This is a genomic window from Paenirhodobacter populi (assembly GCF_004022215.1).
Lineage (GTDB): Bacteria > Pseudomonadota > Alphaproteobacteria > Rhodobacterales > Rhodobacteraceae > Rhodobacter > Rhodobacter populi.
Genome location: NZ_SAUZ01000023.1, coordinates 1 through 57,671, shown reverse-complemented (window position 1 = coordinate 57,671; position 57,671 = coordinate 1). Strand labels below are relative to the sequence as shown.

The window sequence follows — 57,671 nt, the reverse complement described above, 5'->3', positions numbered from 1 at the left end:
ACCGCGCCAGATCGGGCACGTCGCCATCCATGGAAAACAGCCCCTCTGTCACCACCAGCACGCGGTCGTAATCCTCGCGGATTTCCGACAGCTTGCGGTCGAGCCAGTCGGTATTGTTATGCGGAAAGGTCACATGCGCGGCACCGGAAACCCGGATGCCCTCGTAGATCGAATTATGCGCGAGTTGATCGACCGCGATCAGGTCGCCCGGCCCGCAGAGCGTGCGCAGGATCGCCTGATTGGTGCCGTGGCCGGACACCATCGTCAGCGCCGCCTCGGTGCCAAGGAAATCGGCCAGCTCATCCTCAAGCGCGTCGTGATAGGCCAGATTGCCGCCGACCAGCCGCGAGGCGGTCGCGGACACGCCCCAGTCGGCCACCGCCTGCGCCACCGCGCCCGCCACCGCCGGGCTGCGGTTCAGCGACAGGTAGTCGTAGGAGGCGAAATTCTCCACCCACTGGCCGTTGATGCACAATTGCGTGCCCCGCGCCGCCGAAACCGGCCGGAAGAACGGCGGATCGAGGCCAAGCGCCGCCGCCGTGGCAAGGCCGAACTGCATTTCCTTCCAGGCCGGCAGCGTGGTGAAATCGGTGCGGGAGGAGGCAGGCTTCGCCACACCCCGTTCCGGCGTGGCCGGGCGGGCGTGGCGGGTGCTGGCGTGAAGCCGGCGCAGGGCGTCCAGCTTCTGGCTGTTGGTCTGCTGGGTCATTCAGTTCCGCCGTGCCTCCATGCCCGCCGAAGGGGCGCGTGTGCGTTCCATGATTTCCGCCCTGACGACGTCGGTCAGGATGGTTTCGCTCAGATGCGCCTCGACCAGAACGGCGCCCTGCGCCCCGGCGCTGCCGCCGCTGATCGTGTCGAACAGGCTCTGGACCAGCCGCGCGGGGCTGGGTTCGCCCGCAAGCGCGCGGGCCGGGATGTCCACGCCGAAGCGTTCCTCGATCGCCAGTTTAAGGTTCATCGCCATCAGGCTGTCGAGTCCCAGATCCGTCAGCGGGCGCTGCGGGTCGATCGCGGCGGGGGTGGTGCGCATGATCTGCGCCGCCTCGGTCAGCACCGCCTCCAGCGCGATGCGCCGCGCCTCGCCTTCCTTGCCGGCAGCTATCAGCGCGGCAAGATCGACGCTGCCTGCGGCGCGCGCCATTTCCGTGTCGATGGCGGCAAAGAGGGGGCAGGACAGGACGGGCAGGTCGCCCGCCAGACGGCCCCAGCGAATGGGCGCGATGGTGACGGTCGCCGCCTGCGCGGGCGCGTCGGCAAGCCATGCGGCAAGGGCCTGCAAGGCCTCCTCCGCCGTGAGCAGCCGGCCAAGCTGTGCCGTCAGCGTCGCGCGCAGCGCCGCGTCGCGGGCGAGCATCCCGGTATCCGAGATCGGCCCCCAGGCGATCGCCAGACCGGGCAGGCCCGCGTCCCGGCGGCGGCGCATCAGCGCCTCGGTCTCCGCATTGGCGGCGGCATAGGCCGCCTGTCCGGGGTTGCCGAACCGCGCCGCGACGGAACTGAAGCACCAGAAATGCCGCAAGGGCAGGTCGCGCGTCAGCCGGTCGAGCAGTTCGGCCCCCCCGGCCTTGGCCCCGGCCACCCGGCCGATGCGCGCGGGATCCAGCGTGGCGAACAGCGCGTCGTCCAGCACCGCCGCGCTGTGGATGACGCCCGAAAGGCCGCCCGCCGCCGCGATTTCGTCCAGAACCGCCTGCATCGCCACGGCATCCGTCGCATCCGCCGCGCGCAGCGTGAAGCCCTCGGGCAGCGCACCTTCATGACGGCCCGAGCGCGAGGTCAGCCAGATCCGCTCCGCCCCCTGCTGCTTCAGCCAGAGCGCGGTCCGGTAGCCGAAGCCGCCGGTGCCGCCGGTGATCAGCCAGTTGCCCGACAGATCCGTCCGCCGCGCCGGAGCCCGCCCGGCGGGGTGGGGCGCACGCACGACGATCTTGCCGATATGGCCCGAGCGCTGCATCAGCCGGAAGGCGTCCGTCACCTCATCCGCGGCCATGACCCGCACCGGCGGCGGGGTCAGCGTGCCTTCCGCCAGCCCGCGGCCGACGCGGTCCATGATCCGCGCCGCCACCTTGGGCCGATAGGCCAGAAGCTGATCCGCATCCACCGCCAGCAGGCTGATATTGTTGCGAAACGCCCTGAGTGCGATCAGGTTGTTCTCATAGATGTCGCGCTTGCCCAGTTCGACGAACCGGCCGAAGGGCGCAAGGCAGGACAGACCGCGTTCCAGCCCTTCGCCCGCCAGCGCGTTCAGCACCACATCGACGCCGTGGCCGCCGGTTTCCGCCATCACCCGGTCGGCGAAATCGCCCGCCCGGCTGTCCAGCACCGTGTCGACTCCGATCATGCCCAGCCAGAGCCGCTTTTCCACGGAACCGGCGGTGGCGATGATCCGCGCCCCGATCCGCTGCGCGATCTGGATCGCCGCGATGCCGACACCGCCGGCCGCGCCGTGGATCAGGATCGTCTCCCCGGTCGTCAGGCGCGCCAGCTCGTTCAGCGCGTAATCCGCGGTCAGGAAGACGACGGGCGCGGCGGTGGCGATCTCGGCGGGCATGTCCGCGCCGCGCGGCATCACCGCATGGGCGGGGACGGTCACATGGCTGGCAAAGGCATGCGGCGCAAAGGCGATGACCGGCGTTCCCGGTGCCAGATGCGGCGGCACGTCGGCCCCGCAGCGCAGCACGCGGCCCGCGCATTCCATGCCGAAACCCTGCCCGGCAAAGCCGCCTTCCAGCGCCTCGGGCGGGATCAGGCCCTGTCCCCACATCACGTCACGGAAGTTGAGCGCCGATGCCTCGACCGCGATCTCGACCTCGCCCGGGGCGGGTGCGGGGCGCGGCAGGCGTTGCCAGTAAAGCCCGTCGAGCACCGGCGTCCGCCGCCGTGCCGACAGCCGCAGGAGCGTGTCTTCCCCCCCGGCTGCGGGTGGCTGCGGCGGGGTGACCGCGACGATCCGCGGGCTGGCGGCGGGGGTTCCCTGCCGGTCGTCCGCCACGATCTCGCGTTCCGGGGCCTGCGTCAGCCGCGCAATGCGCCGCGCCAGATCGCCCGTCGTCGCCGGGGCCGCAGGGGTCAGCGCAAGCACCCGCAGATCCCGTCCGCTTTCATTGGCGACCACCCGGCGGAGCGCGAACAGCGCCGCCGAGTCCTCTGCCGACAGCGCCACGATCCACAGCGGCCCGTCCGTCTCGGGCAGATCGCGGAAGGTCGCGGCATGGCGGATCGCCCGCGCCGACGCGGTTTCGCCCGCCGGCGCATCCGGCACCAGCCGGAACAGGGGGGCATCCGGCATCGCGGCCAGGACAGCCGCAAGGTCGCCTTCGGGAAGGGCGAGATCCTGCGCCTCCCCGGTCCGTGCGCCTTGCAGCAGCGTCACCGCTTCGGACTTGTGCGAGGGCCGCGCGGCAAGCGAAACCCCGGTTGCGGCGAAGGCGGCTTGCAGCCGCTCGATCGCCTCGCCATCGGTGTGACGGCCGCTGAGAAGGGCGAAAAGGTCCGGCGTTTCCTCGGCGAACAGCACGGAACCACCGGGGGCGACGAACCGGGCCAACTGACGCGGGGCGAGGGGGCCGTTCGACACCCCGGCGCCAAGGATCAGATCGAAGAGCTGACCGGCCTGCGCCTCTTCGTCCAGACGCAGGACCGCCACCGCCGCCTCTGCCTCGGCCACGAGGGGCCGCAGCGCCCCGGCCCCGGCAGCATCCGCCGCCGCAAGCGTGACATAGCCGCCGCCGACCCGCGCCGCCGCGGCGATCAGCGTGGCATCGGCGCGGCCCGCGATCAGCACCCGGCCCGCGCTGCCTTCGGGCAGGCTGTCCAGCATGTCGATCAGTTGCGCGGTCGGGTGTGTGCCCGCATCCGGCTTTGGCGTCCGCCCGGCGGCAAGGCTCAGGCTCGCCTGCAGATCGTCCTGCACATCCCCGGGCAGGGCGCCGAGCATGGCGACCAACTCGCCGACCGGCGGCCAGGGGCATTCCCCCGCCAGACCCTCGGGCGACAGGTATCCCGCCTCGTTCAGCCAGGCGCGGCTGAGCTGCCGGCGGGCTTCGGGGATCGTGGTGTCGTCGGAACCGGCGATATCCCAGGCGAGCCGCGCGGCGATGGCGGCGCGCAGCACATCGGCATCGCTCGCCGCGTCTTCGCCAGCGCTGAAACGGGACAGCGGATCGGCAAGGGCGATCCGGCGTTCCCCGGCCAGGGGCAGCAGGACCTCATCCCAGTAGAGCGTCTCGGCCCCGTGGGTCATCGGCATCCGGCGCAGACGGATTTCCTCGATCAGCGCGACGAGCCCGCCATCGTCACCGAACAGCGCGAGGTCAAGGCAGGCGCTTTCCGGCCCGAAGGAGCGCAGATGCAGCCGGGCGCGGGTCACCGGAGCCTTGTCGAACCAGCGCAGGCGACCCATCCGGCCGGGCACCATCGGCCCGTTGCCCGCCGCCATCGCCGCAAAGGCCGGAAGCGCCGCCACCGCATGCAGCGCCGCGTCGAAAGCCGTGGGATCGAGCAGGAAATCGCCGGGGACCAGCGCGGGGGACAGGTCCGCCAGCGCGCCGTTCGGGGTCTGCGACAGACCGGCCAGCCGCGCGAAGGCGGGGCCGTACTCCAGACCGGCGCGGCGCAGGCCGTCATACAGTCCGGGCAGCGGCGCGGGATCATTCGCACCGGGATTGCGCATCACCTCGGGGATCAGGTCGGCCGCGCTGGCGGCGCTGAATAGCCGCGCCGTCGCCACCGCCTGCCATTGCCCGTCGCCGCCGGTTTCCAGCGTCAGCCGCCGCGCCGCCGTATCGTGGATCACGCGGATCGGGGCCGCGCCTTCCTCGGGGATCACCACGGCGTGGAAGATGTCGAGATCGGCGATCTCGCAGGGGCCGGGGGCGGCCTCACCCTCGCGGGCCAGATCTGTCGCCGCGGCGAGGAATATCTCGGCCATGCCGGTCGCGGGCAGCAGGACGCGCCCGCCGACCCGGTGATCGCCGAGCCAGGGCATCAGCGCGAGGCTCAGATCATTGCGCCAGATCGTCCCCTCCGCCTCGCTTCGCGCGCCAAGCAGCGGATGGGCGGGCGCGCGGCCGAAGATATCGGGGCCATGCGTGGTGGCCAGACGGAAGGGCTGGCGTTCAAAGGCCGGGCGTGGCGGGGTCGAGCGCATCGTGCGGCGGAGGCCCAGAACCCGCTCTTCCTCCACCGCGCCGCCGACGGCCAGAACCCGGCGGGCGATGTCACTGGCCAGACGCAGTTCGGGGTGGCTGCGGTCCAGCCCGTCGATCACCACGGCGGGTTCGCCGCTCTGCGCGATGATCTCGCCCAGATAGCCGCGCAGCACGCTGCGGGGCGAGATTTCGAGGAAGATCCGATAGCCATCCGCCACCATCGCCGCCGCCGCCGCGCGGAATTCGACCGCGTTGCGGGCGTTGGACCACCAGTAATCCGCGTCCGACGGGACGGCATCGGCGCGGCAGCCCAGAGAGCCGGAATAGAAGGGGATGGTTCCCGCCTGCGGCGCAAGGCCGGCCAGATCGGCCCGCATCCGCGATTCCAGCGCCGCGACCGCGCGGCCGTGGTAGGGATAGGCGACGGGCAGGACCTTGCCCGCGATGCGGGCCTTGCGCGCGGCCTTGACCAGCGCCGCCAGATCCGCCTGCGCGCCGCTGACCGTCACGCTGGCCGGGGCGTTTTCCGCCGAGATGTCGATCGGCAGGCCCAGACCTGCGATCAGATCCGCCACCGCCTGCCGCCCGCCCGACAGCGCCGCCATGCCGCCGGTATTTTCCAGCGGCGCGAAGGCCGCGCTGCGGCTGAGGATGATATGCACGCCCTCCTTGCGGCTGATCCGCCCGGCGATGACCGAGGCGGCGACCTCGCCCAGGGAATGCCCCATCACCGCGGCGGGGCGCAGCCCGGTGGCGGCGAGGGAATCGACCAGCGCCACCTGAATGGCGAAATGCAGGGGTTGCGCGATGCCCGCGGGGCGCATCGCCTCTTCGTCCTGCGGGGTCATCAGCAGGGTGACGAGATCGGGCCCACCGTCCTGCGCGACCAGCGCGGCGATCTCGGTGAAGGATTTGCGGAAGGCGGCGTCCTTCATGTAGTTCTGCCGCGCCATCCCGTCCCACAGCGCGCCGTTGCCGGAAAAGACGAAGGCGACGGGCAGGTCATCCCCGCGCGTGCGGAAGCCGGCGCGGTCCGGGTGATCCCCGGCGATCCAGCGGTCGACCTGGTCGCGCAGCGCCTCGCGGCTGCCGGCGGCAAGGCACAGGCGGTGGGCGCGCCGGGCCAGATTGTGGTTGGCATTGGCGATCAGCGTGGCCAGTTGCGCGTCGTCCGGTTCGGCCCCCGACAGAAGCCATTGCCAGTCCTGCGCCACGGCTGTCAGGGCCGTTTCGCTCTGCCCCGTCATCATCAGCGCGGGCGGCAGGGTGGTATCGTCTTCCTCGGCGATCCGGTCCTCGGGATCCGGTTCGCGGATCACGACATGCGCATTGGCGCCGCCGAAGCCGAAGGAATTGACCGAAACCGCCCAGGGCCGCGCATGGGGCGGCATGGGCCGGGCCTCGGTCATCGGTTCCAGATTGAGGGCGGTGAAATCGATGTCAGGGTTCGGCGTGTCCGCGAACAGCGTCGCCGGCATGTAGTGGTGTTCCAGCGCAAGCTGCGCCTTCAGCAGGCCGACAAGGCCGGAGGCCGGTTCCAGATGGCCGAAGTTGCTTTTGGCCGAGCCGATCGGCAAAGGCGTCTTGCGCAGCCGCCCGTAGGTTTCGCCAAGCGCCCCGGCCTCGCGCGGGTCGCCGACGGGGGTGCCGGTGCCATGCGCCTCGGCGAAGGCGAGGTCGTCGGGGTCGATGCCGCTGCTGGCCATCACCTCGCGGATCAGGTCCGCCTGACGACTTTGCGAGGGGATGGTGATGCCGCGCGTGTAGCCCGCCGTGTTGACCCCGCTGCCGGCGACGACCGAGCGCAGCCGCAAGCCCGCCGCGCGCGCGGTTTCGGCGCGCGAGAGGATGAAGACCACCGCGCCTTCGGCCCGCACGTAACCGTCGCCCCCGGCGCCAAAGGCCGCGCAGCGGCCCCGGTGCGACAGCATTCCGGCGTTGGAAAAGCCGATGAAGGCCACCGGCGACAGCAGCAGGCTGACCCCGCCGACGATGGCCGTGTCGATCTCGCCCGCCTCGATCGCCTTGCGGGCGAGGTCGAAGGCCACCAGCCCCGAGGAACAGGCCGTGTCGACGGTCATACTCGGCCCGTGCAGGTCCCATTGATAGGAAATCCGGTTCGCCAGAATCGACAGCGTATTGCCCAGCATGTAATGCGATTCGATCAGCGTCGGATCCTGCAACCCGATGGTCGAATGGTCGGCGGCGGAAGCGCCGATGAAAACCCCGGTGCGGTCGCGGTCGAGCCGTTGCGGATTGATTCCGGCGTGATCGAATGCCTCGGAGGCGAGTTCCAGCAACAGCCGCTGCTGCGGATCCATCTGCGCCGCCTCGCGCGGGGAAATCCCGAAGGCCGCCGGATCGAAACCCCAGGGATCGTCCAGAACACCCGCGGCGCGGGTATGGCTGTGCCCGGCCAGCGTGCCCGTCGGATCAAGGAATTTCAGCGAGGACCAGCGGTCATCCGGGATTTGCGATACGGTGCATTGCCCGTCGCGCAGGATATGCCATGCGGCGCCGGCATCCCCGGCATTCGGCAACCGTGCCGCGTATCCGACAGTAACTGTTTGAGACATCAAGCGTTCTTATCTTTCCAACAGCCGTTTCATCCAGCCAGAATGTCGGGCCTTCACCCTCCGCGCGAAAGCGGCGCGACAATGACGCCGCTGATAAAATATTCACTCAGCCAAAGTCGAGGCAGGAAATGTCCGGGACATCAATGAATTCCATCGTCATGCGTTAACTACCCTGCCGGTTCATACGGATACCCTGATGGGATTATTTCTTGCTGCTATGCGGCATATGCGCAAGCGAATATCGCCGTCGGGATCATGTTGGGGATGGTTCGTAAAGACTTCGTAGCATCGCGACCACAAAGAGCCTAATTGTCATGCGGGGCCGGTCTGGCCGCCGATTTCCCCGCCGCAACGGCAGCCAAGGGATCGCGGCCCAGGGATTGGGCGAACAATTCGGGCGTCAGCGGCGTGCCGAGCGGCAGGACGAGCCCGTTCGGGGCCTGCCTGAGGCTGTCGCCCTGCGCGCCCAGATCGAAGCCCAGAACCGGCAGCCCCGTCGCCAGACATTCGTGGACGGTATAGGAAAATGTCTCGGGCCAGATCGAGGGCAGGAACCAGCAATCCAGCGCATAGCGGCGCGCCAGCTCGGCGATCTCGTCGCGCTGATAGGGGCCGTGGATCGTCATGCCGGGATGGGCATAGGCGGGGTCGATCTTGCCGATCAGCACCAGCCGGAAGCTCTTTCCCGTCCGCGCCGCCAGATCGCGCAGGATCGCCGCGCCCTTGTTGTAGCCGATGGCCCCCAGAACCCCGACGGTCAGCGCGGCCGATCCGCCCGGTGCGACGGGTGGCGGCAGATGCCCGGCCTCGTGCGGCGCGAGACGGATTTTCGGCGCCAGCTCGGGCCAGACGGTTTCCACATGCCGCCGGCTGTCCGCCGAGAAGACGATGATCTCCCGCGCCCGCCGGGCAAGCCGCAGCCATTCGGCGCGCCACTCGGCGATCCGCGCCGGACGCCGGCCGGAGGTCACCGGCAGCGCGGCATAGCATTTCTGGCACGCCTCCGGCCCCGGCAGCCCGCAATATTGCCGGTTCGCCCCCATCAGCGTGTAGGAGGGACACAGCGGCAGGTAATCGTGGAACAGGAAGGTCAAGCTGTCGCCGTCACGGGCGCGAAGCGTCAGTGTTTCGTCCAGACGGCGCATGAAGCCCAGTGGATCGCGCGCGCCCGCAAGGCAGGAATAGCCGATCGCCAGCGGCACCGGGATCTGCGCCAGCAGGCGGGCCATGTCCTCGCCTTCAAGGATGACGCGGGTGATCCCCTCGGCGGAATGCAGCTCGGCCAGCACAGCGCCTTCGGGGGCATCCCTTTCCTCGCTCGCATCGCGCAGCACCAGCGCGCCGTTTTCCTGCGCGATGTCCTCGGCGATCTGGCCGTTCAGCCACAGCTCGGCCCCGCCACCCCAGCGATGCGCCAGCCAGACCGGAAAGCCCCGCTCAGGCCGGTCCCGCCGCCCCGCCAGCAGCGCCAGCCCGACGGCAAGGCGCGGCCCCGCCAGCGGATCGCGGTCGCGGAACTGCTGCACCATCAGGTCATAGCCGGGATAACGGGCCGAGATGATCCGGTTGTTGGCCTGCACCCGCGCGGGCTTTTCATCGCCAAAGGAACTGCCGGAGCGGTGTTCGACGAACAGCGTTCCCGTGCCGACATGGCGCGCGCCAAGGGCCGCCGTGCGGCGGCACCAGTCGACCTCCTCGCCGTAGCCGCGGCCGAAGATCGTGTCGAGCTGCGGCAGCCGTTCCAGCCATTCACGGCGCATCGCCATGCAGAAGCCGACGCCGGTCGGTGCCTCGGCCCATGCGACGGTGCCGTCGAGGCGGGCGGCCATGCGGTCCGCGGCCTCCGCCTCGCCGGGGGCGAGGATGCGGGGGCGGCATTCGACCGGCGCGGCGAAAATCTCGGCGTCGTTGGACAGGGGGGTGACCGAGGCGATCTCGTCATTCTCGTGCAAGGCGCGCAGCAGCCGTTCGAGCCAGCCGGGCGGCACCATCGCATCCGAGTTCAGAAGCACGACATCATGCCCCGCCGCATGGGCAAGCCCGCGGTTCACCGTGCCGACGAAGCCGAGGTTTTCCGGATTGCGCAACAGCTCCGCCTGCGGATGGGCGGCGACCCATGCCTCGAGCAGGGGCCGGATGACCGGATCCGGCGAGGCGTCGTCGATGATCAGGACGCGATGCGGGCAGGTGGTGTTCCGGCCGAGGTGGTCGAGGCATTCCCGCACCAGATCGGCGGCATTGTAGACCGGCAGGATGACGATGGCCGGCCTGTCCTGCGGCACGGGCGGCGCGGGGCGGGGCGCGGGCGGCAGCCCGGTCGCCCCACGCGGGACCGGAATCCCGCCCGCGGGCGCGAGGATCGGCAGCAGGCTGCGTTCCAGCCTGTCACCCGCCTCGCTGTCGCCACGCAGGAAATAGGCGCGCAGATCGCGATGATGTTGCAGCGGAAAGGCCGCAAGGACCGTCGCGCAGCGCAGGGCCGCCAGAACATGATCGCGGCGGCGGCCGAGGAGGAACGTCACCGTCTCGCCGTCCTGCGCGGCATCGGCGATGGTCAGGTAGCGCGCCCCTTCGAGCACGGCCTGAAACTGTCCGTCCTGCCGGGGGAAAAGACTGGCGCTGGCCCGGTCGCTGACCAGCCGGAACGGCTGCGAGGCCTGCCCGCTGAGCGTGATGAAGCCATCCCTCAGGCTGATTTCGGTGATCTTCCCGCCCCCGGAAGGCAGCGCGATATTCCGCAGCTTTGCCCGCATGCGGATATGATAGAAGTGGGAGAGGACTCGGCGGGCGGCGTGATAGCGGCTGGCGGAAGGCATGTATCGTGGGCTTTCGATTTCGGCCACCGTATGGGTTCGGCGGGGGATGGGCAAGACCGCGGCGCGGCGAAGGAGCCGGGCTTTGGCCGCATGAGCGTGAAACTTTGGGGTAGGGCGGGCGATTTCGGCACAATACGCCGCCGCGGCCGGAAAAGTTTACGCAGGGGCAGGGCGGGCTGGTCCGAATCCCCATTTCGGGGCATGATCCCGGAGGTGATGCAGACGGGGATGGCGGAATGGCGATAGCGATCAGGCCGGAACGGATTGCGCGCCTTCGGGCCGGGGTGTTCGGCGCCGCCTTGCTTGCGGGAATGGCCGTGGCTTCGGCCGTCGCGGCGCAGGACCGCATTCCCAGCCATTGCATCGCGCTTGCCGGTCCGGTGCAGACGGGGCCCGAGCGGGTCTGGCCTGCGGGGTTCGGCGATCCCGTCGCGCAGGACAGCGTGCGGATTTCCTATATCGACCACGCGACCTTCGCCATCGAGGCATCGGGGAACGTGACGGCGGTGACGGATTACACCGGATGGCTCGGCGGGGCGGATGTCGTGCCGGATGTGGTCACGATGAACCACGCGCACAGCACGCACTGGACCGACCGGCCCGATCCGCGCATCCCGCATGTGCTGCGCGGCTGGCCCGAGGCCGGCCAACCGGCGGAGCACCGACTGGACCTTGGCGCGATGCTGGTGCGCAATGTCACCACGGACATCCGCTACTATGGCACCGAGGGGGTCGAGCCGGACGGCAATTCGATCTTCATCTTCGAGGCGGCGGGCCTGTGCATCGGCCATCTCAGCCATCTGCATCACGAACCCACGCCCGCGCAATATGCGCGGATCGGGCGGCTCGACGTGGTGTTCGCGCCGGTGGACGGGACGGTGACACTGGACCAGCCGTCGATGATCCGGGTGATGAAACGGCTGCGCGCCTCGGTGGTGATCCCGATGCACTGGTTCAGCGGACAGCGGCTGGAGCGGTTTCTGGACGGGATGCAGGAGGATTTCCTGATCGAGAGGCAGGGCGTCAGCTTCACCGAACTTTCGCTTGATACCCTGCCGCGCCAGCCGACGGTGCGGGTGCTGGAACCCGCGCTGCTGCCCTAGCCGGGCGATTTCCGCGAAGACGACGTGGAGGACGCCGATGGACGGCATCCTCCTGTCGGCCTCAGCCGAAGGTCTTGAAGCGGGTCGCGTCGTCGACGAAGGATTTCGGCCCCGGCTCCGCCACCGGCACGCCGAAGGGCATCTGCGCGCGCAGCTTCCACGAGGCGGGCAGGTCCCAGGTCGCGGCGATCTCCATATCCGGCAGCGGGTTGTAGTGTTGCAGGCTGCCACCGATCCCGGCTTCGGACAGTGCCGACCAGACCGCAAGCTGCGCCATCCCCGCCGATTGTTCCGAGAAGATCGGGAAGTTGTCGGCATAGAGCGGATACTGTTCCTGCAGTTTGGCGATCGTGTCGCTGTCCTCGAAGAACAGCACGGTTCCCGCGCCGGCGGCGAAGCTGTCCATCTTCTTGTCGGTCGAGGCGAAGGCCTCCGCCGGAACGATCTTGCGCAGGGTTTCGCGGATGATGTTCCACAGCTTCACGCTTTCCGCGCCGAACAGGATGACGGCCCGCGAGCTTTGCGAGTTGAACGACGACGGCGCGAGGCGGATCGCTTCGCGGATCAGCGCATCCACTTCGGCAGCGGGCAGCGGCAGGGTATTCGACAGCGCGTAATGGGTTCTGCGCTTTGTGAGAACCTCGATTTCCTTGTTCGGCACGTTCCGGCTCCTGATCGGTTGGTGTTGGTCCTGCTTCCGGATCCCGGCGCCGGGTCGGAAGATACATCCCGATCCGGTGAGTCAGGCCGGGACATCCGAGGCTTAGAAGCAGTCCGGGGGTTTGTGAACCGCGATCTCGTCATAGCTAACTTGACGGATGCGTTCAGGTCTGGCGGGCGGGGAGGTTTGTGGCGGCGCGGGATCGGGTCATGTCGGTCATCCGGTATCATCGGGCTGGCGGATGGGCCTTCAAAACCGAAATGCGCGCGTATGGAGGGGCAGCAGGGGGCCAGCCCCCTCGCGCGTTCCGCGCTCACCCCCGGGATATTTATGGAAAGATGATGGCAGGGAGGGCGCTCTGGGCGGTTCCGCAGCGCACTCATGGGAGGCTGGTTCAGGGGCGCGCGGGGCCATCGCCGGGTAGCAGCGCCGCGGATTCGGGGGCCTGCGGCGCTGGTCGGCGATCGGGTTGACCCTCGGGGGACGCGACGTTACCCTGAGTCCCGTCAATCAACGTTCCCCCTTGGATGCCCGGCATGATCTTGTCCGGGTGTGTGGCTGCATCATCTTTGGATTGATCGCGGCTTGGGGGATTCGACAATCATATCATGCCCTTACGGCGCCATATGTTCTCTCCGGGGACGGAGAGGATTCCAAGACGACTGGCTGAAGGGCATCCGGACAAACAATCGACCGACAGAAGGACGCTCAGATATCGATATGAATATTTCCGAAACGGAGCCGAAGACCGATTACAATTCACCCATCCCTTCCAAACCGAAAAGCGACGAATATCGTTTCGTGCTGCTGATCACGGCAGTGGCGACGATGGGGTCGCTCGCGTTCGGATATGATACCGGGGTCATCGCGGGCGCGCTGCCCTATATGACGCTGAACCCGTCAGAGGGCGGGTTGGGACTGAATCCCGTCACCGAGGGGCTTGTCACCTCGTCGCTGATTTTCGGTGCGGCGATCGGATCGCTGATCGCGGGCCGCTTTTCGGATCGCTACGGCCGGCGCAGGGCGCTGCTGGTGCTGGCGTTCATCTTCTTTTTCGGCGCGCTCGGCACGGCCTGGGCGCCCGATGTCCCGGTGATGGTGCTGATGCGGTTCCTGCTGGGGCTGGGGGTCGGCGGCGCCTCGGCCGTCGTTCCGGTCTTCATCGCCGAGATGGCACCGGCCAACCGGCGCGCCCGGCTTGTCACCCGGACCGAGATGATGATCGTCTCGGGCCAGCTCATCGCCTATGTCGCTAGCGCGGTTCTGGCGATCACGATCAACGATCACGGTGTCTGGCGCATCATGCTGGCGGTGGCGGCGGTGCCGGCGGCGCTGCTGTGGCTGGGCATGCTGACCGTGCCGGAATCGCCGCGCTGGCTTGCACTGCACAATCGCGAGGACGAGGCGCGCAGGATCCTGAGCCGCATCCGTCAGGATGAGGAAACGCGCGAGCGCGAACTGGCGGCCATGGTCGCGGCGACGCCCGATGGCGAACAGGCGGCCAGCTGGTCCCATCTGAAGGAGCCGTGGATCCGCAGCCTGCTGCTGATCGGGATCGGACTGGGCTTCGTGATCCAGTTCACCGGCGTCAACGCCTTCATGTATTTCACCCCGATCATCCTGCAATCCACCGGCCTTGGCACCGAGGCGGCGCTGACCGCCACCATCGCCAACGGAGTCGTTTCCGTCGTCGCCACGGCCTTGGGCATCTGGTTCATCACGCGCCATCCGCGCCACCATCGCCAACGGAGTCGTTTCCGTCGTCGCCACGGCCTTGGGCATCTGGTTCATCACGCGCCATCCGCGCCGCCGGATGCTGATGGTGGGGCTGACCGGCGTCATCGCGGCGCAGCTTGCCATCGGGCTGGTGCTGGAGCTGGTGACCCCGGGCCTTGTGCGGAGCTATCTGGCGCTGGCGTCGATCCTCGTCTTCCTGTTCTTCCATCAGGGGATGATCGCCACCGTCTACTGGCTGATGATGTCCGAGCTGTTCCCGCAGCGGGTGCGCGGGCTGATCGCCGGGCTCGCCATCGCCGTGCAGTGGCTGTTCAACGCGACCGTGGCCTTCTGTTTCCCGGTGCTGCTGCATCTGTTCGGATCGGGCACCTTTTTCCTTTTCGCGGCGATCAACGTGCTGTCGCTGATCTTCGTGATCCGCGTGGTGCCCGAAACCCGCGGCCGGTCGCTGGAAAAGCTTGAGGCGCATCTGGAAGAGCGCCTCAGCTGAACGGTTGCAAAGGGCCGCTGCCGTTTCAGAAGGACAGCAGGTTGTCGCGCAGATGCTCGAATTCGTATCTGCGCCGCATCAGGCCCTTGCGCTGCAGGGCGGGCACCAGCCCGTCCGTCAGGGTGGCGAGGGAACGGCGCGACAGATCGCCCAGTTCGATCAGGAAGCCGTCGCCGCCCGCGGTTTCCATCGCCTCGGCCATCTGGCAGGCGACGGTTTCGGGCGTGCCGACCAGATTGACGCCATAGCCCTTGACCGAATTGTCGATGACCGCCTCGCGCAGGGTGCTTTTGCCCGCGCGCATCAGGAAGTTCCGCAGCGAGCTTTGGTGCCCATTCGTCGTCAGCTCGCCCACCGGCTGATCGAGGTCGAAATCCGAAAAGTCGATGTTCGTGTGCCAGCCAAGCCGGGCGAGCCGCAGGTCGATGTTCTTTTCGGCGCTGACGCGGCGCTGTTCCAGCAGATACTGCGCCTGCTCCTCGGTTTCGGCGACGATGGGCGAGGCGAGGAACAGCACCTTGCAATGGTTCGGATCGCGGCCGTTCGCCACCATCTGGCGGCGGATTTCCGTGCGGTAGTCGCGCATCGCCTCGGGGCTGTTCGGCGCGGCGACGATCGTATCCGCATGGCGCGCGGCAAAGGCCATCCCGGGTTTCGAGCCGCCCGCCTGCGCGATCACCGGCGGATGCTGCACCGTCGGGCCGGAATTCAGCGGCCCGCGCGAGGCGTAGTATTCCCCCGTGTAGTCGATGGTATGCACCTTGTCCGGATCGAAGAGGACACCCGTTTCCTCACCCGCCGTCAGGCCGCCGACTTGGGCATCCGGCTCCCACGAATTCCACAGGCGCTTGACGATTTCCACATATTCCTCGGCCATTTCATAGCGCAGATCATGTTCGGGCATCGCATCCATGCCGAAATTCTGCGCGGCGAGGTCGGACGATCCGGTGACCATGTTCCACCCCGCGCGCCCGTTCGAGATCTGGTCGATCGAGCCGGTGATCCGCGCCGTGAGGTAGGGATGATAGGCGAAGGTCGACAGCGTCGGCACGATGCCGAGCCGGGTTGTGGACGCGGCCAGCAGCGTCGCCACGACAGAAGGCTCCTGCCGCGGGATGCACAGCCCGTTCTTCAGGAAGATGTCGCGCTTGCCCTGCCAGTTTTCGCCCACATAGATCGAATCCTCGATCAGCAGATAGTCGAAACAGGCGCGTTCGAGGTTCTGCGCCAGTTCCCGGAAGAAGCTGGCGCTTTTCCAGTCCTGTCCGATCGTGCCGATGAAGGGCGCGCCCCAGGCATGCACGCTGGAGCCTTGCAGGAAGTAGGAAAGATGGAAGGGTTGGGGCATGTCTGGTCCTGTGGTCAGTCTGTTGCAGGGAAGGGAGGCGTTTCGGCCATGCCGGCGACACCGCGCAGGCCCTCGAACTTGTAGGAACGCATGACGAGATGGCTTTGCGAATCCCGGATGCCCTCGACCGCGCCCAGCTCGACGAAGACGAAATCATGCAGGTCGCGCACCGTTTCGAAGAAGGCGCGGATCATGATGTCCCACGGTCCGGTGGTGACCGAGACGCTGTCGACGAAGGGATAGGACGCCAGCTTCTGCGCGACCTCGGCGATGCGGGGGCGGTCCACGTCGATGCCGATGATCGCCGCCGCCTCGTAGCCCAGACAGGCGGGATCGACGATGGCCGCGACCTTGAGCAGGCCGCTTTCGGTCATCGCCGCCATCTTCTTGCGCACGGTGGGTTCGGAAACCTCCGCCCGCCGCGCGATTTCGGAAAGCGGCATCCGCCCGTCCATCTGTAAGAGCAGAAGGATCCGTTTTTCGATCTGTCCAAGTTCTGTCATGCGTATGTTTTCCTCACATGTATTTCTGAATACGGAATAATGACTGTATTGAAGTTCCGCATATCGGAAAATTTCAGGATTTTATCTGTTGCTGCCGGAATATGCGATCCGGGACCATTCTGCCCGGGAATTGATCCGGGTCTGTCTGGTTCAGGCTCGGGGCGGCGAGGCGGAGCTTATGTCTCGGTCCGTTCGGGAGACGCGCGAAGCCGCAAGGGGGAACGCCGCGCAGGCCCCATCGAGGGGCCCGCGCGGCGGGGGCATTCGCCCCAGCGCCCTGTCCGTCGCGGGACCCCGGCGGGGAAGGGGGGCAGGTCATGCGGCGATCGCGAGGGCCGTTTCCCTTCGGGTCTGCCAACCCGGCATTGGCCTTTGTGAACCCGCATGGGGGGCGGTGAGCGGCTTCCATTCAGGGCCGTCACGGCGGAGAATATCGGGCGTTGCAATGCCTTTGCGGCCCACGCCAGTTTTCCGCATTATTGTATATTTATGCGGTTTACGTCTGCTTCGTCACGGTTTCTGCGGATTCTGCCGCTGCGGGACCGAAACCTCCGACAGGCCGAGCCATTGCGCCAGCAGCAGCAGTTCCGCCTGAAGCGCTTCATCCGTTTCGGCGGGGGCGTCCGGTTCGCGATGCACGGCAAGGACGAGAAGGCGCGCGCTCTTGCGGTCGGCCTTGAGGTCGACCCGCGCCACAAGGCGGTCGCCCAGCAGGAAGGGCAGCACGTAATAGCCATGCTGGCGCTTTGCCAGCGGAACGTAGATCTCGATCCGGTAGCGGAAGGCGAACAGGCGCTCGGTCCGGCCGCGTTCCCAGATCAGCGGGTCGAAGGGGGCGAGCAGGGCACGCGCCTCGATCCGGCGCGGACGGCGGGCCTCGCGGTGCAGAAAGGCGGGGGGCCAGCCGGGGACGGTCGCCGGGATCAGGACGCCTTCCTCGACCAGCGTGGCGATGGCGATCCGCGCGTCCTCCGGCGCGAGGCGGAAATAGTCCCGCAGCTCACCCGCCGTCGCGATCCCGAGCGCGCGGGCCGCGCGGTCGATCAGCTGGCGGTGGGCCTCGGCCTCCGGCGGGGTGGGGAGGGCGAGGATCGCCGCGGGGATCACCCGCTCGGTCAGGTCGTAGACGCGCTCAAAGCTGCGCCGCCGGGTGGCGGTGGTGATGTGGCCGGCGTAAAAGAGCCATTCGAGCATGGCCTTCGAGGCGCTCCATTCCCACCATCCCGTGCGGCTGGATTCGAAATCCGAGGCGGCGAGGGGCCCTTCCTGCCGGATGCGGTCCAGAACCGCCATCGCCTCGGCCCGGCGGTCCCGCGCGATGGCGCGCATGGAGGAATAGCCCGCAGCCCCCCGGTCGGCGCGGTCCATCCGCCAGCGCAGGAGCGGATGGGTCGCAAGCGGCAGCAGCGATGCCTCATGCGCCCAGTATTCGAATAGGCGCCGCTCGCCCCGGCGGCCCCATGCGGCGCGGTTGAGCAGGTCCCGATCATAGGCGCCGAGGCGCGAAAACGCCGGCAGGTAATGCGCCCGGGTCAGGACGTTCACGCTGTCGATCTGGTGCAGACCCAGCCGCTCGACCGTGCGGCGCAGATGGCCCTGATGGGGCGAGGCGGGCCGGGCGGTGCCGAACCCCTGCGCGGCCAGCGCGATGCGCCGGGCCTGCGCGGGGCTGATCTTTTCCTCTGGCGTCACGCTGTCCCCATGTTCCGAAGTCCCGGACGCATATTGAAACCATGCCGGCGGATGGTTTGCAACGATCCGCCCCGCGCGGGCCGGCGGGACGAAATCCCGCAATACGCGCCCGATTTTCGACCGACGGGGGTGCTGCGGGATGCTATGACAGGCCATGCTGTTCGATCTTCCAGACCACCACACCCTGTATCAGGCGCTGCTTGCCCGCGATGACCGTTACGACGGTCAGGCCTATGTCTGCGTCGCCTCCACCGGCGTCTTCTGCCGCCTGACCTGCCCGGCGCGAAAGCCGTTGCCGGAAAACTGCACCTTCCGCGCCACGATCGCCGAATGTATCGAGGCGGGGTTCCGCCCCTGCAGGCGATGCCACCCGTTGCAGGCCGCCGCCGGCGCGGACCCGGCCATCGCGGCGCTGCTGAAGGCGCTCGACGAACGGCCCGGCCTGCGCTGGTCCGAAGGCGATGTGGTGCGGATGGGCTACGATCCCTCGACCGTGCGGGGCAGCTTCAAGCGGCAGTTCGGGATGACCTTCCTTGAAATGGCGCGGCAGAGGCGGTTGCGGGAGGGGTTCGAGACGCTGGCCTTGGGCGGCAAGGTGATCGCCGCACAGCATGAGGCGGGGTTCGACTCGCCAAGCGCCTTCCGCGCCGCCTTTGCCCGCATCCTCGGCTGCGCGCCGGGGGCGCTGCGGCAGGACGGGCTGTTGCGCGCAAGCTGGATCGGCACGCCGCTTGGCGACATGATCGCCGTTGCCAGCGAAAGCCATCTGCATCTGCTGGAATTCGTCGAGCGCAAGGCGCTGCCGGCGGAGTTGCGCAAGCTGCGCGAAGCGACGAAGGGCGGCATCGGCATCGGGCGCACCCGGGTGACCGAACAGGCGGCGGCGGAATTGCGGGCCTTTTTCGAGGGGCGCGCGCCGGTGTTCACGACGCCGCTGTTTCAGGCGGGAAGCGTCTTCAGTCAGGCGGTCTGGGACGAACTGCGGCGCATTCCGGCGGGCGGGACCCGCAGCTATGCCGAGATCGCCCGCCGCATCGGCCGCCCCTCGGCCATCCGCGCCGTGGCGCGCGCCAATGGGGCCAATCAGATCGCGCTGATGGTGCCGTGCCACCGGGTGATCGGCGCGGACGGATCGCTGACCGGCTATGGCGGCGGGTTGTGGCGCAAACAGCGCCTGCTGGAGATCGAGCGCCAGTATGTGGCGGATGCCGGCGCGGACCTGCGGGAGCCGAGCCGGAGCGCGGGCGGATAGGGTGGCAGGGGGCGCCGCCCCCTCGGGCCTTCGGCCCTCACCCCCGGGATATTTATGGAAAAACGACGGCAGCGGGCGCGCTAATCCTCGAAGCGGCCGGTTGAGGCCCGATCATGGGTGTATCGTTTCGCAAGCGGAAAGGGCGGCAGCCAGGATTCGCGCCGGACGGTCCAGAGTTCATAGGTCGGCGTCAACTGATCCGGGGCGTCGAGCGCGCCCAGATTCACCTCGACCTCATCCCCGCTGCGCCCGAACACGGGCGAGCCGCAGCGGGGGCAGAAGAACCGCCCGTTATAGCCGCGCGTTTCGCCCTCGATCGTCACGGCGTCTTGCGGGAATATCGCGGAGGCGTGGAAAAGCGCACCGTGATGCTTGCGGCAATCGAGGCAATGGCACAGCCCGACCCGGTAGGGGCGGCCTGTCGCCACGATCCGCACATTGCCGCAAAGGCAGCCTCCGGTGAAATGGTCCATGCCGGCCTCCCCTGACCCCGTTGGCGGCAGGTTACACCGAACCGGGTCTTGTCGCCATGCCTCAGGCCGCCTGCGCCAGTTTCGGCCGCAGCCGCGCGATGGAAAACGGCGCGGGATCGACGATGGGGGTGGCCCCGGTGATCAGATCCGCCGTCAGCTGCCCCATCGCCGGGCCGATGCCGAAGCCATGCCCGGAACAGCCCGAGGCGATGAAGAAGCCGGGCAGGCTGGCGATCGGGCCGGCCACCGGCACGGCATCGGGCGTGACATCCATCACCCCCGCCCATTCCTGCACCACGCGCGCCTGCGCGAAGGCCGGGAAGGCCTGCCGCAGATTTTCCAGCGCCTTGCGGATGAAGGGCCGCGTCGGCGCGGGGTCGAGGGTGCGGATCCGCTCGAACGGGGTGGGGGCGTCGCCCGTCCAGTGCCGGGGCATGCGCAGCTCCTGCACGAAGTCCGGACCGATGCGCAGGCGCAGCTCGCGCCATGCGGTGACGAGAGAGGGCAGGTATTCCCCCATCAGGCGGAAATTGTCGGGCAGGATCGGCGTGATATTGGCGTTGCGCAGCGCGATCGAATAATCGCCGTCCAGCCGCTTGCGATAGGCGAAATGGCTGGCGCCCACCGGCATGTCGCTGAGCCCCGAGACCCCGGTCACCCGCGCCACCGTGCCGATCACCCTGAGCTGCGGAAAGTCGATGCCGAGGTTGCCGGCGAAGAGCCGCGACCAGACCCCGCCCGCCAGCACCACCTGCGAACAGGCGATGGCGCCGCGCTCGGTGACGACGCCGCTGACCCGGCCCGCGGCGGTTTCCACCGTGCGCACGGCGCAGCCGGTCAGGATCCGCGCCCCGGCCCTGCGCGCGGCCTCGGCCATCGCGGTCGTGGCGAGCCAGGGCTCGGCGCGCCCGTCGCTGGCGCAATGGAGCGCGCCGAGCAGCCCCGGCTGCGCGCCGGGCAGCAGAGCCTGCGCCTGTTTCGCATCGAGCATTTCGGCCTCGACCCCGGCGGCCGCGCCCTTCGCGTGCCAGGCGCCCCATGTCTCAAGATCGGCCCGGTCGTAGCACAGATAGCTGATCCCGGTTTCGCGAAATCCGGTTTCGGCGCCGACACGGGCGTTCATCCCGCGCCACAGATCGCGCGATGCGATGGCCAGCGGGATTTCCGCCGCGTCGCGGCCCAGTTGCCGCACCCAGCCCCAGTTGCGGGCCGATTGTTCGCCGCCGATCACGCCCTTTTCGCACAGCACCACCGGAATGCCGCGTTCGGCCAGCGTGAGCGCGGTCATCACCCCGATGATGCCGCCGCCGATCACCACGACCTCGGTCTGTTTCGGCAGGTCGGCATCCCCCTGGAACGGCGCGACGGGGATCGAAAGTGGCATGGCAAACCTCTGGCAGGACCTTGAACCGCGGACGGTCCCGGTTTGGCGCCGGGGGCGGGCGATGTCACGCGGTTTTCGCACCCGCCGGATCGCGCGGGGCGGAGTGTGCCGATTTCGCGGGCAACCGCCGCGCGGGATCCCGGCGAAATCTGCCCATCACGCGGGCGAGAGGCGGAATCTCGCCGCAATCCGGTGCCGCGCGGGCCTCTGTTTCCGGATCGGCGGAAACGTGAATTGCGATATGGGGGGAATCGGCGACACTTTTTGCATGAGCACATGTCAGGACGCCTCTCTTTTCACATTGCGGGTGACGGCGCTTTGGGCGATCGGCGTAACCGCAGCATTTTCGCAGACATCGGCGCCGGCGCCGGACATAGGTGTGGGGGTGGAGCTGGTTCTGGCCGTCGATGCCTCGCGGTCGATCGATTATCGTGAACAGATGATCCAGCGCCGCGGCTATGCCGAGGCCTTTCGCAGCGGCGCGGTGCAGAACGCCATCCTCAACGGTGGCTGGGGCCGGGTGGCGATCACCTATGTCGAATGGGCCGGGGTCTGGTCGCAATCGGTGATGATCCCCTGGACGCTGATCGACAGCCGGGCCGCGGCCGAGGCCTTTGCCGCCGAGATCGAGGCCGGGCCGCCGAACGGCGCCTCGCGCACCTCGATTTCCGCGGCCATCGACTTCTCTGTCGGGCTGTTCGAGAAGAACGGGTTTTCCGGCCTGCGGCGGGTGATCGACATCTCGGGCGACGGGCCGAACAATCAGGGCCGCGATGTGGCCGAGGCGCGCGACGCCGCGATCGCGCGGGGGATCACCATCAACGGCCTGCCTCTGATGACCAATGATCCGGACATGGCCTTTGGCGGCTGGGGCGATATCGCCGATCTGGACAAATACTATGCGGATTGCGTGATCGGCGGACCGGGATCCTTCCTGATCCCGGTCACCGATTGGGAGCAGTTCGCCGGGGCCGTGCAGCGCAAGCTGGTGCTGGAGCTGGCAGGCGACACGCCCGGGCCCGGACCCGGGATGACGGCGGGTCCGGAAAGGCTGATCCGGATCCAGAGTGCCGCCTCGGATTGCCGCGTGGGCGAACGGATGTGGGAAGACCGTCAGCGCCGCTGGGGCAACGAATAAAGGACGTTTCTTCCGGAAGGCTTTCGACCGGGACCGGGGCGTGTCCGGAGAGGGAGCAAGGGGGCCAGCCCCCTCGCGCGTTCCGCGCTCACCCCCGGGATATTTATGGAAACACGAAGGCCATTAGAAGGCTGCTGAAAAAGGATCTTGAGCAGGCATCAGCGCGAAAATCGTTCTGTATCTGGTGAAGATCGGCCTGAAATCCCGGCATTTCCCGCCAATTCAAGACAGACTTCCCAGTTTCCGGCCAAGCCTACCCTGTCACACCGACTTTTTGGTTAAGGCGTCAGTTACCAGATCCGACACTTCCGGACCTGCGGAACGGGCGGGGAGGCCGATGGCCGTGAAGGATAAAGGTCCGGCCCGGCTTCGCCGAGCGTCCCGGATCGGGTTTTTTCTGCTTTTCATCTTTCCTTAAATATCCCGGGGGTGAGCCCGGCACGGGCGAGGGGGCTGGCCCCCTTTCCCACTATCCACAGGCGCTCCCGCTTGGATCAGGACGCCGCCGCGGCCTTCATATTGCCGCCGTGACCGCCGCCGCCGAACACCTGCTTTGCCCCGAAGGATTGCCGCAGCGGCGGCACCGGGGCGTGAATGCCAAGCTCGGGGAACAGCAGTTCCGCCACGCGGTAGGATTCCTCAAGATGCGGATAGCCCGAGGCGATGACCGTATCGATGCCGAGCGCCTGATATTCCCGCAGCCGTTCCGCCACCGTCGGGGGCGAGCCGACCAGCGCCGTCCCCGCGCCCGAGCGCACCAGCCCGACCCCGGCCCAGAGGTTCGGCGACACCTCCAGCCGGTCGCGCCGGCCGTTGTGCAGCGCCTGCATCCGCGCCTGCCCGACGGAATCGGATTGGGCGCGCTGCACCTCCTGCGCGGCGGCGATGGTGTCGTCGGAGAGGTGGGAGATCAGCCGGTCCGCGGCCTCCCACGCCTCGTCGTCCGTTTCGCGCACGATGAAATGCAGCCGGATGCCGAAGCTGACATCATGGCCGCGTTTCGCCGCCGCCTTGCGCACATGGGCGATCTTTTCGGCGACCTGCGCCGGGGGCTCGCCCCAGGTCAGGTATTTCTCGGTGATGCCGGCGGCGAAATCGATCCCGGCATCGGAGGAGCCGCCGAAATACAGCGGCGGGCGCGGCTGCTGCACCGGCGGCAGTCCAAGCCGCGCGTCCAGCGCGCGGATGTATTTGCCGTCCAGATTGGCGTGGCCGGTCTCCATCAGGCTGTTGAACACCTGAAAGAATTCGTCCGCATGGTCGTAGCGTTCGTCATGGCCAAGGAAGACGCCGTCCCCCGCCAGCTCCTGCGCCGATCCGCCGACGACGATGTTCAGAAGCAGCCGCCCCCGCGACACCCGGTCGAGCGTCGAGGCGAGCCGCGCGTAATAGGCGGGCGAGGCGGTGCCCGGCCGGATCGCCACGAGGAACTTCAGCCGTTCCGTATGGGCGGCCAGATCGGCGGCGAGGATGAAGCTTTCCTCGCAGGCGACGCCCGTCGGGATCAGCACCCCGGAATAGCCGAGCCGGTCGGCGGCGGTGGCGATTTCGCGGAAGTAATCGGGATCGGTGGGGCGGCTGAGCTGGTCGGTGCCCAGATAGCTGCCATCGCCGGACGAGGGAATGAACCAGAGGAAATCGAGGGGTTTGTCGGTCATGGGACTGTCTTTTCTCTGTGTCGCGCCGGGGCGCGGGGAATGGGTCAGGCGGCGTTGCGGCCGAGCAGCCTGTCGAGGATTTCCTGTTCATAGGCCGCGACTTCGGGCGACCCGTGACGGCGCGGACGCGGCAGGTCGATGGTCAGGTCGAGCGCGACATGCCCTTCTTCCAGCAAGATCACCCGGTCGGCGAGGATCACCGCCTCGGCCACGTCATGGGTGACGAGGACGGCGGTGAAGCCCTTCTCGCGCCAGATCCGTTCCAGAAGCTGCTGCATCTCGATCCGGGTCAGGGCGTCGAGCGCGCCAAGCGGTTCGTCGAGCGCGAGGATCGCCGGTTGCCCCACCAGCGCGCGGGCCAGCGCGACGCGCTGGCGCTGTCCGCCCGACAGGACGGATGGCCATTCGCTGCCGCGATCCGCCAGCCCCACCTCTGCCAGATAGTCGGCGGCACGGGCATTCGCCGCCGCGCCCTGCGCGATGCCGGTCAGCCCGACGGCGACGTTTTCCGTCACCCGTGCCCAGGGCAGCAGGCGGGGTTCCTGAAACATGATGCGGGTGCCGGCGGCGCCGCGCGCGGCCTCGCCCCGGGTGATGCGGCCGCCATCGGGCTGGTCGAGCCCGGCCAGCAGGCGCAAGAGCGTGGACTTGCCGCAGCCCGATTTGCCGATGATGGCGACGAACTGGCCCTCGGGGACCTCAAGGTTGATGCCGCGCAGGACCTGCTTCGATCCGAAGACCCGCTGCACGCCCTGAAAGGTGAAGGCGGTGGACATCATGCGTCCTTTCTCTGAAAGGCGGGGTGCCATTGCAGCGACAGGCTTTCGGCGAGGCGCGCGAGACTGTCGGCTAGTTTCCCCAGCAGTGCGTAGATCAGGATCGACAGCACCACCACGTCGATCTGCATGAATTCGCGCGCCTGCATAGCCATGTAGCCAAGGCCCGAATTGGCGGCGATGGTTTCCGCGACGATCAGCGTCAGCCACATGATGCCAAGCGCATAGCGCAGCCCGGTGAAGATCGCGGGCAGCGCGCCCGGCAGGATCACCCGCCAGAACAGGCGCGAGGGGCTCATGCCGTAGATGCGGCCCATTTCCGTCAGTTGCGGGTCGATCCCCTGAATGCCCAGCAGGGTGTTCACGTAGATCGGGAAGAACACGCCAAGCGCGACGAGGAAGATCTTTGCCTCTTCGCCGATGCCGAACCACAGGATCACCAGCGGGATCAGCGCCAGATGCGGCACGTTGCGGATCATCTGCAGCGTCGTGTCGGTGACGTCGCGCGACCGGGACCAGAGCCCGTTCGCCAGCCCGAAGGCAAAGCCGAAGCCGCCGCCGATGACGAAACCGATCAACGCGCGCTGCGTGCTGATGGCGATGTTGTGGACAAGCTCGCCCGACAGCAGCAACTGCCAGCCCGCCGCCAGCACCTCGGACGGGGCGGGCAGGACGTTTTCGGTGATGACGCCGGTGCGGGACAGCGCCTCCCACAGCAGGACGATGATCAGCGGCAGCACCCAGCCGATCAGGCCGCGCGGGGCCAAAAACCGAAAGGGCGCGCCGCGCCCTTTGGTCTTGGTGTCGGTTTCCGTGGTTACAGCGGTCATGCCGGCCTCCTCACGCCTTTCCACCGGACCAGACCGCATCCGCGACATCGATCTGCTTCGGGATCAGACCGATGCGGTAGAAGCGGTCGGCGGTGGCCTGCTGCCCGGCGATGATCTCGGGCGTGATGGGGGAAACGCCGAAATCCTGCCGTTCGGCCGCAAGCTGCTGCGCGGCCAGCGGAACGCCCGTCACCTCGTGCAGGGCCTGCGCGACCTTGTCGCGGTTCGCGGCGGCCCAGGCGGCGGATTCGCGCAGCGCGTCGAGCGTCTTGTGGATGATCTCGGCATTGTCGGGCGGGAAATCCCGGTTGGCGAGGAAGTAGCTGTTCACCGTCAGCACATCCGCCGTGCGCACGATCACGGTGGGTTTGTAGCGCACCTCGGCGATGGCGAAGAACGGGTCCCAGACGGCCCATGCGTCCACCTTGTCGGCGGCGAAGGCCGCGCCCGCATCGGCGGGGGACAGGTAGACCGGCTCGATATCGGTGAATTGCAGCCCGTTCGCCTCAAGCGCCGCGACGACGAGGTTGTTGGAGCTGGTGCCCTTGCCGAAGGCAACCTTCTTGCCCTTCAGATCGGCGACGGTGGTGATGCCCGAGCCGGATTTGGCAAAGATCGCCTCGCCCTTGCCACTTGGCGGGAAGGCCGCGATGTAGGAAATCGCCGCGCCGGAGGCCTGACCGAAGACCGGCGGCGCATCGCCCGTCCAGCCAAGATGGATCGAGCCGACGTTCAGCGCCTCGACCAGCGGCGGCCCGGCCGAGAATTCGACCCATTCGACACCGGTGCCAAGCGGTTTCAGCGCCGTCTCGATGGATTTCTGCTGCTGCGCGATCACCGGCAACCCGGTTTTCTGATAGCCGATCTTCAGCGTCTTGACCTGCGCCGCAAAGGCAGGGGCGGCGCCGAACCCCATGGTTGCGGCCCCAAGGCCCGCGATGCTGGCGATGCTGAACTGACGCCGTGTCAAACTGTTCATTTTGTCCTCCGGCCGTTGTTTCTGGCGGCTATGCAGGGACGTTGCAGCGAAAATCCTATCACGAGTCAATGAATCGTTATTTTTGCGGGGCCAGCGATGCGGGGGGCGTGCAAACCGGCGCGGGTCTTCCGGATCGTTGAATGATATCAATGCGTTGAAATGAATCGCGCATCCCTGCCATGCGGACGCCCGTGGCATGTCATTCTCAAGGGGGCGGAGCGCGGAGATAATTATTCTCGCAGCGCGCCCCAGAACGCCCGGAATATTCATCCCCCCGAATGCCCAACGGATGTGCAACGCCTCATGGCGTGCCGGCAGCCTGCCGAAAGCGGTTGCGGGACGCGGTTCGGGGGACGGTCTGCCCGCCATTCCGCGAAGGCCAGACGCACTGTCCCCGGGCCTTTCGGGGCCGGCGGCGAAGGGCAGGATCGCCGGCGTCTATTCCGGGCGGGGATCGACCAGCGCCCGGAACACGCTTTCATCGATGATCCGGATCGGATAGCCCGCCGCGCGCAGCTGTTCGGCCTTGCGCAGCTTGGTGCTTTGCAGGGCCGTGGCCGGGTCCGGCCCGACGACCAGATGGGTGGTCCGTTCGGTGACGCCCTGCGCCACCTCCATCCCCACGCGGGCGGCCATTTCCGCGGCGCGGTCGCGCGGGAGGCCCAGAGTGCCGGTAAAGACCACCACCGCGCCGGCAAGCGGGCCTTCGGGATCGGCCACCGGGACGGGCCGGGCCGCGCGCGTCCGCGAGGTGGGGCGGGCCGCGGTCAGTTGCTCGAACGGCAGCGCCAGACGGGTTTCGGCATGCAGCACCACCAGCGCCGCGGCACGGGCATCCTCGCCCGCGTCATGGTGGTGGAAGTCCAGCCGCAGGACCCACTTGAGGTTCGCCAGCCCATGACCGCCATTGCCCTTCAGCTCGGGCCAGGCGCGGCGGGCGATGGCGACGCTGTCGCTCCACCGCAGGGCGGGCGGCTCTATCCCGTGGGCGCGGCAGGCCGCCTGAATCGCCAGCCTGTCGAAATTGCTGTGCTGGATCAACGGATGCGCGCGCAACAGCGGCAGCAGCAACGCCAGCGCCTGCGGAAAGCCCGGCGCATCCGCGACATGGCCGGGGCCGATGCCATGCAGCCGGATGTTGAACGGATCGAAGCGGGTGCCCGGGTTCACCAGCATCGAAAAGGTCCGGATCCCGTTGTCCGGCAGGACGCAGGCCAGCCCGATCTGGCAGATGCTGCCGGCATCGCCGCAGGCGGTTTCGACATCCAGCGCGACGAAGCGGAAATCGCCCTCGGGCGGGGTTCCAAGATGCCCGAAGTCCCTCCGCCGCGGCGTGTCCTGCGGTTTCGGCGGTGGGCCGGGGAGGGGGTCGAGGGGCGTCATGAAACCTGCCTTGCGCATGTCGGCCGGGGGCCTCGCATAAAGGCGGACCCGGAAAAACCCTTTTATCCGATCATCGTCCGGGATGACAGATCCCGCGCCCCGCAGGCGATTCCCCCGGTGCATGAAGGGCCGCCGGATCGCCCGGCACGATCACGGCGCGACGGGATTTCATCCCCGCCGAAGCGTCCCCGAACTGCCGCCGATCCCGGCAATCGGACTGCCGAATGACGAAAACGACACAGTGGGCGGCATTTCGACATGATTTTCAGAGAATTCAGTTGCGCTTGTCGTTTCACGGATGTTTGAACCCCCGTGACAGCCCGCCACGTGCCAGCCAACGATTCAACTTCATTTGCAGGAGCACGGGATGGCGACTTCCAGTTCGCGTCTGGCCTCGGGCACGGCCCTTTCCCTTTTGATGTCTGTCGGAATTTTCACCGGTGTGGCCGTCGCGCAGGAAGCGTCTGTCGACGACGAAACCACGCTCGATACGATTGTCATTTCCGCCGAGCAGCAGACCAAGCAATCCCTGGGGGTGTCGAACATCACAGCGGGCGATCTGGAACGGACGCCGGTGGTGAACGACATTTCGGAAATCGTGCGCAAGATGCCGGGCGTCAACCTGACCGGCAACACCACGACCGGCCAGCGCGGCAACAACCGTCAGATCGACATTCGCGGCATGGGGCCGGAAAACACGCTGATCCTGATCGACGGCAAGCCGGTGCTGTCGCGCAACTCGGTGCGGATGGGCCGCATGGGCGAGCGCGACACCCGCGGCGATTCCAACTGGATCGCGCCGGAACTGATCGAACGGATCGAAGTCATCCGGGGCCCGGCGGCGGCACGTTATGGCTCGGGCGCGGCGGGCGGTGTGGTCAACATCATCACCAAGCGTCCCGAAACGGCGATGGGGCAGGTTTCGGTGCGCTACAATGCGCCTCAGCACAGCGACGAGGGCGATACCAAGCGTGTCAACCTGATGTATGCGCTGCCGCTGACGCAGAACCTGCATGCGCGTTTCAACGCGAACTGGAACAAGACTGAGCCTGACGCTTTCGACATCAACGCGGATGCGGTTCTTGAGGAAGGTGGAACCGCGACCAATGTTCCTGCCGGGCGCGAAGGCGTCGAGAACAAGGACTTCAGCGCACTTCTGACCTGGGAACCGGTCGATGGTCAGTCGCTTGATTTCGAATTTGGCTTCAGCCGTCAGGGCAACCTCTATTCCGGTGATTGCCAGCTTTCGAACTGTTCTGAAACCGAGTTGATCGAGAACCTCTACGGTAAGGAAACCAACAAGATGTATCGCCAGAACTTTGGCGTGACGCATCGCGGTGACTATGCCTTTGGCGAATCGTTCAGCTATCTGCAACTTGAACGCACCCGCAACACCCGCCTGCCCGAAGGGTCGGCTGGTCGTGTGGAAGGCCAGATCAACACGGATGAGTTCAAGACCATCAAGCTCGACACGCTTTCGGGCAAGTCGGAATGGATCCTGCCCGGCAATATCGGTGGCAAGCACTTGTCGCTGACACTCGGCGCGGATTTCCGCTACGAGAAGATGGACGACTCCGTTTCCAACACGCAGTCGATCACTGGTACGATCCCCGGCACGATCTCGGACCCCGCCGACCGCGACCCGAAAACCGAACAAACAGTCGTGGGGGTCTATGCCGAAGGTAACATCGTCTGGAATGAATCGCTGACACTGACTCCCGCGCTGCGGCTCGATCATGGCGATACGTTTGGCGATAACGTCTCGCCCAGCCTCAATGCCACCTATCAGTTGAATGACAGCTGGCAGATGAAGGCCGGTATCGCCCGTGCGTTTAAGGCGCCGAACCTGTATCAGCTGAACCCGAACTACGTCTACACGTCGATGGGGAACGGCTGTACCGGCGAGTATACCAATGTCGGTGCCACCGGTCGGCAGTGCTATGTCGTCGGCAATCCGGATCTGAAGCCGGAAACCTCGGTCAATACCGAAATCGGCGTCGCCTATGACAGCCTGAATGGTACGACCGGGACGCTGACCGCGTTCCACAACGATTTCCGCAACTACATCATGGGCGGTATCACCCCTGTCGGTACCTTCAATAATGGCACCGACGATCTGCGCTACTACAAGTGGGAAAACATCCCGCGGGCCAAGATCTCTGGTCTTGAAGCCAGCTTCACCCACGACTTCCGCGAGGATGTGCGCTTCGCGGTCAACGCGACCTACATGATCCAGTCGAAGAACGAGACGACGGGCGATCCGCTGTCGCTGATCCCGAAATACACGATCAACGCTTCGGTTGACTGGATGGTGACCGAGCAGTTCACGGTGACGCCCTCGGCCAGCTTCTATGGCAAGACCAAGGCGCGGACCTACAGCTGGAACACCGATGAGGAGATCACCGACACGACTGATCTGGAACCGCGTGACCCCTATGCGATTGCGAACATCAACCTGAAGTATGACTTCGCAAACGGGGCGACCCTGATCGGCGGTATCACGAACCTGTTCGACGAACGGCTGGAGCGCACCGGCAACGGTGCCAATACCTACAACGAGCCGGGACGCGCCTTCTACATCGGTCTGACCAAGACGTTCTGATCCGGCGGATCTGACAGACTGCCGTCCGGCTTGTCCGGGCGGCATCGCCCACAGGGCGGTTCCGGGAGGAGGATGCGATGGATCAGGCGCGCGGCGCGGGTTACCTGACGGATGTCCGGTATCCGGCGCATTTCCACGCGGAGCAGGCGCCCTTGTGGCTGGCTGCGGTGCTGGCGGCGCTTGGCCGGGTTCCGCCGGGGACCACGTCGTGGTGCGAGGTGGGCTGCGGTCAGGGGTTTGGCGCGCTGGTGCTTGCGGCGGCGAATCCCTCGGTCCGGTTCACCGGCATCGACATCAACCCCGAGCATATCGAGATCGCCCGCCGCCGTGCCGATGCGGCCGGGCTTGAAAACGTGCGGTTCCTGTGCGCCGATGTCCGCGATCCGGATGCGGTCGAGGGATCGTTCAGCCATATCGTCACGCATGGCGTGCTGTCCTGGGTCGGCGATGACGTGCGCGAAGCCTTTGTCGCCTTCACCGCCCGCCATCTGGCGCCGGGCGGCATCGCGGCGGTGCAGTACATGTCCGAGCCGGGCGGCTCGGCCTTCCGCGCCTTCCATTCCGTCTTCCGCCAGCTTGCCGGCCGCCCCGATGCGGTGGCCGAGGGGCTGCGCCTGCTGACGGCGATGCGCGATGCGGGGGCGGGGTTCTTTCAGCTTTATCCGCATGCGGGGGCGTCGCTCGACGATCTGCTGACCCGGGACGCGGATTACATCGCGCATGAATACATGAACCCCGATTTCCGCCCGCTCGCCTTCCGCGAGGTGCAGGGCGCTTTCGCGCAGGCGGGGCTCGACTGGCTCGGCAGCGCCATGCCGGTCGAGAATGTCGACGCCCTGTCGCTGCCCGCCGAGGCCGCGCGGGTCATCGAAGAGATCCGCGACCCGGTCCTGCGCGAGACGATGAAGGACATGGCCCGCAATCAGGCGATGCGCTACGACCTGTTCGCCCATCCCGCGCCAGCGCCGGGCAATGCGGCACATATGGCGCTGTTGCGGCAGCCGGTCTGGGGGATGCTGCCCGGCGCGCCCTTCCTTGGCCCCGAGGCGGAAACGATCGTCTTCGACACGCGCATCGGCCCGGTCGAGGGGGATGCCCGCGTCTTCCGCCCGCTGTTGCAGCGGCTGGGCAAGGGGCCAGCGCGCTTTGCCGATCTGGAACAGGTGCCGCCCTTTGCCGGGCGTCCGGGCCTGTTGAACCAGGTGTTCCAGATGGCGCTTGGCGCGCGGTTCGCGCATCCGGTGCAGCCGGTGAGGGATCCCTTCGGGGCGGGGCGGCTGAACCGGCTGCTGCTGCAGGAGGCGCAGGCGGGGGCGCATGTGCCGGCGCTGTCGGCGCCCGCCCTTGGCTCGGGCTTCGAGGTCTCGGCCGAGGATCTGGCCGCGCTGTCCGCCGGGGGCGGGGCGCCGCATCTGCGCCTGATGTTCGTGCTGGACGCCTGAGCTTTCGCAAATCCGAGCCAGATCCCCGATCCAGCCATACATCTCATGGAGAAGAAGAATGGTGAAACTCTCGATGGTTTCATGGATCGTGATCGGCATGGCGACGGTCGCCCATGCGCAGACGGTGGAGGATATCTCGAACCGTGTCGCCGCCAGCGTGAGCCTGCGCGGAACCGTGGCCCAGTTCGACATCATCAGCCCCGATGGCTGGTCCTGCACCGGCAAATCCGAGGTCCCGTCCGGCAAGAGCGGCAACAAGGGCAGTCGCGGCGGATCCTCGGGTAGCAGCTATGCCGCCTCGAGCGCGGTGCGCCTGACCTGCAGCGACGGAACCCGCGCCAGCGCCCGTGTAACCCGCGACGCCACCCGCAGGGAATGGGACATCGCCTTCACCCACCGGCAGCACGGGCGCGCAACGCTGCGCGCCGTTGAAAACTGATTACCCACAGAAATGGAGTTTCCGATGCCCAAACATTCGCGCCTGGCGCTTCGCAACCTGCTGGGCGGCTCCGCGCTGCTTCTGGCGCTGGCTGCGGCCCCGGTTCTGGCCGATACGGTCTTCACCCCGACGGGCAACGGCTTCGCCGGTCAAGTCCGGGCGGCTTCGGCCCAGCAGGGCAGCCCGATCTATCCGGGCGGCAAGGCGACGATCGCCGGTCAGGGGCTGATCCCCGGCCAGCAGATCACCCTGATGCGGGGCGCAACCGTGCTGAACGCCGCCGGCCCGATCACCGTGGACGCCGATGGCAAGTTCAGCTTCGAGGTGGATGTGGACGAGGAAGCGGCCCCCGGCCTGCAGCCGGTCGTGGTGATCGCCGAAAAGCCCGCCGCGGCCTCGGTCATCGACCTCAAGGTTTCGCCGGATGTGCCGGTCTCGGGCACGGACAATTTCTCGGTGCTCAGCGAGAAGGTCACCCGCGGGCTCTATCAGGTCGCCTATTCGCCGGCCTCGAACGCGGTCTTCATCGCCTCGGCCGTCGGCCGCCCGCCGGTCAAGGAATCCGCCGTCACCCGGATCGACGCCGATACGCTGAAGATCACCGCGCAGGTCACCCCGCCCGAGGCACCCGCCCCGGTGCGCTCGGCCGAGGGCGGTCCGCAGGGCGGACCTCCGGCCGCCGGTCCCGCAGGCGGTCAGCCGGATGACGGGCGCCCCGCGCTCTTCGCCGTCTACGGCATCGGCGTCGACGACGCGAACGGCAATGTCTGGGTGACCAACAGCCGGCAGAACACCGTCGCGGTCTACAAGCAGTCCGACCTGTCGCTAGTCAAGCAGTTCGAGCCGGGCGCCGTGAACCATGCCCGCGACGTGCTGGTGGACGAGGCCAACGGCCGCGCCTATGCCAGCGCCACCCGCACCGGCAATATCGAGGTCTTCGATACCAAGACGCTCGAAAAGCTCGAACCGATCGTGATCCGCTCGGCGCAGCGCGGCGGCGAATTCTCGGCGATGGCGCTGGATGTCGATCCGAAGGACGGGCGGCTGGTCACCGTGTCGATGTCGACGAACGAGGCGGCGCTGGTCGATCTCGCTTCGGGCGAGGTCAAGGTGTTCCCGCTGCCGGGCGCCAAGGGGGCCTCGGGCGTGGCTTACGATCCGCAGGACGGGCTGATCTTCGTCGTCTCGCAGCAGACGGACAACCTGCTGATCGTCAAAGCCGACAGCGGCGAGGTGCTGCATGACGTCAAGACCGGGGCGCAGCCGCTCAACGTCGCGTTCGAGCCGGTGAGCCGTCTGGCCTATGTGGCGAACCGGGGCTCGGGCACGATCACGGTGGTGGATACCGCGGGCAAGATCGTGGCGAACCTCGATGCGGGCAACCTGCCGAACCAGCTGCGTGCCGACGGCAAGGGCAATGTCTGGGCGGTGAACAAGTCGCGGGGCGAGGATGATCCCGATGGCGACCGCGTGTGGAAGATCACGCCCGTCGCGCACTGACGTCCTCCATCTGACCTGCCGCGGGCCGTAGCGCCCGCAGAGGCCGCCCCGGAATCCGGGGCGGCTTTCGTTTGGGCGGGATGAGCGGAAAGCAGCCGGACGAACGGGTCATTCCCCGCGAGATAGTGGTCATGCCCCCCGATCGGGGTGATGCTTGGCGCGGGATCGCGGATCCGGTGCCGGATCGTATGCGTTGAAGGAAAAGGTATCCGCGCGCCGCGCGGCGACCTTTCCGTCAGGCAAGGGAGATGACAATGAACACGATCGATGCGAGCCTTTCGGGGCAGTTCCGGATCGGCGGGATCACGATCAACCGCCTCGGCTATGGGGCGATGCGGATCACCGGACCCGGCATCTGGGGACCGCCCGCCGACCGCAAGGCGGCGCTGGCCACCCTGCGCCGGCTGCCGGAACTGGGCGTCGATTTCATTGACACCGCCGACAGCTACGGCCCCGACGTGTCCGAGGAACTGATCCGCGAGGCGCTCCATCCCTACGACGGGCTGCTGATCGCCACCAAGGGCGGCCTGACGCGCGAAGGCCCGGATCTCTGGACCCCGAATGGCCGCCCCGAATATCTGATCGAACGGGCCAAGGGCAGCCTGCGCAAGCTGGGCGTCGACCGGATCGACCTGTGGCAGCTGCACCGCATCGACCCCAAGGTCCCCCGCGACGAACAGTTCGGCGCGATCCGGCACCTGCTGGACGAAGAGATCATCGCCAATGCCGGGCTGAGCGAGGTCTCGGTCGCCGAGATCGAGGCGGCGGGCAAGGTCTTCCCGGTGGCAACCGTGCAGAACCGCTACAACCTCATCGATCGCAGCAGCGAGGCGGTGCTGGCCCATTGCACATCGCACGGCATCGGCTTCATCCCGTGGTTCCCGCTGGCGGCGGGGGAACTCGCTCGTCCCGGCGCGGTGGTGGACCGCATCGCCAAGGCGCGCGGCGCGACGGGCGGGCAGGTGGCGCTCGCATGGCTCCTGCAGCGTAGCCCGGTCATCCTGCCCATCCCCGGCACGGCCAGCGTTGTCCATCTGGAGGAAAACGTCGCCGCGGCGGGGCTGTCTCTGGCGCCCGAGGAGGTGGCCGCCCTCGACGCCGCGGTCTAGTCGGGACCGGGTCCCACGCCCTTCTTGCCTTTCATTCTTCCATAAATATCCCGGGGGTGAGCCCGGCACGGGCGAGGGGGCTGGCCCCCTTTCTCCTTCACCGATTGCTCTTGCAGGAGTCAATTTCAAGACGGAGTTACGGTGGCAAGGTCAGAAGAAAGGGGGCCAGCCCCCTCTTTGCGCTGACGCGCAAATTCACCCCCGGGATATTTATGGAAGAATGAAGGACAAGAAGGGCGCGCCCATGGAACGGGCTGGCTCAGACGCCGTCGGGGAGTTTCGAGCGCATCGCCTCGCGCCGGTCGAGCTTTTCGCCGTCCACGATGAAGGTGCCGTCGCCCACCGCATGCAGCATCCGTTTTTCCTTGCGCGCGGGGTCGATCCAGGCGGCGAGCCCTTCCAGCACGACGATGCCGTGCCTTTCCACGATGTCGATCACCCGGCATTCGATATTCGCAAGGCATTGGCCGATCAGCGGCACGCCGACATGATGGGCGGCGACGCGGGTCAGGCCGAATTTCGGGAACTTGTCCGTATCCGCGCCGGAACAGGTGCCGATCCCGATCACCGTGTCGATCATGTCCACCGTCGGGATGGCGATCACGCATTCGCGCCGGTCGCACAGCGCGGCCCAGGAATGGTTCCACGGGCCGGTGGTGATGGCGAAGGTCGGGGAGAAATCCATCACCATGGTCCATGTGATGGTCATCACGTTGTCCTTGTGACCGTCGTTCGTGACGACAAGGGTGACCGGCCCCGGCTCGATCAGCGTGAAGGCCCGGCTCAGCGGCAGCGTTTCCATGGTGTCCTCCCTCTCAGGGGATCAGCACCGCGGCGCCCTGAAAGCGGCCGTGGCGCAGATCGTCGAGCGCCTCATTCGCGCGGGCGAGCGGATAGGTGATCGTGTCGGCCCGGATCCCGGCCTTCGGCGCGAGGGCAAGGAATTCGACCGCATCCGCGCGGGTGAGATTGGCGACCGAGACGATCTGCCGTTCCTCCCACAGAATGCTGTAGGGGAAAGTGGGGATATCACTCATATGGATGCCGCCGCAGACGACCCGGCCGCCTTTGTGCACCGCCTTCAGCGCCAGTGGCACCAGCGGGCCGACCGGGGCGAAAATGATCGCGGCGTCCAGAAGCTCGGGCGGGGCGTCCTCGGAGGCGCCGGCCCAGACCGCGCCCAGATGGCGGGCGTGGTCCTGCGCGGCGGTATCGCCCGCGCGGGTGAAGGCATAGACCTCGCGCCCCTGCCAGCGCAGGAGCTGCGCCAGCAGATGCGCCGCCGCGCCAAAGCCGTAAAGCCCGATCCGCTTGCCGTCGCCCGCCATCCTCAGCGAGCGCCAGCCGATCAGCCCCGCGCACATCAGCGGCGCCGCCTCGACCGGATCGTCGAAACCGTCGAGCGGGAAGGCATAGCTCGCATCCGCGACGACATGGGTGGCGAAGCCGCCATCGCGGGTGAAGCCGGTGAATTCGGGATGGTCGCAGAGGTTCTCGTGCCCGGCCTCGCAATAGGGGCAATGGCCGCAGGTATGGCCGAGCCACGGGATACCGACGCGCGCGCCGATCCTGTGGCCGGTGACGCCGGGGCCGATGGCCTCGATGCGGCCGACGATCTCATGCCCCGGCACGATCGGATAGGTGCCGTCCGGCAGTTGCCCGTCGACCACGTGCAGGTCGGTGCGGCAGACGGCGCAGGCCTCGACCCTGACGCGGATCTCGCCGGGGCCGGGGGTGGGCAGGGGGCGTTCCTCCTGCACCAGCGGCGTGTGGATCCGGTGCAGGACCATGGCCACCATTGACGTGGCGGGAGCCAGGGCGGGGGCCGCGGCCGGAATGTTCTGTTGTGGTGCTGTCGTCATTTGCCCCTCCATTGTCTGGTGTAACGGGCATCGCGGTCATTGTGCCACTGTCGGCATCGGGTGCCAATATGCCGTGGGGCCGGCCGGCTGCGGCATGGATGCGCAGGAGGGGGTCAGGAGGGGACCGCGCCGTGGTATCTGGTCAGGGCGGCGTTGTCCTGCTCCTCCTCCGTCCAGACGCGGAACCTGGTCAGCATATGCGGCCCGAAGCTCTGGATCAGGGGAATGTCCGTCGCGTCCCGCCCGCGGGCGACGACGATGCGGCCGATGCGGGGCTGGTTGTGGCGCGCGTCCAGCGTGATCCAGCGCCCGCCCAGCCAGACCTCGCACCAGGCGTTGAAATCCATCGGTGCGGGATCCGGCGGCACGCCGATATCGCCCAGATATCCGTTCACATAGCGCGCCGGGATGTTCATGCAGCGGCAGAGCGTGATCGCCAGATGGGCGAAATCGCGGCACACACCGATCCGTTCGTCATAGGCTTCGGCGGCGGTGCGGGTGGCGCGGGCATATTGATAGCCGAAGGTCAGCCGCTGATCGACATGATCGAAGATCGCCCGCACCCGCGCCCATCCGGGCGGCAGATGCCCGAAAAGGCCCCATGCCCGGTCCATCATCAGATCGGTCTCGCAATAGCGGCTGGCCAGCAGATAGGCCATCACCTCGTCCGGCAGGTCGGGCACCGGCGCCTCGGTCACCATGCTGTCCCAGGGATCGGGCTGGCCGTCATCCTCGATCAGGCTGTCGCGATAGAGCGTCACCTCGCCCGGCTGGGCGGTGAAGCGCAGGCAGGAATTGCCATAGGCGTCAAGATAATAGTGGACCGGCAGCTCGGGCGAGATCTTCAGCCCCGACGAGGCGATGATCCTGTCCGCCGAATCCGGGTGGACATCCAGAAGGGCGATGATCTCCGTCGGCTGGTTGCAGGAAATTCCGATTTCATAGCCCAGTCGAATGAACATCACACCTCTCCACGACACAATGGGGAGACAACACCTCCCGGGGTCGAAGGTTCCCCTCAAAGGACCGATTTCCGTGGGAACAGCCTGTAGGAGCGCGGCTCACCCCATGCGGGACCGTCTTCCCATCGTGTTTCCATAAATATCCCGGGGGTGAGGCGCTTGCGCCGAGGGGGCAGGCCCCCTTGCACGCTCTCCACCCAAGCCTGACGATTCTCAGGCGCGGACCAGACGCAGGATCGTGTCGATGTTGAACGCCAGCCGTTCGTCCAGCGCCGCCTTGTCCATCAGGTCGCGCTCAAAGATGATCGAGCCGGTGTAGCGATTCGTCAGGTAGTAGAAACCGATGGCCGCGATGGTCAGGTTCAGGTGGACCGGATCCACTCCGGGACGGAAAACCCCCTGCGCGACGCCCCGGTCGAGGATGTCCGACACCATCTCGACCAGCTTGCGGCTGAAGATCGAGACGAGCTTCGATTTCCGCAGGTGCTGCCCGCGGTGGAGGTTTTCGCTGTTCACCAGCCGGATGAACTCGGGGTGCTTGAGATAGTATTCCCAGGTGAACCGGACCAGCCGTTCCATTGCCTCGACGGGGTCCAGCTCATGCAGGCGCAGCTTCTGTTCGGCCTGACGGATATCCAGATAGGCGTTTTCCAGAACGATCTGGAAAAGCTCCTCCTTGCTGCCGAAGTAGTGATACAGCATCCGTTTGTTCGCCTTGGCTTTTTCCGCGATCGTATCGACCCGCGCGCCGGCCAGCCCGTAGCGGGCGAATTCGTTCAGCGCGGCTTTCAGGATGCGGGCCTTGGTCGCTTCGGCGTCTCTCGTGCGGGGGGCCAGGGCGGGTTCGGATGGGGTGTCTTTCGTCACGTATTGACCCTGTCTGGCTGAAAAAGGCGGCGCCTGACGGCAGGCAGGGCTTCATAGTGTCAAAATAGAGGCCCGACCGCAATCCGCCATACGCGCTGCCGGGGCATCAAAGAACACTTGACTTCGGCATTGTCCGGGAAGTAACCAGATAGTGCGTTATCCGCGATGGGGCCGGTCACGCCGCAAGAGGTTTGAGGAGACCTGCGGCACTCCGCGTTCCGGCCCGTCGCCAGTCAGGGGAGGATCACCATGTCGACGTTCATTCGGACTCTCATTGAGCAGGAGGTGCTGCACCGGCGCCGGTTCCTGCTGGCCGGGGCCGCGGGGCTGGGGGCGATGACCGTCCCCGGCGTTTTCGGCAAGGGGCGGGCCATGGCCGCCACCAATGACCCGGCGCTTGCGTGGAGCTACCGCGACCGCGCCACGGCCTACTGGAACTCGGTCGTCTCGGGCGGCGAGGCTTTCGCCGAATCGCTCGGCAAGCCGAAATCGGCGCTGGTCAACCTGATCAACGAGGGCTCCTCGGAGAAGTCGCTTTCGGATCTGAAATCGTTCCTTGCGAAGACCGGCGGCAACTGCGCCATCGCCTGCGACGCGAACGACAGCCCGAACGCGCGCCCGGTGGTCGAGGCGGTCAAGGCCGCCAACGCCTATGTATCGACCATGTGGAACAAGACCGACGACCTGCATCCGTGGGACTTCGGCGACAACTACGTCTGCCACATGACCTGGTCCGACGTGAAGCCGGCCGAGGACACCGCGCGCATCCTGTTCGAGGCGATGGGCGGCAAGGGCGGCGTCGTGCATCTGGGCGGCATCGCGGCGAACAACCCGGCGATCGAGCGGTTGCAGGGGCTGAAGAACGCGCTGGCGGATTTCCCGGACATCGAGCTGCTGGACGCGCAGCCCGCCGACTGGGACACGACCAAGGCCGCGGCGCTGATGTCGTCCTATCTGACGCGCTACGGCGACCGGATCACGGGCGTGCATTGCGCCTCGGACCAGATGGCCTATGGCGTGATCGAGGCGCTGCTGGCCGAGGGCATCGACGACATGCCGATCGTGTCCTACGACGGCAACCCCGAGGCGGTGAAGCTGGTGCAGGACGGCAAGCTTCTGGCGACGGTCTACACCAACCCCTACTGGGGCGGCGGCATCCTGACCTCGCTTGCCTATCACGCGGCGATCGGCACGTTCAAACCGTCCGAGGAACCGAACGAGCACCGCGAGTTCTACGGGCCGACGGTTCTCATCACGCAGGAAGACGCGGCGGAGTTCTCGGCCAAATATATCGACGCCGTTCCGGACTATGACTGGAACGACTTCTGGGGCCCGACGAACGGCCAGATCCAATACAACTGATCCATGATGGCAAGGGGCCGTTCCGGCGGCCCCGCGACACAGCCAAAGCCGTGGACGCGGCTGCAAGCGGTGAGGAGGAGACCCGCGGTGGGGGGCATATTGTCTCGTGAGAATATCATCAGATGGGCGGCGCTGCTGGTCCTGCTGGCCTTGATCGCGCTGTTCACGGCGCTGAATCCGGCGTTCCTGTCACAGCGCAATCTGGCGCGGATCGCCATCGCGGCGGCTCCGGCGATGATGGTGGCGCTTGGGGTCACTTTCGTCATCGTCATGGGCTCCATCGACCTGTCGATGGAAGGGGCGGTGTCGCTGGCGGCGGTGCTGTTCTGTCTGCTGTTCGTGAAACTGGGCGGTGCGCTGCTCCCTTGGGGTTGGCTTGCGGTGCCGGTGATCGTGCTGTTCGGCGCATTCTACGGGATGCTGACCGGGCTCGTGCACGTCCGACTGAAGATCCCCTCCTTCATGGCGAGCCTCGCCATGGGCTTCGTCGGCACCGGCGCCGCGGTGATGATCACCGGGGGCGAGATCGTGCGCATCGGCGACAGCACCTTCCGCATGCTGCTGACGTGGCGCATCCTCGGCTATCCGCTGATGGTCTATGTGGCGATCGCCTGCATCTTCGTCGCGCTGTTCATCCAGAAGCACACGGTCCTCGGCCGCAACTTCTACGCCATCGGCGGCGGCGAGGAACTGGCCCATGCCTCTGGCGTGAACGTGCGGGCGGTGCGGATCGCGGGCTTCGCGCTGGCGGGGGCCTTCTACGCCATCGGCGCGATCTTTCAGGTGGCCAAGCTCGGTCAGGCCGAGGCGGCGACGGGGGCCAATTTCATGTTCGTCTCGATCACCTCGGTCGTGGTCGGGGGCGTGGCGCTCTGGGGTGGCGTCGGCGGTGTGTGGAACGCGGTCGTCGGCGTGCTGATCGTCAATGTCATCGCCAACGGCATGGTGGTCATCGGCCTGCCCAATTTCCTTCAGGACGGTGTGCTGGGGGTTCTGGTGATCCTCGCCGTCGTGCTGGCTACGGACCGCCGTGCGGTCGCCTTCGTGAAGTGAGGTCGCCATGTATGAACTCAGGGCGGTAGAGAAGAAATTCCCCGGCGTGCATGCGCTGAAATCGGTCGATTTCAAGATCGCGCGGGGCGAGATCGTCGGGCTTGTCGGGGAAAACGGCGCGGGCAAGTCGACTCTGATGAAGGTGATCTACGGCGCCTATCAGCCGGACGGCGGCCAGATCCTGATCGACGGCAAGGCGGTGCGCTTCGCCAATCCGCGTCAGGCGATGGAAAAGGGCATCGGGATGGTGTTTCAGGAACAGTCCCTGATCCCGAACCTGACGGTGATGGAGAACATCTTCCTTGGCTATCAGGAACAGTTCACCCGGCTCGGCGTGATCGACTGGAAGGCGATGGCCGCGGCGGCGCGCAAGCAACTGGCCAAGGTCAAGCTGGACATCGACCCGCGGATGGTGACCTCGGCCCTGTCCTTCGCGCAGCGCCAGCTGGTGGAACTCGCCAAGGTGCTGACGCTGGAGGAACGGGTCGAGGGCGATCTGGTGATCCTGCTCGACGAACCCACCTCGGTGCTGAACAAGGAAGAGGTGGCGCTGCTGTTCAAGCTGGTGCGGGAACTGACCAGCCGGGCGTCCTTCATCTTCGTCAGCCACCGGATGGACGAGGTGATGGACCTGTCCGACCGGATCTATGTGATGAAGGACGGTCAGGTGATGGACGTTCTGGCGCGGGGTCAGGCCGAGGCGCCGGAAATCCAGCGCAAGATGGTCGGCCGCGACATCGACCGCGAATATTACCGCGAACAGAAGCAGGTGCCCTATGACGCGGACAAGGTGCTGCTGGAACTCTCGGGCGTCGGGATATCGGGGCGGATCGAGGACATCTCGCTGAAGCTCCACGCGGGCGAGGTGCTGTGCCTTGTCGGCACCGAGGGCTCGGGCCGCGAGGCGATCCTGCGCACGATCTTCGGCATGGTTCAGCCCGCCGAGGGCGAGGTGAGGATCGACGGCGCGGTGCAGCCGCGCCTGACACCCGGATCGGCGGTCGCCAGGGGCGTCGGCTACGTCCCGCGCGAGCGCAAGATCGAGGGCATCGTGTCCGGCATGAACGTCTACGAGAACATGACGCTCTCGCAGCTTGGCCGGTATTCCTCGTGGGGCGTGCTGGCGGTCGGCCGGGAAAAGGCGCTGGCGCGCGACTGGATCGCGAAACTCAAGATCAAGGCGCATTCCGAATATGCCGATTGCGGCAACCTGTCGGGCGGCAACCAGCAAAAGGTCGTGCTGGCGAAATGGCGCTCCGGCGGGTCGCGGATCGTGCTGCTGGACCATCCGACGCGGGGCCTTGATATCGGCGCCAAGGAAGATGTCTACGACATGATCCGCGAGATGAGCGCCGATGGCGTGGGCGTGGTCCTCGTGGCCGATACGCTCGAAGAGGCGATCGGCCTGTCGCATACGATCGTCGTCCTCAAGGACGGGGCGATCCAGCATGTCTTCGATTGCCGTCCGGGGGCGAAGCCGTCGCTCTTCGACCTGCTCCACCACATGATCTGAGGGGTTTGACATGAACTTGCAGCAAATCAGACAGTACATGCCCTGGATCGCGCTGGTCGTGCTGGTCGCGCTGGTCGGCATCGCCAATCCGGGCTTCCTGCGTCCGGCGAACCTGCTGGGGCTGGCGGGCGATATCGTGCCGCTGTTCATCATGGCGCTTGGCCTGACCTTCGCGATCTACATTGGCGGCATCGATCTGTCGGTGCAGTCGATGGCGAACATGATCACGGTCGTCGCCTCGGTCTATCTGGCGTCTCTGGGCGGCTGGGTGGCGGTGCTCTGCGTGGGGGCGGGATTCGCGCTCGGCATGTTGTCGGGCTTCGTCACGACACGGCTGTTCGTGCCGTCCTTCATCTCGACGCTGGCGGTGGGGGGCATCTGCTTTTCCATCGCGCAATGGCTGTCGGGCAACCGCGCGCTGAACATGGATGCCGAGCAAAGGAACGCCGTCTTCGGCTGGATGATCGGGCGCACGGGGATCATCCCGAACGAGCTGTTCATCGCGGGCGCCCTGCTGGCCATCTGCCTGTTCATCGAGCGGCGCACCACGCTTGGCCGCGCGTTCAAGGCGGTGGGGGCGGGCGAGTTGGCGGCCCGCGCCTCGGGGATCAATGTGGCGCGCTACAAGATCCTCGCCTTCGCCATCTCGGGGGCGCTGGCGGCGATCGCGGGGCTGATGTTCTCGGTCAAGCTGTCGGGCGGCGCGCCGACCATCGCGAACGGTTTCCTGCTGCCCGCCATCGTCGCGGTGCTGGTCGGCGGCACGCCCTTGACGGGCGGGGTGGGCGGCGTGCTCAACACCATGATCGGCACGCTGATCGTGGCGGTGATCCGGGCCTCGATGCTCTATTTCGGGATCGAGGCGACGCAGCAGCAGATGCTGTTCGGGCTGGTGCTGATCGTGGCGATCGCGACGACGATCGACCGATCGAAGCTGAGGACGGTGAAATGACGCAGACGATGCAAGCCGCCGTCCTGACCGCGCCGCACCGGTTCGATCTGCGCGAGGTGCCGCGCCCCGCGCCCGGCCGCGACGAGGTGCTGATCCGCGTCACCCGCACCGGCGTCTGCGGCACCGATGTCCACATGTTCCACGGCCATTACGCCGCCGACCGGCTGCCGATCATCCCGGGCCACGAATTCTGCGGCACGGTGGCGGAAACGGGGGCCGATGTGCGGCATCTGGCCGAAGGGCAGATGGTCGTCGCCGACATCAACGTGGGCTGCGGCACCTGCTACTGGTGCCGCCGGAACGAGGTGCTGAACTGCCCCGACATGGCGCAGATCGGCATTACCCGCGACGGGGCCTTTGCCGAATATGTCGTGGTGCCCGCGCGTCTGGTGATCCCCGCGCCCGAGGGCGTGGCGCCCGAGATCCTTGCCCTTACGGAACCCGTCTCCTGCGTGGTGCGGGCGGCGCGCAAGGCGGGGGCGGGCTTTGCGCAATCGGTCGTGGTGCTGGGCGCGGGGCCGGTGGGCAATCTGCATGTGCAGATGATGCGCCTGATCGGCGCGGCGCCGGTGATCGTGGCCGACCTCTCGCCCGAGCGGTGCGAGATGGCGCTGGCCGCGGGGGCTGACATCGCCGTCAGCGACCCCGCGCAACTGCAGACCCGAGCGCGCGCGGCGACGGGCGGGCGCGGCGCCGATCTGGTGATCGAAAGCGTCGGCAGCCCGCGCCTTTACGCCACCGCCTTCGAGCTGATCCGCAAGGGCGGCCATGTCGCCTTCTTCGGCCTCAGCGGCCCCGAGGCGACGGTGGACGTGCCGATCCTGCGCACCATCCTTGAGGAAAACAGCCTCAAGGGATCGGTCGCGGGGATGGGCGAGGACATGCACGACGCGCTGACCCTGCTCGCCCATGGCCGCTTCCGCACCGAGGCCTTCGTCGGCGCAAGCTACCCGCTGGCCGACATCCAGACCGCTTTCGAGACGCTGGCCGAGCGGCCCGCGGATCTCAAGACCCAGATCGTCCTGGCCTGAGGGCCGGGATCACGCCAAATGACCGGCTCTGCCGGAGAGGAGGATCCGAAATGGACAAGATCACCAAAACCGCCGCCCTGCCGGAATCCGCGCGCGAATTCGGCTTTTACGTCGACGGCGCATGGCGCGGCGGACGGCCGCTGTTCGAGCGCCTGTCGCCCGGCCATGGCGTGCCGGTGACGCTGATCCCGAAATGCACCGTCGAGGATCTGAACGAAGCCGTCGCCGCCGCCCGCCGCGCGTTCGAGGACCGGAGCTGGGCGGGCCTGTCGGGGGCCGACCGCGCCGGTGTGCTGTTGCGCGCGGCCGCCATCCTGCGCGAGCGGCGCGACGAGATCGCCTATTGGGAGGTCTTGGAAAACGGCAAGCCCATTGCCCAGGCGCGGGGCGAGATCGAGCATTGCATCGCCTGCTTTGAAATGGCGGCGGGCGTCGCGCGGACGCTGCATGGCGACAGCTACAATTCGCTTGGCGACAACCTCTTCGGCCTTGTGCTGCGCGAGCCGGTGGGCGTCGTCGGCCTGATCACGCCGTGGAACTTCCCCTTCCTGCTGTTGTGCGAAAGGGTGCCGTTCATCCTCGCCTCGGGCTGCACCATCGTGGCGAAACCCTCCGAGGTGACCAGCGCCACGACCCTGATCCTTGCCGAAGTGCTGGAACAGGCGGGGCTGCCTGCGGGCGTCTACAACGTCGTCACCGGTTCGGGCCGGGTGATCGGGCAGGCGATGGCGGAACATCCCGATATCGACATGCTGTCCTTCACCGGCTCGACCGCGGTGGGGCGCTCCTGCGTCCATGCGGCGGCCGACAGCAATTTCAAGAAGCTCGGGCTGGAACTGGGCGGCAAGAACCCGTTCATCGTCTTTGCCGATGCGAATATCGACGACGCGGTGGATGCGGTGGCCTTCGGCATCAGCTTCAACACCGGGCAGTGCTGCGTGTCGTCGAGCCGGCTGATCGTGGAACGTTCGATCGCCGCGGAGTTCGAGCGCAAGCTCGCCGAGAAGATGGCCCGCATCCGCATCGGCGACCCGCTGGACGAGGAAACGCAGGTCGGCGCGATCACCACGGACGCGCAGAATGACACGATCCTCGGCTTCATCGCCAAGGGGCGGGAAGAGGGGGCGACGCTGGTGACCGGTGGCAATACGCTTGAGATCGGCGGCGGGCGCTACATCGCGCCGACGCTGTTTTCCGGCGTCGGCCGGGACATGGAGATCGCCCGCGAGGAGATCTTCGGCCCGGTGCTGTCGAGCTTCCATTTCGACACTCTCGAGGAGGCGATCGAGATCGCCAACGACACGATCTACGGGCTGGCGGCCTCGGTCTGGTCGCAGAACATCGAGACCGCGCTGACCGTTTCCCGCCGGGTGCGGGCCGGGCGGTTCTGGGTCAACACGATCATGGCGGGCGGGCCGGAAATGCCGCTTGGCGGGTTCAAGCAATCGGGCTGGGGCCGCGAGGCGGGGGTTTACGGCGTCGAGGAATATACCCAGATCAAATCCGTCCACATCGAATTCGGCAATCGCGCGCACTGGATCAAGTGATGGAACAGGGGTTCGATTATGTCATCGTCGGCGGCGGCTCGGCCGGCTGCGTCCTGGCGGCGCGGCTGTCGGAAAACCCGGATGTCCGCGTCTGCCTGATCGAGGCGGGCGGCAAGGATACCAACCCGCTGATCCACGTTCCCGTCGGCTTCGCCAAGATGACGACGGGGCCGCTGACCTGGGGGCTGACCACGGCGCCGCAAAAGCACGCCAACAACCGCGAGATCCTCTATGCGCAGGCGCGCGTGCTGGGGGGCGGGTCCTCGATCAACGCCGAGGTCTTCACCCGCGGCCATCCCTCGGACTACGACCGCTGGGTCGAGGAGGGGGCCGAGGGCTGGAGCTTCAACGAGGTGCTGCCCTATTTCCTGCGCTCGGAGGGGAACAACACCCTCGCGGGCGAGATGCACGGGACCGAGGGGCCGCTCGGCGTGTCGTCGCAGACCGCGCCGAACACGCTGACGCGGGCCTTCGTGCAGGCCTGTCAGGAATATGGCATCCCGTTCAACCCGGATTTCAACGGCGCGGTGCAGGAAGGGGCGGGGCCTTACCAGACCACGACCCGCAACAAACGGCGCTGTTCGGCGGCGGTGGGTTATCTGCATCCGGTTCTGGGGCGCAAGAACCTGACGCTGCTGACCGGAGCGACGGTGCTGCGGCTGGTGATCCGGGGCGGGCGCGCGACGGGGGTGGAATACACGCTCGGCAAGGACCGCCACATCCGCACTGCCACCGCGAGCCACGAGGTTCTGGTGACCTCGGGCGCGGTCGGCTCGCCGAAGTTGATGATGCTGTCGGGGATCGGCCCGGCCGACCATATCCGCGCGCATGGGATCGACGTGGTGCAGGACCTGCCGGGCGTCGGGCAGAACCTTCAGGACCATTTCGGCATCGACATCGTGGCCGAGCTGAAGGGGCATGAGAGCCTTGATAAATACAACAAGCTGCACTGGATGCTGTGGGCGGGGATGGAATATGCGCTGTTCCGCGAAGGTCCGGTGACCTCGAACGTGGTCGAGGGCGGGGCCTTCTGGTATGCCGACCGCGACCAGATGCGGCCCGACCTGCAGTTCCATTTCCTCGCCGGGGCGGGGGCGGAGGCGGGCGTGCCCTCGGTCCGCAAGGGGTCTTCGGGGATCACCCTGAACAGCTATACCCTGCGGCCGAAATCGCGCGGCACGATCACGCTGCGCTCGGCCGATCCGCGCGACCGGCCGGTGGTCGATCCGAACTTTCTGGCGGAGCCGGACGATCTGCGGGTCTCGGTCGAAGGGGTGCGCATCAGCCGCGAGATATTTTCGCAAGGGCCCCTGGCGAAATACATCCGCGAGCTGCGTTTCCCCGATGCCTCGGTCCGCAGTCAGGCCGATCTGGAGGCCTATGCCCGGCAATACGGGCGCACGTCCTATCATCCGACCTGCACCTGCAAGATCGGGCGGGACCAGATGGCCGTGGTCGATCCGCAGCTGCGGGTGCATGGGATCGACGGGCTGCGGATCTGCGACAGTTCGGTGATGCCGTCGCTGGTCGGCTCGAACACCAATGCGGCGACGATCATGATCGGTGAGAAGGCCTCGGACATGATCCGGGGGAATGCCTGAGAGGCGTTGGCGCGGGTGGAGAGGGGGGCAGGGGGTGCTGCCCCCTCGCCGGCGGAGCCCGCGGCACCCCCGGGATATTTATGGAAGAATGAAGGCAGGAAGGCTGTTTCGGGTGGATATGAGGCAAACATGGGGGCGGCGCGGGACGCCCTTTGCTTTCAGCTCCAGTCGGGTTCCTGCGGCACCCGCGCGCCCGTGACCAGACGCAGGCCCGTCGCGGTCAGCGCGTCGATCCGCGCCATCTCCGCCGGGTTGAGGGTGAAATCCATGATCTCGAAATTCGCGCGGATGTTTTCCGGCTTTGTCGACATCGTGTTCATCGCCAGACCCTTTTGCAGGATCCAGCGCAAGGCGACCTGCGCGGCGGATTTGCCGTGAGCAGCACCGATTTCCCCGAACAGCGGATACTGGAACACCGCGCCGCGCGCGAGCGAGCAGTAGGAGGACAGCGGTATCCCCGTTTCCGCCGCCGCGGCGAGAAGTTTGGTCTGGTCCAGCAGCGGATGAAATTCCACCTGATTGGTCAGGAGCGGCGCCTCGACCACTTCCCGCGCCACGCGCATCATCGCGGCATTGTAGTTCGAGACGCCGATATGCCGGGTCAGCCCAAGCTCCTGTGCTTTTTGCAGGAGCTGCAGCGAGGGTGTCACGTTTCCGCCGACCGGCGGCCAGTGCAGCAGAAGCAGATCCACCCGGTCGAGCCGCAGCGCCTTCAGGCTTGCCTCGACCGAGGGCATGAAACGGTCTTCGGCGAAATTCTCGATCCGCACCTTGGTGGTGATGAAAAGCCGGTCGCGCGGGATGCCGCAGCCTGCCAGCGTCGCGCCGGTATCGGCCTCGTTGCCATAGCCCTGCGCCGTGTCGAAGGCGCGGTAGCCGGTCTGCACCGCTGCCTCGATCGCGCGGGCCAGCGTTTCGCCCGTCAGCGGATAGGTTCCGAACCCGCGCGCGAGGCCTTGATCCACAAGATGATCCATCTCTCCCCCTCCATCGTCCGCGGGCGGAAGATTCCGTCTTGCCGCACCCTCCGAACGCCGGTAGATATGTAACCGGATAGTTACATCATGGCAATGTCGCAGGAGGAGCGCAATGTCGAAAGTCAAATCCGCGCAGGAGGCGGTCGGTCTGGTTCGTGAGGGCGCGATGGTCGCCGTCAATGCGTCTTCGGGGCTTCTGTGCCCGGATGCGGTGCTCAAGGCTTTGGGCGAGAGGTTCGAGCGCGAGGGGGCGCCAAGGGGGCTGACGACGATCCACCCGATCGCGGCGGGGGACATGTTCGGCTCGCCCGGCGTGGACCACATTGCGTTCCCGGGGATGATTTCGCGGATCATCGGCGGGTCCTACCCCTCGGGCCCGTCGAACGCCGAGCCGCCGCGCATCTGGCAACGGATTCTGGCGAACGACCTTGCGGCCTACAACCTGCCGTCGGGCGTCGTCTTCGACATGCTGCGCGAGGGCGCGGCGCAGCGGCCCGGCGTGCTGACCAAGGTGGGGATGGACACCTTCGTCGATCCGGAACTGGAAGGCGGGGCGATGAACGCGGTGGCGCGCGATGCGCCCATCGTCCGGCGCGTGGCGTTCGAGGGGGAGGACTGGCTTTACTTCCCCGCGCTGCGCCCCGATGTGGCGATCATCCGCGCGACCACGGCGGACGAGAACGGCAACCTGACCTTCGAGAACGAGGGCGCGACGCTTGGCGCGATGGAAATGGCGCTGGCCGCGCATAACTGCGGCGGGCTGGTGATCGCGCAGGTCAAGCGGGTGGCGGCGCAGGGCACGCTGAAGCCGCATGACGTGCGGGTGCCGGGGATTCTGGTCGATGTCATCGTCGAGGCGCCGGATCAGCTGCAGACCACCGCGACGGTCTACGACCCGGCGATCTCGGGCGAGATCTTCCGCCCGCTCTCCAGCTTCCAGATGGCGGCGTTCAACCCCGGCAAGGTGATTGCGCGGCGCGTCGCGCAGGAGCTGAAATCCGGCTGGGCGGTGAACATCGGCTTCGGCATCTCCGCCAACGTGCCGCGCATCCTGATCGAGGAGGGCCTGCACGGCGCGGTGACATGGGTGATCGAGCAGGGCCCGGTCGGCGGGGTGCCGCTGCTCGACTTCAAGTTCGGCTGCGCCAGCAACGCCGAGGCCTTCGTCGCCTCGCCGCATCAGTTCAGCTATTTCCAGGCGGGCGGGTTCGATTGCTCGCTGCTGTCCTTCCTTGAAATCGACGCCGAGGGCTCGGTCAATGTCAGCCGCCTCGCCGCGACGCCGCACCGCACCGCCGGGGCGGGGGGCTTCGTCGACATCACCGCGCGGGCGCGCAAGATCGTCTTTTCCGGCAATTTCAACGCCGGGGCGAAGATGCGGATCGAGGATGGCCGGCTGGTGATCGACCGCGAGGGCAAGGTGGCGAAGATCGTGCCGAAGGTGGATCAGGTCAGCTTCTCCGGTCGTCGCGCGGTGGCGCAGGGGCAGGAGGTGTCCTATGTCACCGAACGCTGCGTGCTGCGCCTGCTGCCCGAGGGGCTGACGGTGACGGAAATCGCGCCGGGCATCGACCTGCAGCGCGACGTGCTGGATCAGGCGGCGACGCCGCTGCGCGTGGCGGAGAATCTGCGGGTGATGGACGCGGCGCTGTTTGCCGAGGACCCGATGGGGCTGCGGCTGTGACCGACCCGCGGCTGGACCTGCGGATCGAGGGCGGCATCGCCCGCCTGACGATCCGGCGGGCGGACAAGCTCAACGCCCTCGATGCCGAGATGGTCGCCGCCCTGCCCGTGCTCTGTGCGCGGATCGAGCGCTCGCCCGCGCGGGTGGTGATCCTGACCGGCGCGGGGGACCGGGCCTTCTGCGCGGGGGGCGACATCGCGGCATGGTCGGCGCTCACGCCCGAGGATTTCGGGCGGTTCTGGCTGCGCGGCGGGCATGACGCCTTCGACGCGCTCGCCCGCCTGCGCCAGCCACTGATCGCGGTGCTGAACGGCTCCTGCCTCGGCGGCGGGCTGGAACTCGCCGCCTGCGCCGATTACCGGCTGGCCGAGGCGCATGTCCGCATCGGTCTGCCCGAGGCGGGCTTGGGCATCATTCCCGGCTGGTCTGGCACACAGCGCGCCGTGCGCCGCTTCGGTGCCGGCACGGTGCGGCGGATGGCGCTGTTCGGCGAGGTCTTCGGGGCCGAGGAGGCCCTGCGCCTCGGCCTCGTCGATCAGGTCGTGCCGCAGGGCGGGGGCATGGCGGCGGCCGAGGCGCTGGCGGCGCAGGTGATCGCCCGCGCCCCGCGCGCGACCGAGCTGTGCAAGATGCTGATCAACGCCGCCGAGGGCGAGGAACGGGAACGGGTTCTGGAAACCCTCGCCGGAATCGTCGCGGCGGGATCCGACGATCTGCGTGAAGGCCTCGCCGCCTTCCGCGAAAAACGCCCGACCCGCTTCGATTCGCCGGGGGATTGATCCCCGATCCCACGCCCGGGGATCCGACCGCATGCCAATATCCCACGATGCCGCGTATCGCCTTTCGTGTTTCCATAAATATCCCGGGATGAGGCGGGCAAGCCGATCTTCCGGTGGAAGATTGGCTCGCCGAATGCCCGGAACGGGCGAGGGGGCTGGCCCCCTGCCAGCCCATCCATGGGGAGTGCGATCCCGGTTTCGGAGATGCCTGCGCGTCCTTCCACTGGAAGGACGCTTGTTTCCGGCTCGCTCGCGAAAGCCATTTGTCCGGGGGCAAATACGTCAGCCCGGCACCGGCGCATCCTGCCGCAAGAGGCCGCGATCCTTCAGTGTGGTCCAGAACTCCGCGGGAATCGGATGGTTCATCCAGGCGAGGTTGTGTTCCAGTTGCCCGACCGTGCGGGTGCCCGCGCAGAAGGACGCCACCGCCGGATGCGCCACCACGAATTGCAGCGCCGCCGCCGCGAGGGGCACGTCGTGATCCGCGCAGACCTCCTCGATCTTCGCCACGCGGGTCATGATCTCCTCGGGCGCGGGGGCGTAGTTGTATTTCGCGCCGGGCTTCGCCCCCGTCGCCAGAATGCCCGAGTTGAACCCGCCCCCGACCACGACCGAGGCGCCGCGTTCCTCGCACAAAGGCAGGAATTCGTTCAGCGCGTCCTGTTCCAGCAGGGTATAGCGCCCGGCCAGCAGGAAGCCGTCGAAATCTCGTTGCTTCAGCGCCTCGTGGCAGACCTCCCATTCGTTGACGCCGACGCCGATCGCCTTGACCACCTTTTCGTCGCGCAGCCGCGCCAGCGCGCGGTAGCAGCCGTCCATCGCCTGACGGAAGACCTCGGGCTGTTCCGCGCCGCGGGTGTAGACGTCGATGTCGTGGATGAACACGATGTCGATGCGTTCGAGGCCGAGCCGTTGCAGGCTGTCCTCGAAGGACCGCATCGTGCCGTCGTAGCTGTAGTCGAATTCCATGCGGAACGCGCCCGCGTTGACCCAGGGCGCGAAATCGATGGAGCCGCGCGGCGCCGGATGCAGCACCCGGCCGACCTTGGACGACAGCACGTAATCGTCGCGGTTCTTCCAGCGCAGGGCATGGCCCGTGCGCAGTTCGGACAGGCCGTGGCCATACATCGGCGCGGTGTCGAAATAGCGCACGCCGGCCTCCCAGGCGTGGTCGAACATCGCCTCGGACGTCGCGTCGTCGATCTCGCGGAAGATGTTGCCGACGGGCGCGGTGCCGAAGGCGAAGGACGTCACCTCAAGGTCGGTGCGGCCGAATTTGTTCATGACTGCGGGTTTCATTGGTCCTCCTCCAAGTAACCATATGGTTATTGCTGGACCGCTTCCGGCGGAATTTCAAGCGACAATCGCCGATCCGCCGTTTTTCGGGCTTGACCGGAGGACGGTGGGGAAAATAAAAGTAACTGGATAGTTACATTGAGGGAGGAATCGATGTATCTCACCGAAACGCAGGAACAGGTCCGCGACATGACGCGCGCCTTCGCCGACGAGGTCATCCGCCCCGCGGCCGAGGCCTTGGATCGCGACGAACGCTTTCCGTCCGAAATCTACGACCAGATGGCCGAACTTGGCCTGTTCGGCATCGGCGTGCCCGAGGAACTGGGCGGACCCGGCTTCGACACGCTCACCTATGCCGTGGTGATGGAGGAGCTGGCGCGCGGCTACGCGAGCGTCGCCGACCAGTGCGGCCTGCTCGAACTGATCTCGACGCTGCTGGTGCGCCACGGCACCGAGGCGCAGCGCAAGATGCTGCCCGAGGTGCTGGCGATGAAGCGCAAGGTCGCCTATTGCATCACCGAGCCGGAGGCCGGGACCGATGTGTCCGGCATCCGCACCACCGCCGTTCGCGATGGCGACGGCTGGGTGCTGAACGGCGGCAAGATCTGGATCCACAACGCCCCCGTCGCCGATACCGGCTTCGTCCTTGCCCGCACGGACAAGGAGGCGGGCAACCGCGGCATGTCGATCTTCATCGTCGACCTGCATGCGGCGGGCGTCGAGCGTGGCCCCAAGGAACACAAGATGGGCCAGCGGGCGAGCCAGGTCGGCGCGCTGAACTTCACCGATGTGCGGCTCGGGGCGGATGCGCTTCTGGGCGAGCAGAACCGCGGCTTCCACATGATGATGAGCGTGCTCGACAAGGGCCGGGTGGGGATCGCCTCGCTCGCCGTGGGCATCGGGCAGGCGGGGCTTGAAGCGGCGCTGGAATACGCGGGCACCCGCAAGCAGTTCGGCAAGGCGATCGCCGAATTTCAGGGCGTGCAATGGCTGCTCGCCGACATGGCGAAGGACATCGAGGCGGCGCGGCTGCTGGTCCATTCCGCCGCGACGAAAATCGACCGGGGGCAGGACGCGACCAAGGCCTGCTCGATGGCGAAATGCTTCGCCGGTGACATGGCGGTCGCGCGCACGGCGGATGCGGTGCAGGTGTTCGGGGGCTCGGGCTATATCCGGGGCTTCGAGGTCGAAAGGCTCTACCGCGACGCCAAGATCACCCAGATCTACGAGGGCACCAACCAGATCCAGCGCATGATCATCGCGCGCGAGCTGCTGAAGAAAGGGGCCCGGGGATGAGACAGGCAGCCCTTGTCACCGGATCGTCGCGCGGCATCGGCCTCGCGGCGGCCGAGGCGCTGGCCCGCGAAGGCTTTGCCATCGCGGTGAACGGCCCCTTCGACGACGCAGAACTCCACGCCGCCGTCGCGCGGATCGCGGCGCTTGGCGTGCCGGTCTGCGCCGCGCCCTTCGACGTGACCGACATCGCCGGCCATGACGCGGCGCTGGCGCGGATCGAAGACCAGATCGGCCCGCTGACGACGCTGGTGAACAACGCGGGCGTCGGGGTGCTGCAACGCGGCGACCTGCTCGACGTCTCCGAAGCAAGCTGGGACCGCTGCCTGACCGTCAACACCAAGGCGATGTTCTTCCTCTCGCAGGCCTTCGCCCGGCGTCTGCTGACGCGCGAGCGCCCGGTCGACCTGTTCCATTCCATCGTCAACGTCACCTCGTCCAACGCGGTGGCGGTGGCGGTGCAGCGGGCGGAATACTGCGCGTCGAAAGCCGCCGCCGCGATGGTGTCGAAGGCGCTCGCCGTGCGGCTCGGGCCGGAGAACATCGCCGTCTACGACGTGCAGCCCGGCCTCATCGCCACGGAAATGACCGCCCCCGTCATCGACAGCTACCGCAAGCGCGCCGAGGAGGGGCTGACCCTCTTCCCGCGCGTCGGCCAGCCCGCCGACATGGGCGGCATCATCGCGTCGCTGGCATCGGGGCGGCTGCCCTATACCACCGGACAGGCGATCTCGGCCGACGCCGGGTTGCTGGTTCCCCGCTTCTGAGGACATGCCATGAAGATCGCACTTCCTGACACTCAGGGCCGCCTGAGCGACTATCACCTGACCGGCACGCCGATCGCCAAGGCGGTGCTGCCCGCCAATCCGGCCCGCATCGTCTATTCCGCGGCGCATGTCGTCGCCGATCCCTTCACCGCCAACGATCCTTCGGGCCGGGCGGCGGTGGATTGGGACAAGACGATGGAATTCCGCCGCTATCTGGCGGGGCTGGGCCTTGGCATCGCCGAGGCGATGGACACCGCGCAGCGCGGCATGGGGCTCGACTGGCCCGGCGCGCTGGAGCTGATCCGGCGCACCCGCGCCGAGGTTCCCGAGGCGCTCGTCGGCAACGGCTGCGGCACCGACCATCTGGACCCGGCCGATGCAAAGACGCTCGACGACGTGATCCGCGCCTATCTGGAGCAGGTCGAGGCGATCCAGTCCCTTGGCGGGCGGATCGTGCTGATGGCGAGCCGGGCGCTCGCCCGCGTCGCCACCTCGCCCGACGATTACCTGCATGTCTACGCCAAGGTTCTGGCCGCCTGCGACGAGCCGGTGATCCTGCACTGGCTGGGCGAGATGTTCGACCCGGCGCTGGCGGGCTACTGGGGATCGTCCGATTTCCCGCAGGCGCTGGAGACCGTGCTGGCGGTGATCGAACAGAACCTCGCCAAGGTCGACGGCATCAAGATGTCGCTGCTCGACAAGGACAAGGAAATCACCCTGCGCCGCCGCCTGCCCGAAGGCGTGAAGATGTATACCGGCGACGATTTCAACTATCCCGAGCTGATCGAGGGCGACGATCAGGGCTTCAGCCACGCGCTTCTGGGGATCTTCGATCCGCTGGCGCCCGCCGCGGCCTATGCCGTCAGCCGTCTGGCCGAGGGGGACAAGGCGGGCTTCCGCGCGACGCTCGACCCGACGGTGCCGCTCGCCCGCACGATCTTCCGCGCGCCGACGCAGTATTACAAGACGGGGGTGGTGTTCCTTGCATGGCTGAACGGGTTCCAGGACCATTTCATCATGCTGAACGGCCATCAGGCGATGCGCCCCTTGCCCTATTTCACCGAGATCTTCCGCCAGTCGGACGCCTGCGGCCTGCTGCGCGACCCCGATCTGGCGGTGAGCCGGATGAAGTCCCTGCTCGGGCTCTACGGAGCCTGAGATGCGGGACTTCACGAAAGACCACTCGGCGCTTGCTCTGAACACAGCAACGTTGGGCCACAACGTGGACGGCGCCGGCGCCGGGTGGTCGCCCGAACGCACGATCGACGCCTGCGCCGCGCGCGGCTATGGCGGGATCGTGTTCTGGCGGCGCGAGCTGGGCGCCCGCGCCGCCGCCATCGGCGCCCATGCCCGCGCGGCGGGGGTGGCGGTGGCGGGGCTGTGCCGCACGCCGTTCCTCGTCGGGCCGCTGGCGCCCGTGGGGGCGCAGGCGGTGATGGACGATTTCCGCGCCTCGATCGACATGGCGGCGGAGGTGGGGGCGCCGGTCCTGACCATCGTCGTCGGCGGGGTCGAGCCGGGGACGAAGGGCGTGGCGCGCAGCCTCGGTCTGGTCACGGATCGGATCGCGGCGGCGCTCGACCATGCGGCCGCGCAGGGCGTGCGGCTGGCGATCGAGCCGCTGCATCCGGTCTATGCGGGCGACCGTTCCTGCCTGACGACGCTGCGCGACGCGCTGGACATCTGCGACCGGATCGGTTCGCCGCATCTGGGGGTGGCGGTCGATGTCTATCATGTCTGGTGGGACACCGACCTGCCCGCACAGCTTGCCCGCGCCGGGGAGCGCATCCTCGGCTATCACCTGTGCGACTGGCTCGCCGGAACCCGCGACGTGCTGCTCGACCGCGGCATGATGGGCGACGGCGTGGCCGACCTGAAGGGCCTGCGCGCCGCCGTCGAGGGCGCGGGCTACGACGGCCTCTGCGAGGTCGAGATATTCTCGGCGGACAACTGGTGGAAGCGCGATCCGGACGAGGTGCTCGACACCATCGTGATGCGGTTCCGCACGGTCTGCTGATTTCAGTATCGGAGGAGAAGATGAAAGTTCTGGTCCCGGTGAAACGGGTGATCGACTATAACGTCAAGCCGCGGGTGCGCCCCGATGGCACGGGCGTCGACCTTGCGAATGTGAAGATGTCGATGAATCCGTTTGACGAGATCGCGGTGGAAGAGGCGATCCGGCTGAAGGAGAAGGGCGTCGCGTCTGAGATCGTGGTGGTGTCGATCGGGGTGAAGCAGGCGCAGGAGACGTTGCGCACGGCGATGGCGATGGGGGCGGACCGGGCTGTACTGGTTGTGGCCTCCGAGGATGCGGGCACGGATATCGAGCCGCTTGCGGTGGCGAAGATCCTCGCCGCCGTGGCCAAAGAGGAACAGCCCGGCTTGATCCTGACCGGCAAGCAGGCGATCGACAACGACATGAACGCGACGGGACAGATGCTGGCGGCGCTGCTGGGCTGGCCGCAGGCGACCTTCGCCTCGGAAATCACCGTCGAGGGCGGGAAGGCCAAGGTGACGCGCGAGGTCGATGGCGGGCTTCAGACGATCGAGGTCACGCTGCCGGCGATCGTCACCGCCGACCTGCGGCTGAACGAGCCGCGCTACGCGAGCCTGCCCAACATCATGAAGGCAAAGAAGAAACCTCTGGTTGAAAAGACCGCCGCCGATTACGGCGTCGACGTCAGCCCCCGGCTGACGGTGGTGAAGACGGCCGAGCCCGCCGGGCGCAAGGCCGGGGTCAGGGTCGGCTCGGTCGATGAGCTGGTGGCGAAACTGAAGGAAGCGGGGGCGATCTGATGGCGGTTCTTCTGATTGCGGAAGTGCAGGGCGGCGCGGTGGCGCTGGACGCGACGGCGAAGGCGCTGACGGCGGCGAAACGGCTTGGCCCGGTGACGGTTCTGGTGGCGGGGCAGGGGGTCGATGCGGCGCCGGTCGCGGCGCTCGACGGTGTGGCCAAGGTGCTGGTGGCGGACGATGCCGCCTATGCGCATGGTCTGGCCGAGCCGCTGGCCGATCTGATCGTGTCTCTGGCGGGCGACTACAGCCACATCGTCGCGCCCTCGACGGCGCTGGCGAAGAGCG

At 67.2% G+C, this 57,671-nt stretch carries 44 protein-coding genes and 1 pseudogene (1 of these 45 running past the window's edge); 25 read left to right on the top strand and 20 right to left on the bottom strand.

All coding sequences use genetic code 11. The features are described from left to right. From D2T30_RS17745 to D2T30_RS17735, 3 genes are all read right to left on the bottom strand, one after another. A protein-coding gene (locus D2T30_RS17745) for an aminotransferase class I/II-fold pyridoxal phosphate-dependent enzyme (protein WP_128209988.1) crosses the window boundary here: on the bottom strand, positions 1-709 show its 5' portion. The gene continues 650 nt to the left of window position 1, outside the view; 709 of the gene's 1,359 nt are visible here — the first part of the coding sequence; its start codon is at positions 707-709; its stop codon lies beyond the left edge, outside the window. Further along, positions 710-7,729 carry a type I polyketide synthase gene (locus D2T30_RS17740; protein WP_128209987.1) on the bottom strand — a complete coding sequence of 2,340 codons (7,020 nt, stop codon included), beginning with the start codon at positions 7,727-7,729 and terminating at the stop codon, positions 710-712. It abuts the gene before it with no gap. Positions 7,730-8,034: 305 nt separating this feature from the next. Next, entirely contained in the window at positions 8,035-10,482 is a 2,448-nt protein-coding gene (locus D2T30_RS17735; protein WP_164884351.1) for a glycosyltransferase family 2 protein, read from the bottom strand. Positions 10,483-10,856: 374 nt separating this feature from the next. On the opposite strand from D2T30_RS17735, the gene D2T30_RS17730 reads away from it, so the two are divergent. Then, positions 10,857-11,648 carry an MBL fold metallo-hydrolase gene (locus tag D2T30_RS17730; RefSeq protein WP_128210000.1) on the top strand — a complete coding sequence of 264 codons (792 nt, stop codon included), beginning with the start codon at positions 10,857-10,859 and terminating at the stop codon, positions 11,646-11,648. 61 nt (positions 11,649-11,709) lie between these two features. Here D2T30_RS17730 and D2T30_RS17725 read toward each other — a convergent pair whose 3' ends face one another. Then, positions 11,710-12,309, bottom strand: coding sequence for a nitroreductase family protein (locus D2T30_RS17725; protein ID WP_128182883.1), 600 nt, complete (start codon positions 12,307-12,309; stop codon positions 11,710-11,712). Between the two features lie 720 nt (positions 12,310-13,029). On the opposite strand from D2T30_RS17725, the pseudogene D2T30_RS24160 reads away from it, so the two are divergent. Further along, a pseudogene (locus D2T30_RS24160) lies at positions 13,030-13,983 on the top strand (MFS transporter); the annotation flags it as partial. Between the two features lie 100 nt (positions 13,984-14,083). Continuing rightward, positions 14,084-14,536, top strand: coding sequence for an MFS transporter (locus D2T30_RS23705; RefSeq protein ID WP_241651325.1), 453 nt, complete (start codon positions 14,084-14,086; stop codon positions 14,534-14,536). Between the two features lie 25 nt (positions 14,537-14,561). Here the strand turns inward: D2T30_RS23705 and D2T30_RS17715 are convergent, their stop codons facing one another. From D2T30_RS17715 to D2T30_RS17705, 3 genes are all read right to left on the bottom strand, one after another. Then, the gene (locus tag D2T30_RS17715; RefSeq protein ID WP_128209985.1) at positions 14,562-15,884 is read right to left on the bottom strand and encodes an NtaA/DmoA family FMN-dependent monooxygenase; all 1,323 of its coding nucleotides are present in this window, start codon (positions 15,882-15,884) and stop codon (positions 14,562-14,564) included. Positions 15,885-15,898: 14 nt separating this feature from the next. After that, positions 15,899-16,387, bottom strand: a complete 489-nt coding sequence (locus D2T30_RS17710; RefSeq protein WP_128209984.1) for an Lrp/AsnC family transcriptional regulator — start codon at positions 16,385-16,387, stop codon at positions 15,899-15,901. A 510-nt stretch (positions 16,388-16,897) separates the two neighbouring features. Then, positions 16,898-18,079, bottom strand: coding sequence for a winged helix-turn-helix domain-containing protein (locus D2T30_RS17705; RefSeq protein ID WP_206612996.1), 1,182 nt, complete (start codon positions 18,077-18,079; stop codon positions 16,898-16,900). Positions 18,080-18,233: 154 nt separating this feature from the next. Here D2T30_RS17705 and D2T30_RS17700 point away from each other — a divergent pair, with 154 nt between their 5' ends. Then, positions 18,234-19,331 (top strand): bifunctional transcriptional activator/DNA repair enzyme AdaA, encoded by a 1,098-nt coding sequence (locus D2T30_RS17700; RefSeq protein ID WP_128209983.1) that lies wholly within the window; start codon positions 18,234-18,236, stop codon positions 19,329-19,331. A gap of 80 nt (positions 19,332-19,411) precedes the next feature. Here the strand turns inward: D2T30_RS17700 and D2T30_RS17695 are convergent, their stop codons facing one another. Together D2T30_RS17695 and D2T30_RS17690 are read right to left on the bottom strand one after the other, a co-directional pair. Further along, on the bottom strand, positions 19,412-19,804 hold the full coding sequence (locus D2T30_RS17695) for a GFA family protein (protein WP_128209982.1): 393 nt from the start codon (positions 19,802-19,804) through the stop codon (positions 19,412-19,414). 61 nt (positions 19,805-19,865) lie between these two features. Continuing rightward, entirely contained in the window at positions 19,866-21,188 is a 1,323-nt protein-coding gene (locus D2T30_RS17690) for an NAD(P)/FAD-dependent oxidoreductase (protein ID WP_128209981.1), read from the bottom strand. Between the two features lie 268 nt (positions 21,189-21,456). On the opposite strand from D2T30_RS17690, the gene D2T30_RS17685 reads away from it, so the two are divergent. Further along, on the top strand, positions 21,457-22,326 hold the full coding sequence (locus tag D2T30_RS17685; RefSeq protein WP_128209980.1) for a DUF1194 domain-containing protein: 870 nt from the start codon (positions 21,457-21,459) through the stop codon (positions 22,324-22,326). Positions 22,327-22,820: 494 nt separating this feature from the next. Here D2T30_RS17685 and ssuD read toward each other — a convergent pair whose 3' ends face one another. The 5 genes from ssuD to D2T30_RS17660 all read right to left on the bottom strand — a co-directional run bounded on the left by ssuD (position 22,821) and on the right by D2T30_RS17660 (position 27,952). Then, the gene (gene ssuD / locus D2T30_RS17680) at positions 22,821-23,984 is read right to left on the bottom strand and encodes an FMNH2-dependent alkanesulfonate monooxygenase (protein ID WP_128209979.1); all 1,164 of its coding nucleotides are present in this window, start codon (positions 23,982-23,984) and stop codon (positions 22,821-22,823) included. Between the two features lie 44 nt (positions 23,985-24,028). Then, a complete protein-coding gene (locus tag D2T30_RS17675; protein WP_241651324.1) occupies positions 24,029-24,763 on the bottom strand; it encodes an ATP-binding cassette domain-containing protein in 735 nt (244 codons plus the stop codon). Continuing rightward, on the bottom strand, positions 24,760-25,590 hold the full coding sequence (locus D2T30_RS17670) for an ABC transporter permease subunit (RefSeq protein ID WP_128209977.1): 831 nt from the start codon (positions 25,588-25,590) through the stop codon (positions 24,760-24,762). The genes D2T30_RS17675 and D2T30_RS17670 overlap by 4 nt, the downstream gene beginning before the upstream one ends. 10 nt (positions 25,591-25,600) lie before the next feature. Further along, the gene (locus D2T30_RS17665) at positions 25,601-26,569 is read right to left on the bottom strand and encodes an aliphatic sulfonate ABC transporter substrate-binding protein (protein ID WP_128209976.1); all 969 of its coding nucleotides are present in this window, start codon (positions 26,567-26,569) and stop codon (positions 25,601-25,603) included. 438 nt (positions 26,570-27,007) lie between these two features. Then, positions 27,008-27,952, bottom strand: coding sequence for an exonuclease domain-containing protein (locus D2T30_RS17660; protein ID WP_128209975.1), 945 nt, complete (start codon positions 27,950-27,952; stop codon positions 27,008-27,010). 367 nt (positions 27,953-28,319) lie between these two features. Between D2T30_RS17660 and D2T30_RS17655 the strand changes: the two genes are divergently transcribed. The 5 genes from D2T30_RS17655 to D2T30_RS17635 all read left to right on the top strand — a co-directional run bounded on the left by D2T30_RS17655 (position 28,320) and on the right by D2T30_RS17635 (position 35,044). Beyond that, a complete protein-coding gene (locus D2T30_RS17655; protein WP_128209974.1) occupies positions 28,320-30,554 on the top strand; it encodes a FepA family TonB-dependent siderophore receptor in 2,235 nt (744 codons plus the stop codon). A 77-nt stretch (positions 30,555-30,631) separates the two neighbouring features. Further along, positions 30,632-31,996, top strand: a complete 1,365-nt coding sequence (locus D2T30_RS17650; protein WP_128209973.1) for a class I SAM-dependent methyltransferase — start codon at positions 30,632-30,634, stop codon at positions 31,994-31,996. A 58-nt stretch (positions 31,997-32,054) separates the two neighbouring features. Continuing rightward, positions 32,055-32,435: a hypothetical protein gene (locus D2T30_RS17645; protein ID WP_128209972.1), complete on the top strand. Its 381-nt coding sequence runs from the start codon at positions 32,055-32,057 to the stop codon at positions 32,433-32,435. Between the two features lie 24 nt (positions 32,436-32,459). After that, positions 32,460-33,935 (top strand): YncE family protein, encoded by a 1,476-nt coding sequence (locus D2T30_RS17640; protein ID WP_128209971.1) that lies wholly within the window; start codon positions 32,460-32,462, stop codon positions 33,933-33,935. A 254-nt stretch (positions 33,936-34,189) separates the two neighbouring features. After that, on the top strand, positions 34,190-35,044 hold the full coding sequence (locus D2T30_RS17635; protein ID WP_206612995.1) for an aldo/keto reductase: 855 nt from the start codon (positions 34,190-34,192) through the stop codon (positions 35,042-35,044). Positions 35,045-35,303: 259 nt separating this feature from the next. Here the strand turns inward: D2T30_RS17635 and D2T30_RS17630 are convergent, their stop codons facing one another. The 4 genes from D2T30_RS17630 to D2T30_RS17615 all read right to left on the bottom strand — a co-directional run bounded on the left by D2T30_RS17630 (position 35,304) and on the right by D2T30_RS17615 (position 38,735). Then, a complete protein-coding gene (locus D2T30_RS17630) occupies positions 35,304-35,846 on the bottom strand; it encodes a flavin reductase family protein (protein ID WP_128182919.1) in 543 nt (180 codons plus the stop codon). A gap of 13 nt (positions 35,847-35,859) precedes the next feature. Further along, on the bottom strand, positions 35,860-36,906 hold the full coding sequence (locus D2T30_RS17625; RefSeq protein ID WP_241651323.1) for a zinc-dependent alcohol dehydrogenase family protein: 1,047 nt from the start codon (positions 36,904-36,906) through the stop codon (positions 35,860-35,862). A 113-nt stretch (positions 36,907-37,019) separates the two neighbouring features. Next, positions 37,020-37,868, bottom strand: coding sequence for a transglutaminase-like domain-containing protein (locus tag D2T30_RS17620; protein ID WP_128209969.1), 849 nt, complete (start codon positions 37,866-37,868; stop codon positions 37,020-37,022). A gap of 213 nt (positions 37,869-38,081) precedes the next feature. Then, complete coding sequence (locus D2T30_RS17615; protein ID WP_128209968.1) at positions 38,082-38,735, bottom strand: TetR/AcrR family transcriptional regulator; 654 nt, start codon at positions 38,733-38,735, stop codon at positions 38,082-38,084. 249 nt (positions 38,736-38,984) lie between these two features. Between D2T30_RS17615 and D2T30_RS17610 the strand changes: the two genes are divergently transcribed. The 7 genes from D2T30_RS17610 (at position 38,985) to D2T30_RS17580 (ending at position 47,794) form a co-directional block, all read left to right on the top strand. Then, positions 38,985-40,097 carry a sugar ABC transporter substrate-binding protein gene (locus D2T30_RS17610; RefSeq protein ID WP_164884349.1) on the top strand — a complete coding sequence of 371 codons (1,113 nt, stop codon included), beginning with the start codon at positions 38,985-38,987 and terminating at the stop codon, positions 40,095-40,097. Between the two features lie 99 nt (positions 40,098-40,196). Continuing rightward, positions 40,197-41,150 (top strand): ABC transporter permease, encoded by a 954-nt coding sequence (locus D2T30_RS17605; RefSeq protein WP_241560731.1) that lies wholly within the window; start codon positions 40,197-40,199, stop codon positions 41,148-41,150. Positions 41,151-41,157: 7 nt separating this feature from the next. After that, positions 41,158-42,663 (top strand): sugar ABC transporter ATP-binding protein, encoded by a 1,506-nt coding sequence (locus D2T30_RS17600; protein ID WP_128209965.1) that lies wholly within the window; start codon positions 41,158-41,160, stop codon positions 42,661-42,663. A 10-nt stretch (positions 42,664-42,673) separates the two neighbouring features. Continuing rightward, positions 42,674-43,615, top strand: a complete 942-nt coding sequence (locus D2T30_RS17595; RefSeq protein WP_128182931.1) for an ABC transporter permease — start codon at positions 42,674-42,676, stop codon at positions 43,613-43,615. Beyond that, the gene (locus D2T30_RS17590) at positions 43,612-44,646 is read left to right on the top strand and encodes a zinc-dependent alcohol dehydrogenase (protein ID WP_206612994.1); all 1,035 of its coding nucleotides are present in this window, start codon (positions 43,612-43,614) and stop codon (positions 44,644-44,646) included. The genes D2T30_RS17595 and D2T30_RS17590 overlap by 4 nt, the downstream gene beginning before the upstream one ends. Positions 44,647-44,696: 50 nt before the next feature. Then, positions 44,697-46,193, top strand: a complete 1,497-nt coding sequence (locus D2T30_RS17585; protein WP_128209964.1) for an aldehyde dehydrogenase family protein — start codon at positions 44,697-44,699, stop codon at positions 46,191-46,193. Continuing rightward, positions 46,193-47,794 carry a GMC family oxidoreductase gene (locus D2T30_RS17580; RefSeq protein ID WP_128209963.1) on the top strand — a complete coding sequence of 534 codons (1,602 nt, stop codon included), beginning with the start codon at positions 46,193-46,195 and terminating at the stop codon, positions 47,792-47,794. Before D2T30_RS17585 ends, D2T30_RS17580 begins: the two co-directional genes overlap by 1 nt. Positions 47,795-47,952: 158 nt before the next feature. On the opposite strand, the gene D2T30_RS17575 is transcribed toward D2T30_RS17580, so the two are convergent. Further along, a complete protein-coding gene (locus D2T30_RS17575) occupies positions 47,953-48,771 on the bottom strand; it encodes an aldo/keto reductase (RefSeq protein ID WP_128209962.1) in 819 nt (272 codons plus the stop codon). A gap of 112 nt (positions 48,772-48,883) precedes the next feature. Here D2T30_RS17575 and D2T30_RS17570 point away from each other — a divergent pair, with 112 nt between their 5' ends. Together D2T30_RS17570 and D2T30_RS17565 are read left to right on the top strand one after the other, a co-directional pair. Next, positions 48,884-50,455, top strand: a complete 1,572-nt coding sequence (locus tag D2T30_RS17570; protein WP_128209961.1) for an acyl CoA:acetate/3-ketoacid CoA transferase — start codon at positions 48,884-48,886, stop codon at positions 50,453-50,455. Next, positions 50,452-51,234 (top strand): enoyl-CoA hydratase/isomerase family protein, encoded by a 783-nt coding sequence (locus D2T30_RS17565; protein ID WP_128209960.1) that lies wholly within the window; start codon positions 50,452-50,454, stop codon positions 51,232-51,234. Before D2T30_RS17570 ends, D2T30_RS17565 begins: the two co-directional genes overlap by 4 nt. Before the next feature lie 282 nt (positions 51,235-51,516). Here the strand turns inward: D2T30_RS17565 and D2T30_RS17560 are convergent, their stop codons facing one another. Further along, positions 51,517-52,533, bottom strand: a complete 1,017-nt coding sequence (locus tag D2T30_RS17560) for an aldo/keto reductase (protein WP_128209959.1) — start codon at positions 52,531-52,533, stop codon at positions 51,517-51,519. Positions 52,534-52,683: 150 nt separating this feature from the next. Between D2T30_RS17560 and D2T30_RS17555 the strand changes: the two genes are divergently transcribed. The 6 genes from D2T30_RS17555 to D2T30_RS17530 form a co-directional block, all read left to right on the top strand. Beyond that, the gene (locus tag D2T30_RS17555) at positions 52,684-53,826 is read left to right on the top strand and encodes an acyl-CoA dehydrogenase family protein (protein WP_128182945.1); all 1,143 of its coding nucleotides are present in this window, start codon (positions 52,684-52,686) and stop codon (positions 53,824-53,826) included. Then, a complete protein-coding gene (locus D2T30_RS17550) occupies positions 53,823-54,590 on the top strand; it encodes a 3-ketoacyl-ACP reductase (RefSeq protein ID WP_128209958.1) in 768 nt (255 codons plus the stop codon). The genes D2T30_RS17555 and D2T30_RS17550 overlap by 4 nt, the downstream gene beginning before the upstream one ends. A gap of 9 nt (positions 54,591-54,599) precedes the next feature. Next, entirely contained in the window at positions 54,600-55,748 is a 1,149-nt protein-coding gene (locus tag D2T30_RS17545) for a dihydrodipicolinate synthase family protein (protein WP_128209957.1), read from the top strand. A gap of 1 nt (position 55,749) precedes the next feature. Continuing rightward, on the top strand, positions 55,750-56,607 hold the full coding sequence (locus D2T30_RS17540; RefSeq protein WP_128209956.1) for a sugar phosphate isomerase/epimerase family protein: 858 nt from the start codon (positions 55,750-55,752) through the stop codon (positions 56,605-56,607). Between the two features lie 20 nt (positions 56,608-56,627). Further along, a complete protein-coding gene (locus tag D2T30_RS17535) occupies positions 56,628-57,386 on the top strand; it encodes an electron transfer flavoprotein subunit beta/FixA family protein (RefSeq protein ID WP_128209955.1) in 759 nt (252 codons plus the stop codon). After that, positions 57,386-57,671: adenine nucleotide alpha hydrolase family protein (locus D2T30_RS17530; RefSeq protein ID WP_459076652.1), on the top strand; the 286-nt coding region annotated here is incomplete at its 3' end. The genes D2T30_RS17535 and D2T30_RS17530, both read left to right, overlap by 1 nt.

Bases quoted from the DNA above. Each gene is read 5' to 3' on its own strand.
- D2T30_RS17600 (WP_128209965.1), top strand. From the start codon at position 41,158: ATGTATGAACTCAGGGCGGTAGAGAAGAAATTCCCCGGCGTGCATGCG.
- D2T30_RS17735 (WP_164884351.1), bottom strand. From the start codon at position 10,482: ATGCGGGCAAAGCTGCGGAATATCGCGCTGCCTTCCGGGGGCGGGAAG.
- D2T30_RS17695 (WP_128209982.1), bottom strand. From the start codon at position 19,804: ATGGACCATTTCACCGGAGGCTGCCTTTGCGGCAATGTGCGGATCGTG.
- D2T30_RS17590 (WP_206612994.1), top strand. From the start codon at position 43,612: ATGACGCAGACGATGCAAGCCGCCGTCCTGACCGCGCCGCACCGGTTC.
- D2T30_RS17685 (WP_128209980.1), top strand. From the start codon at position 21,457: ATGAGCACATGTCAGGACGCCTCTCTTTTCACATTGCGGGTGACGGCG.
- D2T30_RS17690 (WP_128209981.1), bottom strand. From the start codon at position 21,188: ATGCCACTTTCGATCCCCGTCGCGCCGTTCCAGGGGGATGCCGACCTG.
- D2T30_RS17620 (WP_128209969.1), bottom strand. From the start codon at position 37,868: ATGTTCATTCGACTGGGCTATGAAATCGGAATTTCCTGCAACCAGCCG.
- D2T30_RS17655 (WP_128209974.1), top strand. From the start codon at position 28,320: ATGGCGACTTCCAGTTCGCGTCTGGCCTCGGGCACGGCCCTTTCCCTT.
- D2T30_RS17730 (WP_128210000.1), top strand. From the start codon at position 10,857: ATGGCCGTGGCTTCGGCCGTCGCGGCGCAGGACCGCATTCCCAGCCAT.
- D2T30_RS17540 (WP_128209956.1), top strand. From the start codon at position 55,750: ATGCGGGACTTCACGAAAGACCACTCGGCGCTTGCTCTGAACACAGCA.
- D2T30_RS17640 (WP_128209971.1), top strand. From the start codon at position 32,460: ATGCCCAAACATTCGCGCCTGGCGCTTCGCAACCTGCTGGGCGGCTCC.
- D2T30_RS17700 (WP_128209983.1), top strand. From the start codon at position 18,234: ATGCTGTTCGATCTTCCAGACCACCACACCCTGTATCAGGCGCTGCTT.
- D2T30_RS17645 (WP_128209972.1), top strand. From the start codon at position 32,055: ATGGTGAAACTCTCGATGGTTTCATGGATCGTGATCGGCATGGCGACG.
- D2T30_RS17535 (WP_128209955.1), top strand. From the start codon at position 56,628: ATGAAAGTTCTGGTCCCGGTGAAACGGGTGATCGACTATAACGTCAAG.
- D2T30_RS17575 (WP_128209962.1), bottom strand. From the start codon at position 48,771: ATGGATCATCTTGTGGATCAAGGCCTCGCGCGCGGGTTCGGAACCTAT.
- D2T30_RS17630 (WP_128182919.1), bottom strand. From the start codon at position 35,846: ATGGAAACGCTGCCGCTGAGCCGGGCCTTCACGCTGATCGAGCCGGGG.
- ssuD (WP_128209979.1), bottom strand. From the start codon at position 23,984: ATGACCGACAAACCCCTCGATTTCCTCTGGTTCATTCCCTCGTCCGGC.
- D2T30_RS17570 (WP_128209961.1), top strand. From the start codon at position 48,884: ATGTCGAAAGTCAAATCCGCGCAGGAGGCGGTCGGTCTGGTTCGTGAG.
- D2T30_RS17550 (WP_128209958.1), top strand. From the start codon at position 53,823: ATGAGACAGGCAGCCCTTGTCACCGGATCGTCGCGCGGCATCGGCCTC.
- D2T30_RS17595 (WP_128182931.1), top strand. From the start codon at position 42,674: ATGAACTTGCAGCAAATCAGACAGTACATGCCCTGGATCGCGCTGGTC.
- D2T30_RS17555 (WP_128182945.1), top strand. From the start codon at position 52,684: ATGTATCTCACCGAAACGCAGGAACAGGTCCGCGACATGACGCGCGCC.
- D2T30_RS17625 (WP_241651323.1), bottom strand. From the start codon at position 36,906: ATGACGACAGCACCACAACAGAACATTCCGGCCGCGGCCCCCGCCCTG.
- D2T30_RS17545 (WP_128209957.1), top strand. From the start codon at position 54,600: ATGAAGATCGCACTTCCTGACACTCAGGGCCGCCTGAGCGACTATCAC.
- D2T30_RS17560 (WP_128209959.1), bottom strand. From the start codon at position 52,533: ATGAAACCCGCAGTCATGAACAAATTCGGCCGCACCGACCTTGAGGTG.
- D2T30_RS17710 (WP_128209984.1), bottom strand. From the start codon at position 16,387: ATGACAGAACTTGGACAGATCGAAAAACGGATCCTTCTGCTCTTACAG.
- D2T30_RS17665 (WP_128209976.1), bottom strand. From the start codon at position 26,569: ATGAACAGTTTGACACGGCGTCAGTTCAGCATCGCCAGCATCGCGGGC.
- D2T30_RS17715 (WP_128209985.1), bottom strand. From the start codon at position 15,884: ATGCCCCAACCCTTCCATCTTTCCTACTTCCTGCAAGGCTCCAGCGTG.
- D2T30_RS17670 (WP_128209977.1), bottom strand. From the start codon at position 25,590: ATGACCGCTGTAACCACGGAAACCGACACCAAGACCAAAGGGCGCGGC.
- D2T30_RS17635 (WP_206612995.1), top strand. From the start codon at position 34,190: ATGAACACGATCGATGCGAGCCTTTCGGGGCAGTTCCGGATCGGCGGG.
- D2T30_RS17675 (WP_241651324.1), bottom strand. From the start codon at position 24,763: ATGATGTCCACCGCCTTCACCTTTCAGGGCGTGCAGCGGGTCTTCGGA.
- D2T30_RS17610 (WP_164884349.1), top strand. From the start codon at position 38,985: ATGTCGACGTTCATTCGGACTCTCATTGAGCAGGAGGTGCTGCACCGG.
- D2T30_RS17580 (WP_128209963.1), top strand. From the start codon at position 46,193: ATGGAACAGGGGTTCGATTATGTCATCGTCGGCGGCGGCTCGGCCGGC.
- D2T30_RS17585 (WP_128209964.1), top strand. From the start codon at position 44,697: ATGGACAAGATCACCAAAACCGCCGCCCTGCCGGAATCCGCGCGCGAA.
- D2T30_RS17740 (WP_128209987.1), bottom strand. From the start codon at position 7,729: ATGTCTCAAACAGTTACTGTCGGATACGCGGCACGGTTGCCGAATGCC.
- D2T30_RS17650 (WP_128209973.1), top strand. From the start codon at position 30,632: ATGGATCAGGCGCGCGGCGCGGGTTACCTGACGGATGTCCGGTATCCG.
- D2T30_RS17660 (WP_128209975.1), bottom strand. From the start codon at position 27,952: ATGACGCCCCTCGACCCCCTCCCCGGCCCACCGCCGAAACCGCAGGAC.